The sequence below is a fragment of the Lentzea sp. NPDC054927 genome (genome assembly GCF_053610285.1).
Genome location: NZ_JBSGXZ010000052.1, coordinates 1 through 55,139, shown reverse-complemented (window position 1 = coordinate 55,139; position 55,139 = coordinate 1). Strand labels below are relative to the sequence as shown.

At 68.5% G+C, this 55,139-nt stretch carries 49 protein-coding genes and 2 tRNA genes; 30 read left to right on the top strand and 21 right to left on the bottom strand.

Annotation, left to right across the window (positions count from 1 at the left end; genetic code table 11):
* The first annotated feature begins 311 nt into the window (after nt 1-311).
* Nucleotides 312-1,811, top strand: a complete 1,500-nt coding sequence (locus ACWGE0_RS40600) for a beta-N-acetylhexosaminidase (protein WP_452266199.1) — start codon at nt 312-314, stop codon at nt 1,809-1,811.
* A 94-nt stretch (nt 1,812-1,905) separates the two neighbouring features.
* Here ACWGE0_RS40600 and ACWGE0_RS40595 read toward each other — a convergent pair whose 3' ends face one another.
* Nucleotides 1,906-3,243, bottom strand: a complete 1,338-nt coding sequence (locus ACWGE0_RS40595; RefSeq protein WP_452266198.1) for an aldehyde dehydrogenase family protein — start codon at nt 3,241-3,243, stop codon at nt 1,906-1,908.
* Nucleotides 3,244-3,437: 194 nt separating this feature from the next.
* On the opposite strand from ACWGE0_RS40595, the gene ACWGE0_RS40590 reads away from it, so the two are divergent.
* From ACWGE0_RS40590 to ACWGE0_RS40555, 8 genes are all read left to right on the top strand, one after another.
* Nucleotides 3,438-4,811, top strand: a complete 1,374-nt coding sequence (locus ACWGE0_RS40590) for a GAF domain-containing protein (protein ID WP_452266197.1) — start codon at nt 3,438-3,440, stop codon at nt 4,809-4,811.
* A 68-nt stretch (nt 4,812-4,879) separates the two neighbouring features.
* Nucleotides 4,880-6,154 (top strand): FAD-dependent oxidoreductase, encoded by a 1,275-nt coding sequence (locus ACWGE0_RS40585; RefSeq protein ID WP_452266196.1) that lies wholly within the window; start codon nt 4,880-4,882, stop codon nt 6,152-6,154.
* Nucleotides 6,132-6,689 (top strand): DUF402 domain-containing protein, encoded by a 558-nt coding sequence (locus tag ACWGE0_RS40580; protein WP_452266195.1) that lies wholly within the window; start codon nt 6,132-6,134, stop codon nt 6,687-6,689. Before ACWGE0_RS40585 ends, ACWGE0_RS40580 begins: the two co-directional genes overlap by 23 nt.
* Complete coding sequence (locus ACWGE0_RS40575) at nt 6,686-7,273, top strand: uridine kinase (protein WP_452266194.1); 588 nt, start codon at nt 6,686-6,688, stop codon at nt 7,271-7,273. The genes ACWGE0_RS40580 and ACWGE0_RS40575 overlap by 4 nt, the downstream gene beginning before the upstream one ends.
* 46 nt (nt 7,274-7,319) lie before the next feature.
* Nucleotides 7,320-7,883, top strand: coding sequence for an RNA polymerase sigma factor (locus tag ACWGE0_RS40570; RefSeq protein WP_452266193.1), 564 nt, complete (start codon nt 7,320-7,322; stop codon nt 7,881-7,883).
* The gene (locus tag ACWGE0_RS40565; RefSeq protein ID WP_452266192.1) at nt 7,880-8,521 is read left to right on the top strand and encodes a hypothetical protein; all 642 of its coding nucleotides are present in this window, start codon (nt 7,880-7,882) and stop codon (nt 8,519-8,521) included. Before ACWGE0_RS40570 ends, ACWGE0_RS40565 begins: the two co-directional genes overlap by 4 nt.
* A gap of 10 nt (nt 8,522-8,531) precedes the next feature.
* On the top strand, nt 8,532-8,816 hold the full coding sequence (locus tag ACWGE0_RS40560) for a DUF6412 domain-containing protein (protein WP_452266191.1): 285 nt from the start codon (nt 8,532-8,534) through the stop codon (nt 8,814-8,816).
* A gap of 50 nt (nt 8,817-8,866) precedes the next feature.
* The gene (locus ACWGE0_RS40555; protein ID WP_452266190.1) at nt 8,867-9,496 is read left to right on the top strand and encodes a YidC/Oxa1 family membrane protein insertase; all 630 of its coding nucleotides are present in this window, start codon (nt 8,867-8,869) and stop codon (nt 9,494-9,496) included.
* Here the strand turns inward: ACWGE0_RS40555 and ACWGE0_RS40550 are convergent.
* Nucleotides 9,478-11,001 carry a PucR family transcriptional regulator gene (locus ACWGE0_RS40550; RefSeq protein ID WP_452266189.1) on the bottom strand — a complete coding sequence of 508 codons (1,524 nt, stop codon included), beginning with the start codon at nt 10,999-11,001 and terminating at the stop codon, nt 9,478-9,480. The genes ACWGE0_RS40555 and ACWGE0_RS40550 overlap by 19 nt on opposite strands.
* Nucleotides 11,002-11,107: 106 nt before the next feature.
* On the opposite strand from ACWGE0_RS40550, the gene pruA reads away from it, so the two are divergent.
* Both pruA and ACWGE0_RS40540 read left to right on the top strand, forming a co-directional pair.
* A complete protein-coding gene (gene pruA, locus ACWGE0_RS40545; protein WP_452266188.1) occupies nt 11,108-12,733 on the top strand; it encodes an L-glutamate gamma-semialdehyde dehydrogenase in 1,626 nt (541 codons plus the stop codon).
* A 78-nt stretch (nt 12,734-12,811) separates the two neighbouring features.
* On the top strand, nt 12,812-13,735 hold the full coding sequence (locus ACWGE0_RS40540) for a proline dehydrogenase family protein (RefSeq protein WP_452266187.1): 924 nt from the start codon (nt 12,812-12,814) through the stop codon (nt 13,733-13,735).
* Here ACWGE0_RS40540 and ACWGE0_RS40535 read toward each other — a convergent pair.
* A complete protein-coding gene (locus tag ACWGE0_RS40535; protein ID WP_452266186.1) occupies nt 13,722-16,136 on the bottom strand; it encodes a hypothetical protein in 2,415 nt (804 codons plus the stop codon). The two genes, ACWGE0_RS40540 and ACWGE0_RS40535, sit on opposite strands and share 14 nt — an antisense overlap.
* 111 nt (nt 16,137-16,247) lie before the next feature.
* Complete coding sequence (locus ACWGE0_RS40530) at nt 16,248-17,165, bottom strand: methyltransferase domain-containing protein (RefSeq protein WP_452266185.1); 918 nt, start codon at nt 17,163-17,165, stop codon at nt 16,248-16,250.
* Between the two features lie 197 nt (nt 17,166-17,362).
* Here ACWGE0_RS40530 and ACWGE0_RS40525 point away from each other — a divergent pair, with 197 nt between their 5' ends.
* The 3 genes from ACWGE0_RS40525 to ACWGE0_RS40515 all read left to right on the top strand — a co-directional run bounded on the left by ACWGE0_RS40525 (nt 17,363) and on the right by ACWGE0_RS40515 (nt 20,641).
* A complete protein-coding gene (locus ACWGE0_RS40525) occupies nt 17,363-19,003 on the top strand; it encodes a bifunctional 3'-5' exonuclease/DNA polymerase (RefSeq protein WP_452266202.1) in 1,641 nt (546 codons plus the stop codon).
* 124 nt (nt 19,004-19,127) lie between these two features.
* Complete coding sequence (locus tag ACWGE0_RS40520; protein WP_452266184.1) at nt 19,128-20,513, top strand: carbohydrate-binding protein; 1,386 nt, start codon at nt 19,128-19,130, stop codon at nt 20,511-20,513.
* Nucleotides 20,514-20,566: 53 nt separating this feature from the next.
* Nucleotides 20,567-20,641, top strand: a tRNA-Val gene (locus ACWGE0_RS40515).
* A gap of 49 nt (nt 20,642-20,690) precedes the next feature.
* Here the strand turns inward: ACWGE0_RS40515 and ACWGE0_RS40510 are convergent.
* Both ACWGE0_RS40510 and ACWGE0_RS40505 read right to left on the bottom strand, forming a co-directional pair.
* Nucleotides 20,691-20,927: a hypothetical protein gene (locus ACWGE0_RS40510; RefSeq protein ID WP_452266183.1), complete on the bottom strand. Its 237-nt coding sequence runs from the start codon at nt 20,925-20,927 to the stop codon at nt 20,691-20,693.
* Nucleotides 20,928-20,979: 52 nt separating this feature from the next.
* Nucleotides 20,980-22,146 (bottom strand): alginate lyase family protein, encoded by a 1,167-nt coding sequence (locus tag ACWGE0_RS40505; RefSeq protein ID WP_452266182.1) that lies wholly within the window; start codon nt 22,144-22,146, stop codon nt 20,980-20,982.
* Between the two features lie 121 nt (nt 22,147-22,267).
* Here ACWGE0_RS40505 and ACWGE0_RS40500 point away from each other — a divergent pair, with 121 nt between their 5' ends.
* Nucleotides 22,268-22,909 carry a DUF6597 domain-containing transcriptional factor gene (locus tag ACWGE0_RS40500; RefSeq protein WP_452266181.1) on the top strand — a complete coding sequence of 214 codons (642 nt, stop codon included), beginning with the start codon at nt 22,268-22,270 and terminating at the stop codon, nt 22,907-22,909.
* Here ACWGE0_RS40500 and ACWGE0_RS40495 read toward each other — a convergent pair.
* Nucleotides 22,891-23,718: a hypothetical protein gene (locus ACWGE0_RS40495; RefSeq protein ID WP_452266180.1), complete on the bottom strand. Its 828-nt coding sequence runs from the start codon at nt 23,716-23,718 to the stop codon at nt 22,891-22,893. The two genes, ACWGE0_RS40500 and ACWGE0_RS40495, sit on opposite strands and share 19 nt — an antisense overlap.
* A 149-nt stretch (nt 23,719-23,867) precedes the next feature.
* On the opposite strand from ACWGE0_RS40495, the gene ACWGE0_RS40490 reads away from it, so the two are divergent.
* The 4 genes from ACWGE0_RS40490 to ACWGE0_RS40475 are packed head-to-tail and all read left to right on the top strand — an operon-like array spanning nt 23,868 to nt 26,962.
* Nucleotides 23,868-24,269, top strand: a complete 402-nt coding sequence (locus tag ACWGE0_RS40490) for a hypothetical protein (RefSeq protein ID WP_452266179.1) — start codon at nt 23,868-23,870, stop codon at nt 24,267-24,269.
* A 16-nt stretch (nt 24,270-24,285) separates the two neighbouring features.
* A complete protein-coding gene (locus ACWGE0_RS40485; RefSeq protein ID WP_452266178.1) occupies nt 24,286-24,858 on the top strand; it encodes a DUF3558 family protein in 573 nt (190 codons plus the stop codon).
* Nucleotides 24,859-24,863: 5 nt separating this feature from the next.
* Nucleotides 24,864-26,174 (top strand): PPE domain-containing protein, encoded by a 1,311-nt coding sequence (locus tag ACWGE0_RS40480; protein ID WP_452266177.1) that lies wholly within the window; start codon nt 24,864-24,866, stop codon nt 26,172-26,174.
* An 8-nt stretch (nt 26,175-26,182) separates the two neighbouring features.
* On the top strand, nt 26,183-26,962 hold the full coding sequence (locus ACWGE0_RS40475) for an ESX secretion-associated protein EspG (RefSeq protein WP_452266176.1): 780 nt from the start codon (nt 26,183-26,185) through the stop codon (nt 26,960-26,962).
* 63 nt (nt 26,963-27,025) lie between these two features.
* Here ACWGE0_RS40475 and ACWGE0_RS40470 read toward each other — a convergent pair whose 3' ends face one another.
* The 6 genes from ACWGE0_RS40470 to rox all read right to left on the bottom strand — a co-directional run bounded on the left by ACWGE0_RS40470 (nt 27,026) and on the right by rox (nt 33,612).
* Nucleotides 27,026-28,186: a lactate 2-monooxygenase gene (locus ACWGE0_RS40470; RefSeq protein WP_452266175.1), complete on the bottom strand. Its 1,161-nt coding sequence runs from the start codon at nt 28,184-28,186 to the stop codon at nt 27,026-27,028.
* 13 nt (nt 28,187-28,199) lie between these two features.
* Entirely contained in the window at nt 28,200-28,571 is a 372-nt protein-coding gene (locus tag ACWGE0_RS40465) for a VOC family protein (RefSeq protein WP_452266174.1), read from the bottom strand.
* A gap of 10 nt (nt 28,572-28,581) precedes the next feature.
* Nucleotides 28,582-30,735 carry a protein translocase subunit SecD gene (gene secD / locus ACWGE0_RS40460; RefSeq protein ID WP_452266173.1) on the bottom strand — a complete coding sequence of 718 codons (2,154 nt, stop codon included), beginning with the start codon at nt 30,733-30,735 and terminating at the stop codon, nt 28,582-28,584.
* A 49-nt stretch (nt 30,736-30,784) separates the two neighbouring features.
* A complete protein-coding gene (locus ACWGE0_RS40455; protein ID WP_452266172.1) occupies nt 30,785-31,111 on the bottom strand; it encodes a hypothetical protein in 327 nt (108 codons plus the stop codon).
* On the bottom strand, nt 31,111-32,061 hold the full coding sequence (locus ACWGE0_RS40450) for a tetratricopeptide repeat protein (protein WP_452266171.1): 951 nt from the start codon (nt 32,059-32,061) through the stop codon (nt 31,111-31,113). Before ACWGE0_RS40450 ends, ACWGE0_RS40455 begins: the two co-directional genes overlap by 1 nt.
* Nucleotides 32,062-32,181: 120 nt before the next feature.
* Nucleotides 32,182-33,612 (bottom strand): rifampin monooxygenase, encoded by a 1,431-nt coding sequence (gene rox, locus ACWGE0_RS40445; RefSeq protein WP_452266170.1) that lies wholly within the window; start codon nt 33,610-33,612, stop codon nt 32,182-32,184.
* A 151-nt stretch (nt 33,613-33,763) separates the two neighbouring features.
* Here rox and ACWGE0_RS40440 point away from each other — a divergent pair, with 151 nt between their 5' ends.
* Nucleotides 33,764-34,897, top strand: coding sequence for an MFS transporter (locus ACWGE0_RS40440; protein ID WP_452266169.1), 1,134 nt, complete (start codon nt 33,764-33,766; stop codon nt 34,895-34,897).
* Here the strand turns inward: ACWGE0_RS40440 and ACWGE0_RS40435 are convergent, their stop codons facing one another.
* The 3 genes from ACWGE0_RS40435 to ACWGE0_RS40425 all read right to left on the bottom strand — a co-directional run bounded on the left by ACWGE0_RS40435 (nt 34,898) and on the right by ACWGE0_RS40425 (nt 37,804).
* A complete protein-coding gene (locus ACWGE0_RS40435; RefSeq protein ID WP_452266168.1) occupies nt 34,898-36,763 on the bottom strand; it encodes a glycoside hydrolase family 97 catalytic domain-containing protein in 1,866 nt (621 codons plus the stop codon).
* Between the two features lie 62 nt (nt 36,764-36,825).
* A complete protein-coding gene (locus ACWGE0_RS40430; RefSeq protein WP_452266167.1) occupies nt 36,826-37,212 on the bottom strand; it encodes an NUDIX hydrolase in 387 nt (128 codons plus the stop codon).
* 10 nt (nt 37,213-37,222) lie between these two features.
* Nucleotides 37,223-37,804: an FMN-dependent NADH-azoreductase gene (locus ACWGE0_RS40425; protein ID WP_452266166.1), complete on the bottom strand. Its 582-nt coding sequence runs from the start codon at nt 37,802-37,804 to the stop codon at nt 37,223-37,225.
* Nucleotides 37,805-37,887: 83 nt separating this feature from the next.
* On the opposite strand from ACWGE0_RS40425, the gene ACWGE0_RS40420 reads away from it, so the two are divergent.
* Nucleotides 37,888-38,361 (top strand): MarR family winged helix-turn-helix transcriptional regulator, encoded by a 474-nt coding sequence (locus tag ACWGE0_RS40420; protein ID WP_452266165.1) that lies wholly within the window; start codon nt 37,888-37,890, stop codon nt 38,359-38,361.
* On the opposite strand, the gene ACWGE0_RS40415 is transcribed toward ACWGE0_RS40420, so the two are convergent.
* Nucleotides 38,358-39,545 carry an NAD(P)/FAD-dependent oxidoreductase gene (locus ACWGE0_RS40415; RefSeq protein ID WP_452266164.1) on the bottom strand — a complete coding sequence of 396 codons (1,188 nt, stop codon included), beginning with the start codon at nt 39,543-39,545 and terminating at the stop codon, nt 38,358-38,360. The genes ACWGE0_RS40420 and ACWGE0_RS40415 overlap by 4 nt on opposite strands.
* A gap of 175 nt (nt 39,546-39,720) precedes the next feature.
* Between ACWGE0_RS40415 and ACWGE0_RS40410 the strand changes: the two genes are divergently transcribed.
* Genes ACWGE0_RS40410 through ACWGE0_RS40400 form a run of 3 tightly spaced genes read left to right on the top strand, consistent with a single transcriptional unit; the run spans nt 39,721 to nt 42,833 of the window.
* Nucleotides 39,721-39,921, top strand: a complete 201-nt coding sequence (locus ACWGE0_RS40410; RefSeq protein ID WP_452266163.1) for a hypothetical protein — start codon at nt 39,721-39,723, stop codon at nt 39,919-39,921.
* 53 nt (nt 39,922-39,974) lie between these two features.
* On the top strand, nt 39,975-41,474 hold the full coding sequence (locus tag ACWGE0_RS40405; protein ID WP_452266162.1) for an AMP-binding protein: 1,500 nt from the start codon (nt 39,975-39,977) through the stop codon (nt 41,472-41,474).
* A gap of 30 nt (nt 41,475-41,504) precedes the next feature.
* A complete protein-coding gene (locus tag ACWGE0_RS40400) occupies nt 41,505-42,833 on the top strand; it encodes a response regulator transcription factor (protein ID WP_452266161.1) in 1,329 nt (442 codons plus the stop codon).
* A 207-nt stretch (nt 42,834-43,040) separates the two neighbouring features.
* Here the strand turns inward: ACWGE0_RS40400 and ACWGE0_RS40395 are convergent, their stop codons facing one another.
* Nucleotides 43,041-44,279 (bottom strand): helix-turn-helix domain-containing protein, encoded by a 1,239-nt coding sequence (locus tag ACWGE0_RS40395; RefSeq protein WP_452266160.1) that lies wholly within the window; start codon nt 44,277-44,279, stop codon nt 43,041-43,043.
* Between the two features lie 287 nt (nt 44,280-44,566).
* On the opposite strand from ACWGE0_RS40395, the gene ACWGE0_RS40390 reads away from it, so the two are divergent.
* Both ACWGE0_RS40390 and ACWGE0_RS40385 read left to right on the top strand, forming a co-directional pair.
* Nucleotides 44,567-45,049 (top strand): PH domain-containing protein, encoded by a 483-nt coding sequence (locus ACWGE0_RS40390; protein WP_452266201.1) that lies wholly within the window; start codon nt 44,567-44,569, stop codon nt 45,047-45,049.
* Complete coding sequence (locus ACWGE0_RS40385; RefSeq protein ID WP_452266159.1) at nt 45,046-46,602, top strand: PH domain-containing protein; 1,557 nt, start codon at nt 45,046-45,048, stop codon at nt 46,600-46,602. The genes ACWGE0_RS40390 and ACWGE0_RS40385 overlap by 4 nt, the downstream gene beginning before the upstream one ends.
* On the opposite strand, the gene ACWGE0_RS40380 is transcribed toward ACWGE0_RS40385, so the two are convergent.
* Complete coding sequence (locus tag ACWGE0_RS40380) at nt 46,581-47,516, bottom strand: GlxA family transcriptional regulator (RefSeq protein WP_452266158.1); 936 nt, start codon at nt 47,514-47,516, stop codon at nt 46,581-46,583. The two genes, ACWGE0_RS40385 and ACWGE0_RS40380, sit on opposite strands and share 22 nt — an antisense overlap.
* A gap of 77 nt (nt 47,517-47,593) precedes the next feature.
* Here ACWGE0_RS40380 and ACWGE0_RS40375 point away from each other — a divergent pair, with 77 nt between their 5' ends.
* Nucleotides 47,594-48,853 carry an MFS transporter gene (locus ACWGE0_RS40375; protein WP_452266200.1) on the top strand — a complete coding sequence of 420 codons (1,260 nt, stop codon included), beginning with the start codon at nt 47,594-47,596 and terminating at the stop codon, nt 48,851-48,853.
* Here ACWGE0_RS40375 and ACWGE0_RS40370 read toward each other — a convergent pair.
* Nucleotides 48,785-50,296, bottom strand: a complete 1,512-nt coding sequence (locus ACWGE0_RS40370; RefSeq protein ID WP_452266157.1) for a helicase HerA-like domain-containing protein — start codon at nt 50,294-50,296, stop codon at nt 48,785-48,787. The two genes, ACWGE0_RS40375 and ACWGE0_RS40370, sit on opposite strands and share 69 nt — an antisense overlap.
* A gap of 72 nt (nt 50,297-50,368) precedes the next feature.
* Between ACWGE0_RS40370 and orn the strand changes: the two genes are divergently transcribed.
* The 3 genes from orn to ACWGE0_RS40355 all read left to right on the top strand — a co-directional run bounded on the left by orn (nt 50,369) and on the right by ACWGE0_RS40355 (nt 52,865).
* Nucleotides 50,369-50,974 carry an oligoribonuclease gene (gene orn / locus ACWGE0_RS40365; RefSeq protein WP_452266156.1) on the top strand — a complete coding sequence of 202 codons (606 nt, stop codon included), beginning with the start codon at nt 50,369-50,371 and terminating at the stop codon, nt 50,972-50,974.
* Nucleotides 50,975-51,040: 66 nt separating this feature from the next.
* Nucleotides 51,041-51,113: transfer RNA gene (locus tag ACWGE0_RS40360), tRNA-His, on the top strand.
* Nucleotides 51,114-51,239: 126 nt separating this feature from the next.
* On the top strand, nt 51,240-52,865 hold the full coding sequence (locus ACWGE0_RS40355) for an ABC-F family ATP-binding cassette domain-containing protein (protein WP_452266155.1): 1,626 nt from the start codon (nt 51,240-51,242) through the stop codon (nt 52,863-52,865).
* A gap of 1 nt (nt 52,866) precedes the next feature.
* Here ACWGE0_RS40355 and ACWGE0_RS40350 read toward each other — a convergent pair whose 3' ends face one another.
* Complete coding sequence (locus tag ACWGE0_RS40350) at nt 52,867-54,864, bottom strand: PQQ-dependent sugar dehydrogenase (RefSeq protein ID WP_452266154.1); 1,998 nt, start codon at nt 54,862-54,864, stop codon at nt 52,867-52,869.
* Nucleotides 54,865-55,139: the final 275 nt, after the last annotated feature.

The following is a 55,139-nucleotide window of genomic DNA, read 5'->3' as shown; positions in this document are numbered from 1 at the left end:
CAACTCCGCCCAACGCAACAGGCGTGCCATCAACCCACGCACGGCGAAGGCACCCCCAGATCAGATTGGCGGGGGTCTGGGGGCAGCGCCCCCAGGAAACGCACGCAACAGGAACCCGCCACCCGCAAGGCGACCACCCTCAAAACTCGCGCCCCAATTGGTCTAAACCTTGACAGCCAAACCCACACCCTGAAACCGTGAGCCCTTACGCCGCCACCACAAGGTCCCCCCTTGCCCTGGAGGATGGCGTGACATCTCGCAGAGTGCGTGCAGCACTCACGGCGCTGGTATTGGCCGGATCAGGAGTACTGGTGACCGGAACAGCAGAAGCTGCGACCTCACTACAGGAACTGGTCCCCCAACCAGCCCAAATCCAACCCCGCCCAGACATCACCTTCACCCTCACCGCATCCGCCAAGATCCAGCAAGCCGCGGACACGGCCAAGCAACCAGCAGAACTCCTGGCCGACATCCTGCGCCCCTCGACCGGCTTCGCCCTCCCCATCACCACCGAGGTAGGCGGCAACGGCATCGTCCTAGCACCCGGCGCCGACCAGAAGGTGGGCCCAGAGGGCTACCAACTGGACGTCACGCCACAGCAAGTGGTCATCCGGGCCAACACCACCCAGGGCCACTTCAACGGCATCGCCACCCTCCGCCAGCTCCTCCCACCCAAGGCCGAGGCGAAGACCAAGCAACAAGGCCCATGGACGGTCCCCGGCGCCAGCATCCTCGACTACCCGAGATACCAGCACCGCGGCGCGATGCTCGACGTCAGCCGGCACTTCTTCACGCCGGACCAGGTCAAGCGCTACATCGACCAGATCGCCGCGTTCAAGATCAACTACTTCCACCTGCACCTGAGCGACGACCAGGGCTGGCGGCTGGAGATCAAGAGCTGGCCCGAGCTCACCAAGATCGGTGGCAGCACTGAGGTCGGCGGCCGCAAGGGGCAGCTGTTCTACACCCAGGACCAGTACAAGGACCTGGTCGCGCACGCGGCGAGCCGGGGTATCACGGTCATCCCCGAGTTCGACATGCCCGGCCACACCAACGCGGCGCAGGCGAGCTACGCCGAGTTGAACTGCGACGGCAAGAAGCGACCGCTGTACACCGGCACCGACGTCGGCTTCTCCTCCCTCTGCATCAGCAAGGAGATCACGTACAAGTTCATCGAGGACGTGGTCAAGGAGGTCTCGGCGATCACTCCCGGCCCGTACTTCCACATCGGTGGTGACGAGGCTCTGAGCACGCCGGACGCGGACTACGTGAAGTTCATGAACCGCGTGCTGCCGATCGTCAAGAAGTACGGCAAGACCACGGTGGGCTGGCACGAGTTCGTCAAGACCACCAAGGACACCGCGGTGATCCCGCAGTTCTGGGGCACCACGCGCACCGACGCCAACGTGGCCGCGGCGGCCCAGCGCGGCAACAAGGTGCTGATGTCGCCGGCGAACCGGATCTACCTGGACATGAAGTACAACAAGAACACCAAGCTCGGTCTGGACTGGGCCGGTCTCGTCGAGGTCAAGGACTCCTACAGCTGGAACCCCGGCGCCTACCTCAACGGCGTGACAGAAGCCAGCGTCCGGGGAGTTGAGGCTCCACTGTGGACGGAGACCTTGAAGACCTCCTCCGACATCGAGCAGATGGCGTTCCCACGCCTCGCCGTGGCCGCGGAACTCGGCTGGGCGCCGGCGAGCGTCCACAACTGGGACACGTTCGCCCCGCGGCTGGGCGCGCAGGGACCACGCTGGAAGGTCCAGGGCGTCAACTTCTACGCGAGCACGCAGGTGCCGTGGAAGAAGTGACCATTCGGTAGCTCCCAGAACAGGTAGCTCTCAGAACGGGTAGCTCCCGGAGCAGGTAGCTCTTAGAACGGGTAGCTCCCGGAGCAGGTAGCTCTTAGAAGTAGCCCTGCCCGCGGTCGGAGTAGCTGACCAGCAGGTGCTTCACGCGGCGGTACTCGGCGAGCACGGCGGTGTTCGCCGGGTACGCGTAGTAGTTGTTGACCCACACCCGCTCGGCGCGCAGGTCGTGGCCGACGTTGTGCGCCCGCGCGACGTCGCGGCTCCAGATGCCGGCGCCGAGCTGGGCGGTGGCCTCGTTCGCGATCTTCACCGCGTCGTCGCGGTCGTCGAACCTGGTCACCGAGACGACCGGGCCCAGCACGTCGTCGGCGAACACCGCGGAACGGTGATCACCTTCGAAGATCGTGGGCTGGACGTAGTGGCCGGAGGCCTCGCCTCCGGTCACCAGGCGCGCGCCCTCGGCCTTGCCGCGCTCCACGTACGCAAGAACGCGATCGCGTTGCGCAAGACTGACGACAGCGCCGACCATCGTGTCGGTGTCGAGCGGGTCGCCCGTGCGGAGCTGCCGCGTCCGCTCCGTCGCCAGGTGCAGCAGTTCCTCGTAGACGGCGGTCTGGATCAGCGCGCGCGACGGGGCCGTGGTGATCTCGCCCTGGTTGGCCGCGAACATCGCGAAGCCTTCCAGCGCCTTGTCCAGGAAGCTGTCGCGTTGCGCGGTGACGTCCGAGAAGAAGATGTTGGGGCAGCGGCCGGAGACGACCGGGTGGTCGTCGGTGCCGGTGACCACGTTCACCACGCCGGGCGGCAGCAGGTCCGCGATCACGCCGAGCAGCACGTGGATCGACGCCGGCGTCTGCAGGGCGGGCTCCAGCACCACGGCGTTGCCCGCGGCCAGCGCGGGAGCCAGCACGCGACCGGCGTTCATCAGCGGGAACGTCCACGACAGGCGCTGGTGCACCACGCCGAGCGGCTGGAACGAGCGGTAGTCGCAGGTGTCGCGGCCGAGCTGCTCGACCTCGCCCACCTCGGTGCGGATGACCGCGGCGAACTGGCGGAACTGCTCGATCAGCAGCGGCACGTCGGCGACCAGTGCCTCGCGGACGGGCTTGCCGTTGTCCCACGTCTCGGCGACCGCGAGCTCGGTCGCGTGCTCCTCCACCCGGTCCGCGATCTCGCACAGGACCGTGGCGCGCTCTCGTGCCGTGGTGCTTCCCCACGCCCGTGCGGCGCCGCTGGCAGCGTGCAGAGCACGCGCCCGGTCGGCATCAGTGCCGCGCGCGACCTCTGTGAACACCTCACCGGTCACCGGCGTGACGTTCTCGACGTACTCACCGGACACGGGCGACACGTAGTCGCCGCCGATGAAGTGGTCGTACCTCTGCCGGTACGCGACCACGCTGCCGGGCTGACCCGGTGCCGCGTACTGCGTCATTCTGGACTCCACTGTTTGGACGGCACTGTTTCGGACGGCCTGCTGAAGGGCTGGAGCGGGGGAAATGAGAAAGTAGCCAGCAGAACGTTGCATGCTCGTTGCAAGCCGCGGACGGATCAGTGACCCACGAACCCGGGCAACACGCACTGTTGCTGAGTCGCGTAAGAGACGCCGTGTTGAGTGGTACTCGCACGGTGAATTCGCCACGCTCGGTGATTTCCGCGTCGTGGCAACGGTCACTCGCCGCCAACGTCGATCCGGACCTGCACACCGCGCCCACGGTCTTCGCCGCCGACGAACTCTCCGACCTGCGCGAACGGCATCCACTGCACCCGAGCCTGCCGATGCTGCGCGAGACCCTGCTGGGCTTCGCGGAGGAGGCAGGGCACATCATGATCGTCGCGGACGCGCAGGGCCACATCCTGTGGTGCGAGGGCTCCCACGAGACCCGCGGCAGCGCCGAGGACGTCGGCCTCGCGGAGGGAACGCGCTGGTCAGAGGATGCGGCGGGAACGAACGGGATGGGTACCGCGCTGGCGGTGAACTCCGCCGTCACGGTCCACTCGGCCGAGCACCTGGTGCGGACCTACCACCACTGGACGTGCGCGGCGAGCCCGATCCGCGACCCGGACACCGGCACGACGATCGGCGTCGTCGACCTCAGTGGCCCGATCGAGACCGTCCATCCCTCGATGGTGGCATTGGTCTCGGCGTCGGCCCGGCTCGCCGAGTCGGAGATGCTCGCCAGGATGCACGCCCAGGACGAGGAGCTGCGGGCACGCAACATGCGGCACCTGATGGCGTTGCGCGGCGAGCCCGGCGCGCTGCTCAGCCCGACCGGACGCGTCGTCGCGGTCGAGCCGTACGGACTGCTGCCGTCGCGCGTCGACGTCTCCAGCGACCGGGTGCTGCTGCCGGACGGCCGCGAGGCGGTGCTGGAACCGCTCGCCCAGGGTTATCTGCTGCGCGTGCCCCGGCAACGCCACGTCCGGCGAAGCGTGTTGTCGCTGTCGTTCCTGCTGCCGGAGCCCAAGGTCGTGCTGGACGGACGCGAGGTGCCGATCTCGTTGCGGCACGCGGAGATCCTCGGCGCGCTGACGCTGGACGGCAGGCTGTCCGCCGACCAGCTGGCACTGCGGCTCTACGGCGAGCGCGGCAACCCGACGACCGTGCGCGCCGAGCTGCACCGGCTGCGCGCCCAGCTGGGCCCCGACGTGCTGGCGACCCGGCCCTACCGGCTGACCGCCGACGTCGAGGCCGACTTCCTCGCCGTGCGGACCGCACTGCGGAACGGCGACGTGCCACTGGCCGCCTCCCGCTACCGCGGCTCCCTGCTGCGCCGCTCCGAAGCACCCGTCGTGCGCAACGAGCGGGACGACCTCGCGACGGGCGTGCGCAAGGCCGTCCTGTCTCGCGGAGACGCGAACGCGCTGTGGACGTTCACCCAGACCGACTCCGGCGAACACGACGTCGAGGCACTGGAACAGCTGGTCAGGCTGCTTCCGCCGGACGACGTTCGGCGCGCCATCGCCACCGCCCGCCTGAGGAGACTCGACAGCGACGACTAGCCACCGTTGACAAGAGTCTCAGCAACTGAATATCTTCTCAACTAAGAGACTTAGTTGAGGGGGCTGTTATGCGCGTACTCATCATCGGAGCGGGGACCGGTGGCCTGTGCCTGGCGCACGGGCTGAAGAAGGCCGGCGTGGACGTGGCGTTGTTCGAACGCGACCGCACGCCGCGCAGCATGTTGATCGGCTACCGGGTCGGGATCAGCCCGGACGGCAGCAAAGCGCTGCACAGCTGCTTACCGCCGGACGTGTTCGCTGAGTTCGTCCGCACCACCGCCAAGCCGCCGGTGCGGATCAACATGCGGACCGAGAAGTACAAGGAACTGCTGGTCGGCGACCTGCCGCCGGCCACGGACGAGACCAGGGCCGAGAGGTCCGTGAGCCGCATCGCGATGCGCACGGCGTTGCTCAACGGCCTGGAGAACGTCGTCCAGTTCGACAAGACCTTCACGCACTTCAGCCGCAACGACGACGGCACGGTCACCGCGTTCTTCGACGACGGCACGTCCGAGACCGGTGACGTGCTGGTCGGCGCGGACGGCGCGCAGTCCAAGGTGCGCAAGCAATACCTGCCGCACGCGAAGATCGCGGACACCGGCATCACGTCGATCGCCGCCAAGCTGCCGCTGACGCCGGAGAACGTGAAGCTGCTGCCACCACTGGCCGACGGCGCCGTCACGCTGCTGTACGGGCCGAAGGGCGCGTTCGTGATCATCCACGTGATGCGCTTCGAGGGCGAAGGCGTCGAGGACGACTACATCATGTGGGGCTACGCGGCCTCGCACGACAAGTTCCCGGACATGGAGGGCATGAGCCAGGAACAGCTCAAGCAGGTCGTGCTGGACCTGACGCCGAAGGTCCACCCGAACCTGCGGGAGCTCTTCCGGCGCGGCGACCCCGGGACGGTGTTCCAGATCAAGGTCCGCACGTCAGAGCCGCTGGAGCCGTGGAAGTCGAGCAACGTCACGTTGATCGGCGACTCGGTGCACCTCATGACGCCCGGCCGCGGGATCGGCGCCAACACCGCCCTGCGCGACGCGGAGTTGTTGTGCCGCAAGCTGACCGAGGCCCACCAGGGCAAGAATGCCGTGCAGGCGATCTCCGAATACGAGCAGGAGATGGTCAAGTACGGCTTCGAGGCCGTGCTGGCGTCACGCGAGCAGATGGACGGCAACGGCGCGATCCACAAGCCCGTGATCGGCCGGATCGTGCTGGCGTTCCTGCGGACGTTCCTGCGCGTGACCAACGCCGTGCCCGCCCTGAAGCGGAAGATGCTGGCCGAGGACGCCGCCCACCGTGATCACGTAAATTCAGCGCATGAGGTTGTTCACGCCGGGTGAGGTCGTGGTGCGGCGTGAGGTGCTGCACGGCAAGGTCTGGTCGGAGATGCCGACCAGGGTGATCGTGGACGAGCCGGGACTGCTCGCGGTGTTCGTGGAGCCGGGCACCCGGCTCACCTACCCCGACCACCACCACCCGCACCCGTGGGACAAGCCGGAACGCGGCTTCTGGCGGGGCCACGGCAAGCTGATGCTGCACCGCCCGCAGGACGCCTACTCGGTCGACCTGTTCTGGAAGGGCGACGACCGGGTGTTCGGCAACTACTACCTGAACCTGCAGGCGCCCTACCGCCGCGTCGAGGACGGGTTCGAGACCCTCGACCACGCGCTGGACTACACCCTCGCGCCGGACGGCACCTGGGAGCAGCGCGACCTCGACGAGTTCGAGGAGCAGGTCGCGTCGGGCAAGTACACGGCGGACGAGGCAGAGGCGATCAGGGCAGAGGGCCTCAAGATCGAGAAGATGCTGGCGTCCGGCGAGATCTGGTGGGACACGGCCTGGGCGAACTGGCAGCCGTCGACGGTGTGGCAGTGAAAGTTCGACCGCTCACGTTCGACACGCTCGTCGCCGAGATCGTCTCCCGCGTCAGCGCGCTGGACGGCCGGGTGCGGGTGCTGATCGACGGCGCACCCGCGGCCGCGCCGGGCAAGCTCGCGGACGCCGTGGTGGAACCGTTGCGCGCCTTGGGTCGTGCGGTGCAGCGAGTGTCCACGGAGGACTTCCTGCGACCGGCGTCGGTGCGGCTGGAACACGGCCGCACCGACCCGTACTCGCACCGCCACGACTGGTTCGATCTGGGCGGCCTCCAGCGCGAGGTGCTCGACCCCGCGCTGGACGGCAAGGTGCTGCCGTCGCTGTGGAACGCGGCGACGGACAGGGCCAGCCGCGCCGAGTACGTCGACGTGCCCGACAACGGCGTGGTGATCGTCGACGGCACCCTCCTGCTGGATCGCTGGCTGCCGGCCGAACTGACCGTGCACCTGTGGCTCTCCCCCGGCGCCCTCGAGCGCAAGACCACCGAACAGTGGACGCTGCCCGCCTTCGACGACTACGAACCGGTGGCGGACCTCTTCGTCCGCTACGACCACCCGGACCGGCCAGGCCTGGTCGAGTCGTGAACCGCGCCTCCTCCTGCGGACATAGACGGTGCAGAGGGGAGGAACTGTGACCGACGAAGAACTCTGGGAACTGGTCCGCGACGGGAACGGAGAGGCGTTCGGTGAGCTGTTCGAACGGCATTCGCAGGCCGTCTTCACGTACTGCCTGAGACGCACCGGGATCTGGGCGGTCGCCGAAGACCTGATGTCCGTCGTGTTCCTGGAAACGTGGCGCAAACGCACGACAGTGACGGTTGAGGGGTCGTTGTTGCCGTGGTTGTACGGCGTCGCGCTCGGGGTCACCCGCAACCACCGAAGATCCCGAACGCGGTACCGAGCCGCGTTGAACCGGGTGCCACCGGCCGAAGCCCACGGCGATCACGCGGACGACGTGGCGCGGAAGGTGGACGCGGAAACACGGACCAGGGCAGTGATCGAGGAGCTGTCGAAACTGCCGCGCAAGGACCGCGAGGTGCTGGAGATGGCGGCGTGGTCAGACCTGACCCACGCCCAGATCGCCGACGTGCTCGGCATTCCCGTCGGCACGGTGAAGTCCCGGCTGGCCCGCGCCCAGCGCACCTTGCGTGAGGCAGCCACCCTGAACGAACACAGCGTGGAGGAGGTCCGGTGAACATCACGCCCGAGATCCCGCAAGTCGACCCGATCCGCGTGCAGGCCCGCAAGCACGCGCTGCTCTACGAGATCGGTCAACGGCCTGCGCGCCGTGGGTGGCGCCTCGCCGTGCCCGCGACAGGGTTGGCGGCAGCGGTGGCGATCGGTGCGGTGTGGTGGATGTCGCCCACGCCGCCCGGGCTCACCGACGCCGCAGCCGTCGACCGGTGCCAGACGGCCCTCAGCATGTTGAGAATGCCTTGGCCGGGCCCTGGCGAGGTGAGCTCCTCGGTCGTCGACCGGCGCGGGAACGTAGTCCTCGTCCTGCTGACCGGTCGAGAGACCATGTGGTTCTGCATGTTCGAAGGGGAGTCCTGGGTCGGCGACAGCGAATCCCCCCGAGGCAGCGGGGACACGAGGCTCGTGGCCTACCAGGGCGACACCGTCGAGGGAAAGCCCACAGGCATGGCGTACGGACGGGTCCGTCCCGACGCGCACACCGCCCGCCTGGACACCGCGGACGGCAGGAAGGTGCCCGTGCTGCTCGACAAGGGCTGGGCGGTCACGTGGTGGCCGTCCGACGCGAAGGCGAAGCTCGTCACGCTCTACGACGAGGCTGGTCACGTTCTCGAGACCGCGGTGCCCGAGAACAGGTAACCTGCGAGGCATGTGGCGGCCGGAGACCAAACAGCGAGCGTTGTTGGTGCTCGCGGTCTTCCTGCCTGCCCTCTACGCCTTCACGTTGTTCTCCTCCCCGACCGAGGTCGTCGCGGCCGTGACCGCGCTCGCCCTCGCGTTGATGGTCGTCGTCGCGCTGGTGCCGCTGTCGGTGGCACCGGCGCGGTCGCTCGCGATCAGGGAACGCGCTCAACGATCGGCCCAGCTGCGGCTGCGAAACCCTGACGCCGCAGGGAAACCCCGTCCTCGAGCACCGGGATGCCGGACGTTCTGACTCGGTCAGTCACGTCCCGCTCTTCCCAACTCGATACGGAGAACCAACCCTTGTTCGCTGACCTGGGCGCCGCCCTGGCGAGCTTCGGCATGCCCGCGCTCGCCATCATCGTGTTCACCATGGCCGTGCGGCTGATGCTGCATCCGCTGGCCCGTGCCGCCGTGCGCGGCGAGAAGGCCAAGGCCAAGCTCGCCCCGGAGATCCAGAAACTGCAGAAGAAGTACGGCAAGGACCTGATGCGGCTCTCCGAGGAGTCGCAGAAGGTCTACAAGAAGAACGGCGTTTCGATGTTCGCCGGCATGCTGCCGATGCTCGCGACGATGCCGTTCTTCATGGTCATGTACCAGGTCGTCACGACCCCCAACCCACTTCTGGCGGGGTCGATTTTCGGGGTTCCGCTAAGTGCTCATTTCATGAGCAGTTTTGAGTGGGTGTTCTTCGTGCTGTTCGGCCTGCTGGCCGCCGTCGCGTACCTCACCGTGCGCTGGCAGCAGTCGCGGATGGCCGCGAACCCGTCACCGACGCCCACGCCGGGATTCATGAACGGGCTCATCAAGGTGCTGCCGTTCGGCACGATCCTGGTGGCCGCGTACCTGCCGCTGGCCGCCGGGCTGTACCTGCTCACCACGACCACGTGGACGATCGCGGAACGAGCGTTGCTCTACCGCATCCTGAGCTGAAGCTGGGCGATCAGCCGGACGAGCGGGTCGTCCAGATCCAGGCCGTCACCGTTCTCCCTGGCCCGCTTCAGCCGGTACCGCAACGTGTTCGGGTGGACGTGCAGCCGTTCCGCGGCGGCGCGCACGTCCCCCAGCGCGTCCAGGTAGGCCAGCAACGACTTCGCGAGCTCCGGGTCGAGCGCGTCGATCCGGGGATCGCGGATCCGGGGATTGTCCTGGAGCAACGCCAAGATCTCGCTCACCAGCACTTGTGAACGAACGTCGGCGAGCGTCGCCACCTCGGCGTCGAGGTCGCGGGCCATCGCGTCCAGCACGCGTTCGGCTTCCTGCCGGGAGATCCGCACTTCGTCCAAAGTGGACACCGTGGAGCCGACGGCGGCCTGCACCGACGTGTGCAGGTGGCGTCGGGCCGTGGTGACGATTTCCCGGGTCAGGTTCAGGAGTTGGGCGTTCGGGGCGAGGTCCGGCAACAACACGTAGGTGCGGCCGCCGGACTCGCTGACCAGTGCGCTGCGCCGATAGGCCGCGGCGTGCACGGAGATCAGGCCGGTCATCTCGGCGCGGCGGAGTTCGTGTTCGCTGCGGTCACCCTCGCCGCCACGCAACGCGAACACCACGACCGCGGCGGGTTTGCGCGGGTCGGCGCCGATCTGGCCGGCGACCGTCACCGCGTCCATGCGGCCGGTCAGCAGCGCGGCGAGGAGGTTCTCGCGGAACCTCGACGTGGGCTGGTTGCGCTGCTGGATCAGGTGCGGGGCGGTGACGCGGGCGGCACCGAGCAACGCCCGTTCGGCCTGCTCGGTCAACGGCTGGTCGCCCTGCTGCACCCAGATCGTGCCGAGCGGCTGCGCACCCGCGTGGATGCCGACGGCGATGCGGCGACGGATGCCGAGCTCGGGACGTTCGTCGATCCGCACAACTTCCTCCGACGAGCGGAGCAGGTTGTAGACACCCCACTCGCGCAGCATCTTCAGGTACGGCTCGGGCCCCTGACGGCCGAGGATGGAGAGCCGGCGCAGTTCGTCGACCTCGTCGGACGACCGGGAGTAGGCGAGCACGCGGCTCGCGGTGTCCTCGATGCTGACGATCCCGCCGGTCAGCGTCGCAATCGTTTGCGCGAGCGCGAACAGGTCGCCGAGCACCTCGCCGTCGTCGGTCGTGGTCGTCAGCACGCCCTTGGCCAGCGACTCCAGGTGTCCCCAGCGGACCTCTGGCCGGACTTCGAGCAACGCCACGCCCGCGTCCACCGCCGCCTGTTCGAGCGCCTGGGACGACTCCTTGACCGCCACCGCGGCGGCTTTCGCCCGGCCGGCGGCCCTGATCAGCGGCAGTGCGGCCCGGCCTCGTGCGCCGATGAGCAGGGCGAGGTCGCCCGCCGCGACGTCCGGCGGGTCGTCCGGATCCATGATCACGACATCGCGCACGTCGACCTCCAGGCCGTTGGGGGCGACCTGCAGTTCGACGAGGGGATCGCCGAGCGCGATCAGGATGTGCCGGAGGCTCATAACTGTCCGATCGTACATCTGACCTGATGAATCTTGGCCAGTTGCACAACGGGTGGTGACCTGCGCGGACTTACGGTTCAGGCACCGACTAGAGGAGGAGTTGCGAGTGGACGCGGTCACCCAGGTTCCCGCCCCGGTCAACGAGCCGGTCCTGCAGTACGCCCCCGGTACCCCGGAGCGCGCCGAACTGCAGGCGAAGCTGGCGGAGCTGCAGAAGGAGCCGCTCGAGCTCACCCTGACCATCGGTGGCGAACAGCGCATGGGTGGCGGCGAGCGGATCGACGTCGTCCAGCCGCACAACCACCGCTCCGTGCTCGGCACCCTGGCCGGCGCGACCCAGCAGGACACGGTCGACGCACTGGCCGCTGCCCGCGAGGCGGCCCCGGCGTGGCGCGCGATGTCGTTCGACGACCGCGCGGCCATCCTGCTGCGTGCCGCCGACCTGCTGGCCGGCCCGTGGCGTTCGACGCTCAACGCCGCCACGATGCTCGGCCAATCGAAGACCGCGATCCAGGCCGAGATCGACGCCGCGTGCGAGCTGATCGACTTCTGGCGCTTCAACGTGCAGTTCGCCCGCAACCTGCTGGCCGAGCAGCCGATCTCCTCCCCCGGCGTGTGGAACCGCACCGACCACCGCCCGCTCGAGGGCTTCGTCTACGCGATCACGCCGTTCAACTTCACCGCCATCGCCGGCAACCTGCCGACCGCGCCCGCGCTGATGGGCAACGTGGTGCTGTGGAAGCCGTCGCCGACCCAGTCGTTCGGCGCGCACCTCACCATGCGGCTGCTGGAAGAGGCCGGCCTGCCGCCCGGCGTGATCAACCTGCTGCCCGGTGACGGCCTGGCCGTGTCCGAGGTGGCGCTGAACTCCCCCGACCTCGCGGGAATTCACTTCACCGGCTCCACGCCGACGTTCCAGAAGCTGTGGGGGCAGGTCGGCGCGAACATCGCCAACTACCGCTCGTACCCGCGGATCGTCGGCGAGACCGGCGGCAAGGACTTCATCCTGGCGCACCCGTCGGCCGACCCCGACGTGCTGCGCGTCGCCATGATCCGCGGTGCGTTCGAGTACCAGGGCCAGAAGTGCTCCGCCGCGTCGCGCGCCTATGTGCCGCGCTCGGTGTGGAACCAGATCAAGGACCAGTTCCTGGCCGAGGTCGAGGCGCTGACCTACGGCGACGTCACCGACTTCTCCAACTTCGGTGGCGCGGTGATCGACCGCCGTTCGTTCGACAAGCTGTCGGGCGTGCTGCAGGCCGCGCGGGCGGACTCCTCGCTGGAGATCGCCGCCGGTGGTACCGCGGACGACTCGGACGGTTTCTTCGTGCGGCCGACCGTGCTGCTCGGTTCCGACCCGACGAACTCCGTGTTCACCACTGAGTTCTTCGGCCCGGTGCTCGCGGTCCACGTGTTCGAGGACGCCGACTACCTGACCGTGCTCAAGCAGATGGAGAGCGCGGCGCCGTACGGCCTGACCGGTTCGATCATCGCTCGCGACCGCACGGCCGTGGCGCACGCGCAGGAAGAGCTGCGGTTCGCCGCCGGCAACTTCTACGTCAACGACAAGCCCACCGGTGCCGTCGTGGGCCAGCAGCCGTTCGGCGGCGGGCGCGCGTCCGGCACGAACGACAAGGCGGGGTCGGTCCACAACCTGCTCCGCTGGGTCAGCCCGCGCTCCATCAAGGAGACGTTCGCGGCGCCCACCACCCACCTCCACCCGCACCAGGGCTAGATCCGGCCCACCCGTGAGTGGTTTCCGCTGCTACCCGCGGCGGAAACCACTCACAACCACACCCTGAGGACGTGAACCATGTTGCGCTCCAGCCTTCTTCTGGCGTCCCGCAGCGCGGGGGCCCGCAAGCTCGTCGAGTCGACGCCGCTGACCCGGCCCGTCGTCGAGCGATTCGTCGCCGGTGCCGACGTCTCCTCCGCGATCCGCGCGACCGCCGAGGTGCTCGGTGACGGTCGTCTGGTCACGCTGGACCACCTCGGTGAGGACACCGTCGAGGAGTCGCAGGCCAACGACACCGTCGAGGCGTACCTGACGTTGTTGGCGCAGCTGGAGTCGTACGGGCTCACGAACGGCGCCGAGGTGTCGGTCAAGCTGTCCGCGGTCGGCCAGTCGTTGCCGGTGGACGGCGAGAAGATCGCGCTGGAGAACGCACGGCGGATCTGCGCGGCGGCCGCGGTCGTCGGCACGACCGTGACGCTGGACATGGAAGACCACACCACCACGGACTCCACGCTGAGCATCCTGCGTGAGCTGCGGGTGGACTTCCCGTGGGTCGGCGCGGTGCTGCAGGCCTACCTCAAGCGCACCGAGCAGGACTGCCGCGACCTCGCGTACTCCGGTTCGCGCGTGCGGCTGTGCAAGGGCGCATACCAGGAGCCTGCTTCCGTTGCGTACCAGGACAAGCACGACGTCGACCTGTCGTACGTGCGTTGCCTGAAGGTGCTCATGGAGGGTGACGGCTACCCGATGGTGGCCTCGCACGACCCGCGCCTGATCGCGATCGCCGCCGACCTGGCGTCCGCGCGCTCGAAGGACACCTACGAGTTCCAGATGCTGTACGGCATCCGGCCCGAGGAGCAGCGCCGCATCGCCGCCGAGGGCAACCGCATGCGCGTGTACGTCCCGTACGGCGACGAGTGGTACGGCTACTTCATGCGTCGCCTGGCGGAGCGTCCGGCCAACGTCGCGTTCTTCATGCGGTCGCTGCTCACGACCAGCTGAGCACCTCGACCGTTTCCAAGGCGAGCTCCAGCTTCTCCGGCTCACCCACCTCGCGCAGGATCTCCACCGCGCGGTGGGTGAGCCGGCGTGCGTTGTCCAGCTCGTGCCTGGTTTCCGCGCACAACCGGCCGTAGATCGTCAGCGCGTCGGCGTAGCCGGGCTGTTGGTCCAGGTCCAGCCCTGTCATGTGCCACAACACAACGGCCGTGTGCGCGGTGTTCCTCGCCTCTTCCTTCCGTTCCGCGCCACGGAGCCGGCACACGTGCTGCTGGACGGACGCGATGTAGACCGTGAGCGGTGTCTTCACCATCAGCGCACGACAGACCTCGACGGTGAACTCGGACATCTGCAGCGCCCGGACGTGATGGTCCGATTCGGACAGTGCGCGGGCCGTGGACTGCAGTGCGGGAGCCAGTTTCGCGCCGAAGAAGTCGACGAGCTGGGACGGCAGGCGGCGGCAGATGTCGAGGCACTCGTCGGCGGTGCGCAGCGCCTCGTGGTCGTGATCGTGACGCAGCTGCTGCTCGGTGAGGTGCGCGAGGGCGATCACCAGGTCGGCCTGGTTCCAGACGAGATCCCTCTCGGCCAGTTCCCGCCACACCTCCACGGCTTCCACGGCCGCACCGAGGTCGTTGGCGACCTGGACGACGTTGAGCAGGGCGTGACCCAGGCCCTTGCGGTCCCCGGTCTCCCGCCAGAGCATCACGGCTTCCTGCGCGGTGAGCTTGGCGTTCAGGCCCTCCGACAGCTCGCGCAACGCCTGGCTGTGCCGCATCAGCGCCTCGGCGAGGTCGCCGCGGAACGTCTCGGGGTTGACCACGGCGAGCCGGCGGAAGTGGTCGACGGCCTCCTTCAACGCCTCACCGGCGGCCTCTGCCCTGCGCAGGTCGATGAGCATCGTGCCGGCCACGACGAGGTTGCGGGCGAGCTCGGGTTCGAAACGCGGGTCCTCCTGGGCGAGCACCCGCCAGTTCGCGATGGAGAGCTGCATCGAATCCGCCGCGTGCTGCGTCTCGCCCTCGACGTGGTAGCGGCGGGCCATGGCGGCCGCGACCCGCGCGAAGTCTGCGCGGAACAGCGCGGGGTGGTTCTTCGCAAGCTCCTGGTAGAGCAGGGTGGCGCGGCTGAGGGCGGTCATCGCCGCCTCCTCCTGGCCGAGCGCCTGGTAGCGGTAGCTGATCTGCTCCAGCGCGGACGCGAGCTGCGGGGTGGTCTCCGGGTCGTCGAGCGCGATCTCGTGCCAGAGCGCGATCGCCTCCTCCGAGACCGCGAGCACCTCGTCGCGCCTGCGGGCGTTGATGAGCCGCAGTCCCAGGTCTCCCAGCGCGTCCGCGAGCAGCGGCCGGTTCTCCGGGTCCTGCCGGACGAGCTCGCGATAGCACTCGACCTCGAGCTGGGAGGCTTCGACGGACTCCTGGCGCAGGCCGCACAACATCGTGCGGGCGCTGAGCATCCCGTACATCTCGGCGCGTTCGAGCGTGTCCTGGGCGCGCACGACGAGTCGTTCGGTGAGCATCGACGGGATGGCGTCGACGGCGAACCGTTCGTCGCGGAAGACCTGCCGCGCCAGGGTTTCCGCGGTGGCGTACGAGCCGATCTCGGCGGCGATGCGGAGGCTGTCCCGGGCCATGTCACGGGCGATCGCGGGGTTGTCCGCGATGAGCTGGTCGAGCTGGGGCCGCAGCGCCGGCCAGCGGTGCGCGGCTCTCGCGAGCAGGTCGGGGTCGGGGTCGTCCGGGGTGGCGACGGCGAGGTGGTCCTCGGCGATCCGGCCCGTCCGCGGACAGTCGTCGCGCTGGAGGAGCTGCCGGACGAGCTGAGTGCGGTTCACGTCGCACGGATCACCGTGGACGGCGGCCAGCGCGGCCATGTGCAGGTCGAGGACGGTCTCGCCGGCGATGTTCGGCGGCGGCTCGTCGGGCGCGGTGACGTTGAGCTGCTTCGCGAAGTGCTGGCAGGCCAGCGTGAACGACTCGGCGCGGTCGGCGACGGTCGGGGCGAGCGCCAGGTCGGTGACCTCGTGGTCGAAGTCCGCGATGCGCTGGCGGGTGGAGGACCACCACCAGCCCGTGGTCCTCGCCGCCAGCAGCACCCGCGTGCGCGCCGGTCCGTGCCGGAGCGTGTCCTGCAGCTGCTCGAAGACGTCCTGCCAGGTGAGGCGGTCTGCGTCGTCGATGAGCAGCAGCCTGCCGTGGACGTCGTCGTCCCAGTGCTCCAGCAGGAAGTGCTGGAGCAGCCTGGTTTTACCCGCGCCTGCTGGGGCGTGCAGCAGCAGAGACGCCTGGGGCACCGGGCTGTCGCGCCAGTGCGTCAAGGCGTTCTGTTCGGACTCTCTGCCGTGAAAGGGGACCACCTGATGGGTGGGGTCCAGCAGTGCGGCGACGCTGAGTGCTCGGTCCACAGCCTCATAGTCGGTCGCTGGTCAGGCCAGGGGTAGCAAGACCACACCATCGTGGTCTTTTCCCGTTTTTCCTTCACTCCTTTGCTGCCTGGCTTGGAGATCCTCCAACAGCTACCCGCGGCGCGCGAGGTGGTGGCGATAGCTCTCGTACTCGCCGACGAACCTCGTCCGGATGCGGGCGATCTCCAGCACCTTCGACAGGGCGTCCTTGTGCCCGATGAAGTCGGCGCCGGCGTAGTGCGCGCCGCCGAGCCCGCCGATGATCCGCGCCCGCAGCGGCATCTGCTTGCGGGCGTACTCCTTGCGGAAGAAGCTGCCCGGCGCCATGCGCTGGCGGATCGAGCTCTTCACGTTCTCCGTGACGTCGCGCTCGTGGATCCACTCGAAGTCGGAGATCTCCTGCTGGAGCTTGCCGAACCGCACGGACGACCTGGGGTCGAACACGTCGATGATGGAGAAGTGGCCGCCGGGCTTGAGCACGCGCGCGACCTCGTGGAAGAAGCGTTCGACGTCCGGGTAGTTGTGCGAGCTCTCGACGTTGATGACGAGGTCGAACTCCCCGTCCTCGAACGGCAGCCGCTCGGCGTCGCCCTCGACGTAGGTGAGCCGGTCACCGCGGGCGAGGATCGCGTTGGCCCGGTTGATCGCGGACTTGGAGATGTCGAGGCCGACCGCGCGGGCCGGGTCGACGAGACGGGTGAGGAAGTTGAGGCCCTCGCCCATGCCGCAGCCGACTTCGAGCACCTTGAGGGTCCTGAAGTCGTCCTTCGTGTACGGGAGACCGCGCAGCGTCTGGAAGTAGAGCTGCTCGGAGAACGTGTCGCTGACGCCCGCGTTGAAGTTCGGGCGCAGGCCGTTGAGTTCGTTCAGCAGTTCGGGGCAGTGCATGCCCCAGTTCCAGAAGTCGCCGGTCCGCGACCACGACGCGACGTCGTCGTAGACCGCCGAGACAGCGCCTTTGAGCTGGTCAGCGTCGGGGATACCGGCGTTGAGGTCGCGCAGCCCGGTGGCCGCGTTGCCGTTGGTCATGAGAGCTCTCCCAAGGTGAGCGTTCCTTGAGTTCCGCACTGTGGCAGCGCTCCCACTAGGTGATGCCCCTTCGTGCCGAAATTTCGGGTGGATTCGTAGAGTTGACGACCGGTTCCCTGTCCGGTAAACGTTTGCAGCCTGCCCGGTTTCAGTCCGCACTGAAATTGTCGGACCGTCGCGGCACAATCTGAGGCGTGCTGGTCGCCCTCGTCCTCGAAGCGGACGGCGCGGGCCGGTGGCAGAAGCTGCACGACGACGGGACGCCCGCTGGTCCCGCGATGGCGGCCTCTTCCGTCGCCTCCGCCGTCGCGTCGCTGGAGCGCGCCCACAAGCCGCGGTGGCTGTGGGCGGACACGGCGGAGACCTACCCGTCGTTGCTGGCCGCGGGCGTGCGGGTCGACCGGTGCTGGGACGTGCACCTGACCGAGGCGTTGCTGCTCGGCGCTGCCGGGCGGCATCGCGAACCGCGCGAGTTGCCGGCGGCGTTGGCGCGCGAACTGCGACTGCCCGCGCCTCCCGATCTGGGTCATCGCAAGAAAGATGTCGAGCTGACGTTGTTCGAACCGGAACCGGTGCTGTTGCCGGGCGGCACCGACGCGCTGGCCGCGTTGTCGCTGGTTTTCCGGGCACAGCAACGGAATCCGGCGCTGGGGCTGCTGATCGCGGCGGAATCCGCGTCCGCGTTGGTGGCGGCGGAGATGACGCATCACGGGTTGCCGTGGCGCGCGGACGTGCACAACGAGATTCTCGAGGAGGTGCTCGGGCCGCGGACCGCACCTGGTGTGCGGCCGAAGGTGTTGCAGGCGTTGGCGGATCAGATCCGGGAGGCGTTCGGCGGCCGCGAGGTGAACCCGGACGCGCCCGCGAGCATCGTGCGGGCGTTCGCGCGGGAGGGCATCGACGTGCCGTCGGCGCGGCGATGGGTGCTGAAGAAGATCGACCATCCTGCCGTGGAACCGTTGCTGGACTACAAAGAGCGCGCACGGTTGTGGGTGGCGCACGGCTGGACGTGGCTCGACGCGTGGGTGCGGGACGGGCGGTTCCGGCCCGATTACGTCGTCGGTGGTGTGGTTTCCGGGCGTTGGGCGTCGCGGGGTGGCGCGGCGCTGCAGATTCCCCGGATGATGAGGAAAGCCGTTCTCGCGGACGACGGCTGGTGTCTGGTGGCGGCCGACGCCTCGCAGCTCGAACCGCGGATTCTGGCCGCGCTGTCAGGGGATCAGCGGCTGATCGAGGTGTGCACGGACGACGATCTGTACTCCGCGCTGGCAGAGGACTCGTTCTCCGGCGAGCGGCCGCGGGCGAAGATCGCGATGCTGTCGGCCATGTACGGCGGCACCTCCGGTGAGGCCGGACCGCTGCTTGCCGTGCTGCGCAAGAGGTTTCCCGAGGCCGTCGGGTACGTGGAGGCCGCGGCGCTGGCCGGTGAGCAGGGCCGGATGGTGCGCACCCGGCTCGGCCGCACCTCCCCCTCGCCCTCGGAGGCGTGGCGCGAGCTGACCGGCGGTGCCGACGACTCGGGTGAGGTGTCGAGCTCGTCGCGGCAGGCGGCGCGGAACTGGGGCCGGTTCACCCGCAACTTCGTGGTGCAGGGCAGCGCGGCGGACTGGACGGCGGCGTTGCTCGGCGTGCTGCGCAATCGTTTGCCCGCCGACGCGCACCTGGTGTTCTTCCAGCACGACGAGGTGCTCGTGCACTGCCCCCGTGCGGACGCGGACGCCGTGATCGAGGCGATCGCGGACGCCGGACGTGAGGCGACGCGATTGCTGTTCGGTGCGACGGCCGTGCGTTTTCCGATGAACGCTGTACCTGTGACCTGCTACGCGGATGCGAAATAAGTCCAAACGAGACGCAGTGCTACCTGCACCGTTCGACGTCGTTACTCCGATTGGCCGCTTGTTCGCGAGCCGTGAGAGCGCTCTCATAAATGGACTGCACCCGTGACAAGGAGGTCACTCGCGCATGAGGCAACGCCGCCGCGTTCTCGCGGCCACCACAGCTCTTGTTGCCGCGGTACCCCTGGCGATCGCCGCCATGTCCGCCAACGCTTCGATCCCACCCCCTGCGGCGGGATGGACGCAGGTGTGGGGTGACGACTTCAACGGTTCGAACGGATCGCTGCCGTCCAGCTCCAACTGGATCTTCGACCTCGGTCACGCCTACCCCGGCGGCCCTGCCAACTGGGGTACGGGCGAGATCCAGAACTACACGAACAGCACGCAGAACATCAAACTCGACGGCGCCGGCAACCTGCGCATCACCGCGTTGAAGGACGGCGCGGGCAACTGGACGTCGTCGCGCATCGAGACCCAGCGCTCGAACTTCAAACCGGCGCCGGGCGGCAAGCTCGCCATCGAGGGCCGCATCCAGATGCCGAACGTCACCGGACAGGCGGCGCTGGGCTACTGGCCCGCGTTCTGGGCGCTCGGCTCGCCGTTCCGCGGCAACTACTGGAACTGGCCGGGCATCGGCGAGTTCGACATCATGGAGAACGTCAACGGCATCAACTCCGTGTGGGGCGTGCTGCACTGCGACGTCGCTCCCGGCGGTGCCTGCGGCGAGTTCACCGGCATCGGCAACTCGCGGGCGTGCCCCGGCGCGTCCTGCCAGTCCGCGTTCCACACGTACCGCTTCGAGTGGGACGACGCCGCGAAGACGTTCACCTGGTTCGTCGACGGCCAGTCGTACCACCAGGTCACCCAGGCTCGCGTCGGTACGAACGTCTGGAACCAGATGACGTCGCACGCGGGGTACTTCGTCCTGCTCAACCTCGCGATGGGCGGCGCGTTCCCGAACGCGCTGAACAACAACCAGCCGACCCCTGTCGCGGCCACCCAGTCCGGGCACTCGATGGTCGTGGACTACGTGGCCGTCTACTCGGCTGGCGGTGGTCCCACCACTCCCCCGACCACCACGACGACGACCACGAACCCGCCCGGTGGTGGTGGGTCGGCGTACAGCGAGATGCAGGCCGAAAGCGCGGCCGAGCGTTCAGGCGGTTCGGTGGCACCGGGTGACGGCGGCTCGGGCGTGCACCAGATCGCGAACGGCGGTTACCTGAAGTTCTCCGGCGTCGACTTCGGCTCCGGCCCGGCCCGGCAGTTCTACGCCCGCGTGGCGTCGGGTGCCGGCGGCGGGGTGAGCGGGCTGGTCGAGGTGCGGATCGGATCGCGGACAGCGGCTCCGGTCGGTTCGTTCGCGGTCGGCAACACGGGTGGATGGGACGCGTGGAGAACCGTTCCCGCCAACATCTCCAATGTCAGCGGGGTGCACGACGTGTACGTGACGTTCACGTCGGGTCAGCCCGCGCCGTACGTCAGCGTGAACTGGGTGAAGTTCGGAACCTGACCCAGGTGCGCGCCCAGGTGGATTCGTCCGCTAGAATGTCATCCGCACGACACGGATGATTAGCTCAGCGGGAGAGCACTACCTTGACACGGTAGGGGTCACTGGTTCAATCCCAGTATCGTCCACCAGCACGCGGAAGCCCTGCTCCTCAGCACGAGGAGCAGGGCTTCCGTCGTTTCACCTGGGGAGCAGGTAGAGCCAGTACTTCTTGCCGGCCGGGCTGGAAGCGTGCGGCCCGGTGCAGTCCCAGCGAACCGTCTTGCCGGACGCGTAGTACTGGAAACCCGCCGTCTCACAGGCGGACTTCGTCGGGTGCTTCTCATAGGGCTCCTGCGCGGACGCCGTGCCCGCGCCGGCGAGGATCACGCCCAACGCCATCGAAGCAGCAGCGGCCGTGGTCAGGATTCGTTGCATTGACATTCCTCCCAGTCGATGTCGTTGATCATCCTGCCACGAAGGTGTGGATCTATGCCGGGTTGTCACCGTGGGTGAGCGTCTCCCAGGACACGAACAGGTTGTTGGTGCCGTGCGGACGGCGTTGGGTCGTCCACGTCTCGGTGTTGGGCATGGGGTTGCCGAGCCTGTTGTGCAGGGCGTTGTAGCCGACCTCGGTGATCGGTCCCAGGCCGCGCTTGACCGTTCCGCCGCACAGCCAGGACGGCGGCCCGGTCAGCTCGTAGGTCGTCTGGAAGCCCAGCGCCTCACGCAGTCGCGTGCCCACCTCCGGGTAGAGGTCGACGCCCTGGATCCGTGACGTCTCGGCCACGTGCGAGATCGCGGACAGGCCGTATCCCGTGTGGACGAAGTCGCGGCAGGTCTCCTGGGTGAGGCCGTTCACGAACGTCGACTGGTTGTGCCAGAAGCCGATGATCTTCTCGCGGGTGTTGAGGTTGTTGCTGGGCACGGTCTTCGGCAGCGAGCCGTCGGAGGTGAGGTAGATGAACGCGGGAACCCTCGCCCGGTACAGCGAAACACCGCGGTCGTAGATGGCCTTGTCGTCCAGGAACACCCCGATGCCGACGATCGCCTCGGTGATGCTGAGCTCCCAGTTGCCCGTGCGGGGATCGCTGCCCTGGATCTCGCTGTAGTAGACGTTGCGCAGCATCGTGCCGAACCTGCCTGAGTTGGGCCAGGTTCCGTACACGTGCTTGATGATCTCCGCGGCGCGTGGCCAGGTCGACGCCGACCACGCGGTCTGGAGGTGGGCGTTGTCGCTGGTGTGGTCGCGGATCGTGGCGGACCACGCGTCCATGATCTGGATGGACTTGGTGGCGTGCCTGGCATCGCGCGTGACGTACCAGGCCAGCGCGTGGGTGTACGCGGCGATGGCGTCTTCACGTTCGTCCGTACAACCGTTGTTGGGCTTGGATCCCGGACCGCAATCGACGACCGCGCGGGGGTGCGGGGTGTACGACAGGGACGCGTACCGGGAGCCCATCATCGAGTCGTACGCGCGTTTCTGCGGCTGGGTGCCGGCGTTGACGCGGGTGCGCATGACGTCGAGCTGACCTTTGCTGACGAGCACGCCGGGATGCGTGAACGTCGGCGGTGCGGCGCTCGCGGCAGGGGTGGTGAACGTCGCCGCGATCAGTGCCGCCGCGATCAAGGCTTTGTGCAGGGGTTTGCCTCGCATGAAGTTGTCCTTTGCTGTGGGCATCTCCTATGTGGTGTGGCGACGGGTGTTTTGTTCGTGCGTACCACTAGCGGGAATGATCTGGTGACCGGTTTTCGTGCCGGTCTGGGACAATGGACCCGTGTACGCCGAACGTCCTGCTCCCGCGGGCCTGGCTTGCCTCTGGACGCGCACGGTCTCGTCCTCGACCGTGCAGCGCGTGGTGCCGGACGGGTGCACCGATCTGATGTGGTCGCCCGCGACCGGTTCGCTGTTCGTCGCAGGGCCGGACACGCAGGCTCAGCTGGCGGTGATGGCGCCGGGGACGTTGTACGGCGTGCGGTTGCCGCCGGGGGCGTTTCCGTCGGTGTTCGGGGTGCCCGCGCATGCCGTCCGGGACCAGCGGGTGGCGTTGTCCGAGCTGGTGCCGTCGGCTCGGCTTTCATCGTTCTCGGACATGGTGTCGTTCTGCGCTTCGCGGGTGGTCGTCGATCCGGCTCTGGCGGCGACGGCTTCGCTGCTGCGGTCGTCCGACGTGGGTTCGGCGGCGTGGGAGATCGGGCTGAGCGCTCGTCAGCTGCGGCGCCGGTGCCTGGACGCGTTCGGGTATCCGCCCAAGGTGCTGCAGCGGGTGTTGCGGTTCGATTCGGCTGTGCGCCTGGCGTGGGACGGTCTGCCGTTCGCCTCAGTTGCCGTGGAAGCCGGCTACGCGGACCAGGCGCACCTGGCCCGCGAGGTCCGTGCGCTGGCCGGCGTGCCGTTGGGTCAGCTGATCCGGCCGTAGCGCCGCAGCGTCAGCAGCGCGTCGATCGTGGCGATCGAGCGCCATTCGAAGTGGGTGATCGGCGTGAAGGCGGGGAAGCCGAAGTTCCAGCCGCCGTCTTCCTGCTGGCCGTTCTCCAGTTCGTCGAGATCCTTGCTGAATTCCTCGTCGGTGAACCAGTTCCTGGCGAGGCTGGTGGGTTTCTGCGCGTACTGGTGCAGCTCCAGTCGTTCGCCGTCCGCATACCCCTCGGTGCTCGGCTTGAGGTGCTTGAGCTTTTCGGCGGCCAGTTCCGCGCGGGACCGGTCGGGCACCTCGTCCAGGAACATCGCCACCGCCCGCAGCTCGTACGGATGGGTCTGCTCCAGCTTCTCGATCTCCTGCCAGCTGTAGTCGGTGGCCTTGTCGAGCCACGGGTGCGTGATCTGAAGGGCGTGCAGCGCGGCGGCGATCTGGGCCGTCAGTAGCAGTCCGCCCTGGTCGTCGGCGGCGACCCACGGCGCCTTCGGGTGGTCCTTCGAGGTGGACATGCCGAACGGGACGCTCCCGTCGGGACAGGTGTTCTCGAGCCACGTCAGGATCGATTCGGCATGTTCGGGGGCGTTGACCTCGCCGAACAGCTGGAGAGCGCGCAAGGCGTGCAACGGCTGGCTGGTGGGACCGCGGTGGTCTGGCTCGAGGGCGTACCCGTAACCACCGTCGTCGTTGCGGTAGGCCAGCACGGCCTGGACGACGGCTTTTGCCTCACCGCCGTCGAAGGCGTGCTCGAACCAGCGTTGTTCCAGCGTGCGGGCGTTGTGCCAGATGAAGTTCCTCGCTCGTTCGATCATGCCCTCGAACGTAGGCCGTCGGTCCGTCCGGGTCTTGAACGAAACGGCCATGTGACCTGGTCGGCGTCACTCGTTCACCCACGCATGGAACCGGTCTTATGCGAATATCCTCTAACAGGGGTGTGGAGTTCTGAGGGGAGCTGGCTGAGATGCTGATGTTCGACGCACTCGTGCCGATCAAGACCGGCGCGGCGGCTGGCGCTGCGGCCGGCGCGGCGTTGGGCGCGGCCGGTAGCGGGGTGACGCGGTTCGCCGTCGAGCCGAGTCAGGCGCAGAAGATGATCGACGGCCTGAAGGCCGCTGTCGAGCACCTGAACGAACTCAAGAACGCAGCCGCGAACCTCAAGCAGTCAGGTTCACCCGGACCCGATCCCTACAGCGGCTTGGCCACCCTTGCGATGCGCAAAGCGGCAGGTGAAGACCCCGGTGGCTACATCTGGGCCAACGACGCCGCACGGAAAGCGCTCGAGCAGACGATCTCGAACATCGAGAAGGCTCTGGCTGAATACCGGGGCACCGACGAGGCGGCGCAGACCGCACTGAAGGGCTGACACGACCTTGAAGCGCATGACCGCCCTGTTGACCGCCGTGATCGCCGTCGGTGTCCTCGCCGGATGCTCGGAGAAGACCGGCGGAAACGCCAACACGACGGCTCCAGGCACCGGAGACCAGACGAGCAGCTCGCCCACGAGCAGCGACTCGTCCTCTGGACTCAGCATCGCCAAGTTCGTCGACAAGCCGTGCGACGTTGTCACAGCTGCTCAGCTGGCCAAGCTCGGAAGCGTCCGTGCGCCGGAGACCACCAGCACCCCGATCGGCCAGCAGTGCGCCTGGAAGGGGCAGGACGTCATCAAGAACTCCACTTACAGGGTCGCCGTGACGGCTGACAAGCCGGTGGACGAGATGGTGGCCAACGTCAAGGACAGCGGGGTCTTCACGGACCACAAGGTCGACGGCATTCGTTTCATCACGTACGACGCCACTGATGCGTCCATCGACTGCCGCACGATCATCCAGGTGTCCGACACCGACTCGGTCACCTCCTCGGTGAGCGTCGCCTCCGCGGAGCGGGCGACCAAGAAGCCCTGCACCGCGTCAGAGGAATTCGCGAAGCTCGTCGTCGAGACATTGAAGGGGTAGCAGACATGGCTGGGGATGAGCCGAACATCGGCGGGTTCTTGATGCTGCCCTTCGCGGGCGGCGAAACGATCTACAAGTGGTTCGAGAAGGGCAAGGGCCCGAGCCAGAGCACGACACCGACCGCGGAGGGCTGGCGTGGCCTGTCGGACGGCCACACCGACGTCGCCACGCTGATCAACAAGGCCGTGCGCGACTCCGGCGCGGCGTGGGAAGGCCAGGCGGGCGACGCCGCTCGCAGCGGCACCTCACCGCTCGCTACCTGGGCGGACGTGACGGGTGAGTCCGCGACCTCGGCGGCCACGACGTCCGACCAAGTGGGCGAGGCGTTCGTCAACGCCAAGCACGCGATGTCGAACCCTCCGTCGGTTCCGGACAAGCCGTTCCTCAACGACCTCGCGTTCTGGGAGACCGACTACGACGAGGCCGTCGAGAAGAACCAGCAGGTCAGCGAAGCGAACATGCGGGCGTTCACCCAGTACGGCGAGACCGTCACGGCGAGCGCGAACAACATGCCGACGTTCATCGCGCCGGACGGCGGCCACGTCACCATCGAGGAGAACGGCGGGGACCCGCCCATCGGCCCCGTCAAGCCGCTTCCGCACAAGCCCGGCGGCGGCGACCCGCCCGGCGGTGACGGTGACGGTGACCAGCGCAATCTCACCGGCGGTGACGACGACACCAGCGTGTCCGGGTGGAAGCCGCCCGGCGACGACACCAACACGTCCGGCGTCAACGACCCGAAGTTCCCGCCGAGCCCGCCGCCGCCTCCCAACGACGACTGGCGCAACCGGCCACCGCCCGGCGGTGACCCCAACATCCCGCCCGGCGGCCGTTGGAACCCCAACGACCCGAACGACCCCCGGAACCGTCCTGGCGGTCCCAACGACCCGCGCAACCGTCCCGGTGGTCCCAACGGACCCGGCGGTCGTGGGACCGGTGGGCCCGGCGGCGGTGGTGGCGGTGCCGGCGGCGGTCGTGGTGGCGGCGGCGGTGGCCTTGGTGGTGCCGCGGCAGCTCGTGGTGCCGGTGGCATCGGTGGTCCTGGTGCCATGGGCAGCGGTAGCGGCTTCGGTGGCGCGTCCGGTGTTGCCGGTGAGGGACGTGGTGGCGCTGGTGGCTTCGGGCCTACCGGTGGTGCCGCGGGTGCGGCCGGTCGCGGTGGCGCGGCGGGCATGGGTGCCGGCGGTATGGGTGCCGGTGCTGGCAAGGGCGAGGGGGACGAGGACAAGGAACACAAGTCCGCGTCCTACCTGCAGGAGACCGAGGACATCTTCGGCGACGGAACGATGGTGGCCCCGCCGGTCATCGGCGGGTAAGGGGAATCGTGCTGCGGAGCAGGGTCGCTATCCCTGTCACAGCGCTCTACCAGGCGTGGCAGGCCGCAGGTCTGCCATCAATGCACCGTGCGCTGCTCACCCAGATCGACTTCGACGAGGACCTCCTCGAATCGGGCGACCTGAGCGAGCTCGAACGGCTGCAGCGGTCGGCCTGGACGCAGCTCGAGCAGTACGGGCTCGCACGCGGCAACCAGGTCCACCCGGACCTGGCCAACGCGTTGCGGCTCGTGGTCGAGGCAGGCGTTGAGTACTGGGCGTTTTTCAGCCTGAAGGACGGCCCGCAGCAGAGCGCACTGGTCGTGACGAACGGCCAGGACGCGCTGCGGATCGTGCTGACGCCGGATCAGCAGTTCGTGCTCGAACCGGTGCGTCCGGACGAGGCACCGCAGGCACTGGTGGGCGCGCTGCCGCCGACGCCGGCGGGCAAGGGCAGCCCGATCACGCTGCCGGAGGACGCGCTGAAGCAGAAGCGGCAGCCGTCGTACGAGGACACCGGCTCGTTCATGCAGCAGAGCCGGCCGACCAGCACGCCGAACGACCAGCTGGTCGCGCAGCTCAGGGAGATCATGGGCCAGCCGCGCACCGGCGGCGGCCAGGTCTACTCGGCCAAGCGCGATCACCTGGGGCGCAAGCAGCGTTGCGTCGCGCCGCTCACGTACATCGACACGCCGAGCGGGCGGTACCTCGCGGCCAAGAGCGAGGGCTGGCTGCGGGTGCAGCCGGCCGACTTCGGCACGCTGGCCCGCATGACGGCCACGATGCCGTAAGGACAGTCCTGGACACGTCGGCCGGGTCGCAGCTGCGACCCGGCCGAAGTCGTTTCTGCAGGCTCAGCCGAACCGCAGCGCGTCCGGGCCCAGGTCGGCAGGGCTGCGGTGACCCGACAGCCCGAGCGTGAGGTCGAAGTCCGCGAGCAGGCTGCGCAACACATGCCGCACGCCGACCTGACCGCCGTGCGCCAGCCCGTACGCGAACGGCCGGCCGACCATCACGGCCTTCGCGCCCAGTGCCAGTGCCTTCACGATGTCCGCGCCGGTCCGGATCCCGGAGTCGAACAGCACGTCGACCTGCTCCCCCACCGCCTCGACGATCGACGGCAACGCCTCCAGCGATCCCACCGCGCCGTCGACCTGACGCCCGCCGTGGTTGGACACGATGATTCCGTCCATTCCGAACTCGACGGCCTTGCGCGCGTCGTCCGCGTGCTGGATTCCTTTCAGGACGATCGGCCCGTCCCAGTGCTCGCGCAGGAACGCCAGCTGGTCCCACGACTTGTCGGTGCCGGTGAACAGCTGCACCCACCGCAGGATCGCCATCGGCAGATCCTCCTCGGGCGACTTCTGCAGCCCAGCGCGGAAAACCGGGTCGCTGAAAGGAATCGCCGTGCCCACGCCACGCAGGAACGGCAGGTAAGCCTGGTCCAGGTCGTGCGGCCGCCACGCCAGAGTCCACGTGTCGAGCGTGACGACCAACGCCGTGTACCCGGCCTTCTTCGCCCGCTCCAACAGCGAGGCGCACACATCCGGATCGTTCGGCCAGTACAGCTGGTACCAGCGCGGCCCGTCACCGGACGCCTCCGCGACCTCCTCGATGGTGTGCGAGGACGCCGTCGACAACACCATCGGCACCCCCAGCTCTGCCGCCGCCCGCGCGGTGGCCAGCTCGCCGTCCGGATGCAGAATCGACTGCACGCCAACAGGTGCGAGCATCACCGGCGCCGGCAACTCGGTACCCAGCACGGTGACCCCGAGGTGCCGCTCGGTCGCGTTGGTCAGCATCCGCGGCACGATCCGCACGCGCTCGAACGCGTCCCGGTTCGCCCGCACCGTGGCACCAGAGCCGGCACCTCCCGCCACGTACCAGAACGGCCCCGGCCCCAGCCTGTCGCGCGCGGACTGCTCCAGCGCGTTCGGATCGGTGGTGAACGGCGGCACCGCGCCGCCGAGCCCCTGCAGGTAAATCTCGTTCTGGTACGCGGCGAATGAGGTCATGCCGCCTAGCTTGCTACGAAGCGAGCTGTACGAGGAAGAACTCGTTGCCGAACGGGTCGCTGAACCAGGTGGCCCGATCACCCCACGGCATGGTCTCCGGCGCCGACTTGACCCGCACCCCCTTCTTCTCGAACAACGCCACGTCCCCGTCGATGTCGTCGGTGATCAGCGAGATGCCGCAGCCCATCGCGAACGACACGTTCGGCGTGTCGTTCAGCGACAGGGCGAAGGCGGTCTCGGCGCCGGGAGGAGCGACGGTCAGCCAGCGCATGCCCGCCTCGTTGCTGTCCTGCCGCTTCTCCCAGCCCAGCACGTCCACGTAGAACGACACCGCTTCGTCGAGCGAGCGGACGTTGATGGTGACCGAGTGCGCATGAGTAATCATGCGAAGGACGTTAGGCCCGCGCCCCCGCCGGGCGCTTCTTCGAAACTGCTCGGCGTGGCCAGCGGGACTCCAGCCAGAGCGCTACCGGGGCGGCGGTGACCACTGTGGACGCGGTGCCGGCGATCAGGCCGATCAGCAACGCCGTCGCGAAGTCGGCCAGCGAGCCGTCGCCCAGGACCAGCAGTGCCGCCAACACGAAGAGCACGCCGATGCCGGTGTTCACGGTGCGCGGCACGGTTTGCACGACCGCGTCGGAGACCACGTCCGGATAGGGCGCCTTCAGGCGGGAGCCGCGCAGCTCGCGCAGGCGGTCGAACACGACGACCGAGTCGTTGACCGAGTAGCCGATCACGGTCAGCAGGGCTGCCAGGAACACGCCGTCGGCCGTCTTGCCCATCCACGCGAAGATGCCGATCAGCACCAGCACGTCGCTGAGCAGGGCGGCGACGGTGGCGAGGCCGAGGCGCCAGTCGAAGCGCACGGCCAGGTAGCCGAGCTGGGCGATCACGGCGATGGCCAGGCCGATCACGGCGTTGCGGCGCAGTTCGGACGACAGCGACGGGCCGATCAGCTCGTTGCTGGACTGGCGGGCGCCGCCGTCCACGGACGAGGACACGACCTCGCCGATGCGGGACGACTGGGCGTCGTCGATCGGGCCGGTGCGCAGTGAGACCTCGTTGCCGGAGGAGGACACGACCACGTCCGGGAAGCCCGCGTCGGACAGCGCGGTGCGCACCCGGCCCGGGTCGACGGAACCGCCCGCGGTGAAGTCGAGCATGCGGCCGCCGGTGAACTCGACGCCCAGGTTCAGGCCGCGCACGAACAGACCGGCGAACGCCACCAGCACCAGCACGCCGGCGCTGATCAGCCACCGGGACGGCCGCCGGTACAGCACGACGGACAGCCGTTGCCGGACCCAGCCGAGAGTGTGCAGGCCGCTCAGGCGAGGCCGCTTCGCCACGAACCGGGTGCCGAGCACCCACAGGACGAGCACGCGCGACAGCACCAAAGCGCTGAACATCGACGCCAGCACACCGATCGTCAAGGTGACGCCGAACCCGCGCACCGGCCCCGTGGCCAGCCAGAACAGCAGACCCGCTGCCAGCAAGGTGGTGACGTTCGAGTCAGCGATCGCGCTCAACGCCCCGCGGAAACCACCCTCCGCGGCACGGCGCAGGTTTGGTTTTCGGGCGTATTCCTCGCGGGCCCGTTCGAAGATCAGGACGTTCGCGTCGACCGCCATGCCGATCGCCAGCACGAAACCGGCCAGACCGGGCAGCGTCAGCGTCGCGCCGACCGCCAGCAGGCCCGCGTAGGCGACGCCCGCGTAGCCGACGAGAGCGACCACCGCCAGGAGACCGGCGAGCCGGTAGGCGACGATCAGGAACAACGAGGTCAGCGCGATGCCGATGATCGCGGCCTGCGCACTGGCCTCGATCGCGTCGGCACCCAGGGTCGCCCCGACGGTGCGCTGTTCGATCACCTCGACCGGCACGGGCAGGGCGCCGGAACGGATCACCAGGGCCAGTTCCTTGGCCTCCTCGGCGGCGAACCGGCCGGTGATCGTCGTCGCGCCGCCCGCCTGACCTGCGCCGCAGTTCGTGTCGAGACTGACCTCCGGCGACGAGATGGGCTTGCCGTCCAGGACGAACGCGATCTGGCGGCCCGGGGTGCCGGACGGTTCGCAGGCCGCCTCGCCGGTGACCTTCTGCCACTTCGCCGGGGCGTCGCCCTGGAACTGGATGTTGACCACGAAGCCAGCGCCCTGCTGATTGCGCACGGACTGCGCGTCGGAGATGCCTTCGCCGGTCATGACGGTCTGGCCGTTGCGCTGGACGACCAGCTGCGCGGTGCGGCCGAGGACCTTCACGGCCTCTTCCGGGTCCTGCACGCCGGGCAGTTCGACGACGATGCGGTTCTCGCCGGAGCGGGCGATCACCGGTTCGGCGACGCCGAGCGCGTCGACTCGGCGGCGCAGCACTTCGAGAGAACGGTCGGCGGCGTCGGAGTCGCCTTTGGCTTCGAGGACGATCTGGGTTCCGCCGCGCAGGTCGAGGCCCAGGCGGGGATCGGTGGTGAGCAACAGAAAAGCGGATGCGACGAGGACCCCGAGCGCTATGAGACCGCGCACGAGGAGACCCCGTCGCGCGTTGTCGCGCGACATGGGTGAGTGAGCCTTCCGGGACGGGAAAGTGGTTGCTGAGAAACGGGATTCAGCGACCGGAAGGCGGCGAGCGGTCCCGCTGCGGGGTCCAGCGGATGGCGTCGGGAGTGCGGTGCACGCGCTGGGCGAACGCGACGACGAACCGCGTCGGCAGCGTCGGCCTCGCGACCGGCGGCACGTCCATCGGCAGCTGGGCCTGGGGCACCTGGGCTGCCTGGAGGTTGTGCGGCTTGGGGGTGGTGACCGGCAGGTTCGCGAAGTCGTGGCCGTGCCGGATGACGGAACCGTCACCGAGCGCCGCTTCGGCGGGCGCGGCGACGATGAACAGCTGTCCGAGGAACAGCAGGAAGGCGAGCGCGACCGCGTTGCGACGCATCACCGCTTCCTGCCTCCCCCGACGTAGACGAGCGCTCCCCCCACGACAGCGCACAACCAGGAAAGCACAAGTGGCTGCATCGTGGTGGCCCCGAAGAGCAACGCGACGGTCCAGCCGGTCAGGATCAACGCGGAGGCGGCGAGCAGCGACACCGTCACCGCGAGCTTGCGCAGGCCGAACAGCAGCTTGAACGGGCGCAGCCGCAACGCCACGACCACGCAGCACAACACCAGCGCGCCGGTGAAGAAGCCCAGGTAGGGCGTCGGCCGCGGCATCCCGGCGACCAGCGCCAGCAGCCCGCCGCCGATCAGCAGCAACGAGAGCATCCGCAGCGCACGCCACACCTGCAGCTTGTTCAACTGCACCGGCGCGGGCTTGGCCGATCGGCGCCGCTGCACGGTCGCGAGGTTCGCCTTGGAGTCCGCGTCGGACGGGTCGAGCTTGATCGCCGCCCGGTACGCGTGCTCGGCGGTGCCCCAGTCCCGCATGCGCAGGGCCGCGTCGCCGAGCACCTGGAACGCCCGCGCCTCGGTGGGCGCGAGCTGGGAGGCGTGCAGCGCCGAGTCGAACGCCTCCACCGCGCCGTCCGGGGAGTCGGCGAGCACCTCGGCCAGCACCACGTAGCAACGCCAGTCGCCGGGCTTGCGGCGCACGGACTCGCGCGCCGCGACGGCGGCTTCCTGGTGCCGGCCGAGGTCGCTCAACGCCAGCGCGGCCAGCCGCTGCGGCCACGCGGGCTCGCCGTCGAGGATCATCGCGCGCTTGGCCGAGTCGAGCGCCTGGTCCGCCTCACCGAGGTCGAGGTGGGCAGCGGCGAGCCGGCACCACGCCTCGGCATGCCGAGGGTTCGCCGCCACCAGGGGCCGCAGCAGGTCGATCGCCTGCCGCGGTTTCCCCGAGGCGGTGAGCTCGGCGGCTCGAAGGAGCACCGCGGTCGTCGGCTCGGACACGCCGCACAGTGTGACAGCGCGCCCCCTGCCCCCGAACGGGTGACCTCAGCCCTGGGGTGTTGGAGCATCTGCAAGTACCGCCAACTCGCTGTTGGTGGTACTTGCAGATGCCCTCCGCGCTCAGCGAGCCGCGGCTCCGAACCAGCGAGCGAGCTCCCCTTCCAGGGCCTCCTGGTCCTCACCGATCCACGCCACGTGCCCGTCCGGACGCACCAGCAGCGCGGGCGCGTCCAGCTCCTCGCTCACGTCGACCAGGTGGTCGACCCGGTCCGACCAGCCGTCCACCGACAACTGGCCGGTCTGGTCGAGCAGGATCCCGCGGCCCGCGTGCATCTGGTCGTAGAGCCCGCCGCGCTTGAGCGCGAGGTCGCCGATCCGCTTGCCCACCAGTGCGTCGGAGGAGCCGAGGTCGTACCGGACCGCGACCGCGATGATCTTCTCGGTCAGGTACCTGTTGACCTCGTCGAACTGCACGAGCTCGGTGAGCAGCCGCCGCACCGACTGCGGGCCCGGCTCGACCTTCATCAGCTCGATCTGCGCGCGGGTGTTGTTCAGCACCTCCTCGGCCACCGGGTGCCGTTCGGCCTCGTAGGTGTCCAGCAACGACTCCGGGGCCCAGCCGTGGACAGCGGCGGCGAGCTTCCAGCCCAGGTTGAACGCGTCCTGCACGCCCAGGTTGAGGCCCTGGCCACCGGTCGGCGGGTGGATGTGCGCCGCGTCGCCCGCCAGGAACACGCGGCCGGACCGGTAGCGCTCGGCCTGGCGGGTGGCGTCGCCGAAGCGGGACATCCAGCGCGGGGTGTGCACGCCGAAGTCGGTGCCCGCGATCCGGACCAGCTGCTGCTTGAAGTCGTCGAGCGTGGGCATGACCTCGCGGTCCTCGTTCACGCCCTCCGCCGGCACGATGACGCGGTACGTCCCGACGCCGCCGATCGGGCCGATGCCGAACCGCTTCTGCGTCTTGCGGACCTCGAGCATCAACGGCATCGCCTCCTCCCACGGCATGTCGACCTCCATCTCGCCCAGCAGCGTCTCCACCCGCGTGGGCTCGCCGGGGAAGTCGATGCCGGCCAGCTTCCGCACGGTGCTGCGGCCGCCGTCGCAGCCGACCAGGTACTTCGCCCGCAGCGAGGTGCCGTCGGACAGTTCGACGGTCACGCCCTCGTCGTCCTGCGTGAAGGCGGTGACCGTGCAGCCGCGCCGGATCTCGGCACCGGCCTCGACGGCGTGCTCGGTGAGCAGGCGCTCGATGTTCGGCTGCGGGAGGCCGAGGACGACCGGGTACTTGGTGTCCAGCCGTTCGGGCGCGGACCTCTCGATGCCCGCGAAGAACCCGGCGAGCGGGTGGGTCGTGCCGGCTGTCAGAAACCGGTCGGCGATACCGCGTTGGTCCAGGGTCTCGATGCTGCGCGCGTGCAGGCCGAGTGCCCGGACGACCTTCGTCGGCTCCAGGTCCCTTTCCAGCAACACCACCCGCACACCGTGCAGTCGCAGCTCGCCAGCCAGCATCATGCCGGTCGGTCCGCCGCCGGCGATGATGACGTCGATCATGGAGTGTTCCCCATTTCCCCAGGTAGATCTCGTTGGCCGGGAAATGATGAAGCATGCCGGGGGTCTTGTGGCAAGGCCCCCGGTGCGCTATATGTTGAAGTGGGAGGAGAGCGGCGCTCTCCTCTTTCGTCGTATCTGGGGGTGCGACTTGGTGCGCTGGTACTTCGGCGGCCTTGTGCTGTCGTTCTTCGGGACGAGCGCGATGATGCTGGTCGCCGGGATCTGGATGAAGTCGCTGACCGGCAGCGACTCCCTCGCGACGCTCGCGGTCCTGTGCGTGTACGCGCCGGGTGTGCTGTCGCCGTGGATCGGCTGGTTCGCCGACTCCTACCGCAAGAAGCCGCTGCTGATCTGGACCGACGTCGCGATCGTCCCGGCGCTGGCGGTGCTGTTCCTCACCGACGAACCGTGGGTGATCTTCGCGGTCCTGCTGCTCTACGGCACGAAAGCCGTGCTGGTCAGCGCGGCGGAACCGGCGTTGCTCGTGGCGATGCTGCCGCGCGATCAGCTCGCCAGGTTCAACGGCCTGCGCATGTCGCTGCAGGAAGGCATGAAGCTCGTGGCGCCACTCGCGGGCGCCGCGCTGTTCGCGACGTACGGCGCGTGGCCGGTGGTGGCGATCGACGCGCTGTCGTTCCTGCTCGCCGCCGCGGCCACCAGCATGATCAAACTCGACGAACCGCCGCCCGCGCCCCGCGAGTCACCTAGCTGGCCTCACCTCAAGGCGCTCACCTGGCCGATCGCCGGCACCGCGACGGCGTTGTTCGCGAGTTCGCTCAACACCGCCGCCGCGTTCCAGCTCGTGGAGAAGGGCCTGCACCACGGACCGGAGCTGCTCGGCGTGCTGGCCGCCGCTCAGGGCGCCGGCTCGGTCCTCGCCGGCCTGACCGGGAAACGCGCCGACATCAGGGTCGGTCTCCTGCTCATGGCAGTGGCCGCGCTGGCCAGGACGATCGCGTGGCTGCCGACGGTGCTCGTCTCCGGGTTCCTGAACGGCGTCGGGCTCGCCTGGACCGTGGTCGCGATCGCCACGCTGGTCCAGCAGCGCACGCCGCCTGACGTGCTCGGACGGGTCAGCGCGACCGCGATGAGCCTGGTGTTCGGCGCCGTGCCGCTGGGACTGGCGGTGGGCGCCGTTCTCGTCGCGCACCTCAGCTTCGGGGCGATCTACGTGATCATCGCCGTGCTCACCGCGGCGGCCGCGATGTGGACACGCGGGGGCCGGACGCGCCGCTTCACTGCGCGCCGGACCCCCGCGTGGCGGGCGGCCGACCAGATGGAGTGATCAGCCGCAGGTGGTGGCGGTCGGCGGCGCCTGGCAGAGCCGGGCCGCGTATCCACCGTTGCGAGCCACGGGCACCGTCAGGGAGTCTCCCGCCGCGACACGTTTGGTGTCGAACGTGATCTTGCCCGCCGGGCTGTCGTGGTACAGCTCAACCAACCATGAACCGGAGCCGAGGAATCCCGTTCCGACCGAAAGGTCACGCGGATCACCCGCCACCCCGGCGCCGAGGAACCACGTCGAGCCGGATCGCCTGGCCAGTACCGCGAGCTTGCCCGGATCACCGGCCACGAGCCGAGTCTCGTCCCACGCGGCCGGAACCGCGCGCAGGAACTGCTCGGCCAGCGGATACGCGGCGTAGCTCGAGATCTTGTCCGCGAAGTGCTGGACACCGGACTCGTACAGCACGCCCAGCGCGAGCTCTGCCGCGTCCGAGTTCGGCCGCACCCCGGAGAACGTCGCCGGCGTGAAGTCCATCGGGCCGGTCAGGTTCCTGGTGAACGGCAGCGTCAGGTAGTGCTCGATCGGGAACGGCTCGCGGCCCGGACGCGGCTTCGTGCCCTCCGCACCCTTCACCGCCTCGACCGACAGCACGTGCGGCCAGGTGCGTTCGACGCCGCGCGGAATCGGCGCGCCGTGGAAGTTCAGCATCAACCGGTGCTTCGCGGCCGCCGCGTACACGGCGTCGTACCAGCGCATGCGGTCCTGACCGTCGGACTCCACGAAGTCGATCTTCAGCCCGGCCGCGCCCCACGAGCGGTACTGGGCGAAGAGCCGTTCGCGTTCGCTGTCGGTGTCGATGGTCTGCCACCGCACCCAGAGCCACGTCTCGACGCCGCGCGCCTTGGAGTACGTGATCAGCTCGGGGATCCAGTCGGCGCTCCAGCCGGAGTCGACGAGGTTGTACCGGTAGCCCTGCTTCGCCGCGTAGTCCGCGTATTGCTTCTGCAGAGCCAGGTTCCCCGTGCCGTCGCCCCACCACGACCAGACCGCGGTGCCGGGCCTGATCCACGAGGTGTCGGCGATCTTCGACGGCGATGCCAGTGACGTGATCAGCGAGCTCTCCACGACCTCGGCCAGCGACCCGACGCCCAGCACACGCCACGGCGTGGCCAGCGGACCAGCGGAGGTCTCGGCCGGATCAGGCAGCACGAGCCGATAGCGAGACCCGTCGTAGACGACCCGCGAACCGCCGTAGCGGCCGTCGAGATCGGATTCGGCGAGCAGCAGCCACGAGTCACCGACGTGGAACAGCGCCGGATAGCCGTACTCGACGCCCTTCTCGGCCGTGCGAACGTGCGCGGATTCGTAGTCACCGCGCCCGTTGTCGTACGGCAGCAGGAAATTGTCGGCGGAAGAGGGCACCGCGAACTCGGACGCCTCACCGAGCACCGTCGCCCACTTGTCCGACGGCAGCACGTACTTGTACGCCACGCCGTCCGCCGACGTGCGTACGACGACGTCCAGCCGTGCGGTCAAACGCTGGAGGTGGAACGTCGTCTCGGTACCGACGTAAGTGTGCTCGCGCTTCTTGCCCGACACGGTCGTGTACGAGTCCTGGACGAGCCGCGACGACGACCCGACGAACTTCAACCCCGAGGTCAGGTCGGCGTCAGCGGTGCGAATACCCAGCGCGGACGGCTCCAGCACCGTGGTGCCGCCGCGCCGGACCGAAAGGCTCAACCTCCCCTTGTCGAGCCGTACAAGTGCTTCTGGTGCAACGGATTGAGAGGCAGCTTGTCCTTCTCTTGGTGGCGCAGCAACGCGCCACTCTCCGGACTCCGCGACGGCGGGAGTCGTTCCGGCCAGCGCACCGGCGACGGTCGCACACACCGCCACCAGCACGACTGATCTGTTGCGAAAACCCATGCTTGTCACTCCCTACAGCGTGGCGGCGGTAGGTGGACAGGGTTGGGAAAGCGCTTACCAGACTAGGCCAGCAGCCCGGTCGACTCCAGATGACTGAAGATGACCCGCGTGACCGGAGAGACCCGATCCGCGTCGGCGGCGGTGAACCACGCCAGCTCGGCGATCTCGCTCGCCGGCTTCAACTCCCCGGCGAAAGACGCCGCGTAGCAGGTCATCCGCACGGCCTCCCCCTCGGCACGACCGTGCGCCTGAGCCTCGAACACGCCGATCAGCTCAGCGCCCGCGACGTCGACGGACAGCTCCTCGCGGATCTCGCGCACGAGCGTCTCAACGTCGGACTCCCCCGGTTCGCGCTTGCCACCGGGCAGGTAGAACGTGTCCTTGCCGTGGGAACGGGCGACGAGCACCCGTCCGTTCTCGATGTGCAGCCACGCAACCTTGTCGATCACGTGCCCGAGACTAGGCCGAGGCGAGTTCCTTGACCACGCGGTGCGCGTCGGCCCGCGACTCGACCGCCAGCTCGCGGAACTGGTGCATCTGCGGCACCACGTCCGCCAGCGTCAGCTCGGCGTGCACGAACTGCAGGTCGTGGTCGAGCCCGACCATCGACAGCACGGCGCGCAGGTACGGCTCCTGGAAGTCGAAGCCCTCACGCGGCGTGCCCGGCTTGTACGAACCGCCACGAGCCGTGACGACGACAACGCGCTTGCCGCCCCATGCGAACGTGCCGTCCTCGCGGGCGAAGTGCTCCGAGGTGGCGACCTGGTCGATCCAGGCCTTCAGGGTCGACGGGATGGAGAAGTTGTACATGGGCGCACCGATGAGGATCACGTCAGCGGCATCGACCTCGGCGATCAAGCCGGCCGAAATGCCCTGGTCAGTGCCGTCGTGATGCGGAATCGGCGACGCGTGCAGGTCGCGGTGGACGTAGCCACCGCCGGGGTTCACGGTTCGCCAGACGTCGGCGAACTGACTCGAGATCTCGCGAGTCACGGAGCCCTCGTACCGAATGCTCGTGTCGATGTGCAGCAGGTTAGTCATACCCAAGAACATACGAGCGAAGAACTTCCGAGTCAAGATGTTCCGAGCCGAGAACATCTCCTCTGGGAGGTAGGATGGGACACATGGAGGAGCAGCAGCTGATATCCGCTTGCGTGGAGAAGTGGGACTTCAACTGGCTGCTGCACCGCGCCACCCAGCGGGTCGGGGCTGCCTTCGCCGACGAGATCGCGAAGTTCGGCATCTCGCTGCGCGGCCAGCTGATCCTGCAGGCGCTCGCCAACGAGGAAGAGGTTCAGCGCACCCAGCTGAAGCTCGGGGCGATGCTCGGCCTGGACAAGACCACGCTGACCAGCGAGCTCGACAAGCTGGAGCGACTCGGCCTGATCATGCGGGTGCCCGACCCGAAGGACCGCAGGGTGCGCACGCCGGTGATCACCGACGCGGGCCAGGAGCTGCAGAAGCAGGCGGGAGACGCGCTCGCCGAGGTCGAACGCGGCTTCCACGCCCGCTTCTCCGCCGAGGAGATGGCGGTCATCCGCAAGGCGCTGAGCGACCTCGCCCGCGGCGAGGGCCCCATGCACGGTTCCTGCATCTAGGACAGAGAGCCCAGATCCGCTTCGCGCAGCTGCGCCGGAGTCACGGTCGCCTGCGCGTCCACCAGCGCACCCAGTGCCGTGCCGTGGTCCCACACGTTGACGTTCATGGCCGCCCGCAGCCGTCCGTCGCGCAGCCAGAACGCGATGAACTGCCGTGAGTCCACGTCGCCGCGCACAACGAGTTCGTCGTCCGGGTCAGCCAGGCCGCGGTACTCCATGCCCAGGTCGTACTGGTCGGTGAAGAAGTACGGCGACTTCTGGTACGGCTCGTCCAGCCCGATCAGCGAGCCCGCGACGTGCGTGCCCTGGTCCTTCGCGTTCGCCCAGTGCTCGACTCGGACGCGGTGGCCGTAGCGCGGGTGGTCGTGCGCCGCGATGTCGCCGGCCGCGAAGACGTCGGGGGCGGACGTGCGCAGCGCGGCGTCGACGGCCACGCCGCCGTCGGTCAGCGAAAGGCCGGCGGCCTCGGCGAGCTCGAGGCGCGGGGTCGCGCCGACGGCCAGCACGGTCACGTCCGGCAGCAGCTCGGTTCCGTCGTCGAGCCGCACGCCCGACGGCGAGAAGCTCGCGACGCCGGTGCCCAGCTTGAACTCGACGCCGTGTTCCTCGTGCAGGCCGCGGAACATCGCGCCCATCTCGGTGCCCAGCACCCGGACCAGCGGTTCGGCCAGCGGATCGACCACCGTGACGCGGCAGCCGTGCGTGCGGGCCGCGGACGCCACCTCGCAGCCGATCCAGCCGGCGCCGACGATCACGACGTGCTTGCCCTCGCGCAGCGTGGACTTGAGCGCCAGCGAGTCGTCCAGGGTGCGCAGCACATGTCCTTGCGCGCCAGGCAGAACGCGTGGGCGTGATCCCGTCGCGAGCAAGAGCCGATCGTAGGAACGCACTGCTCCATTGGAGTCAACGATCGAGTGATCGCCGGGGCGCAGCTCCAGCACGGACACGCCGAGTTCGAGGTCGATCTCGTTGTCGGCGTAGAAGCTCGCCTCGTGCACCCACGCGGGTTCGCTCGCCTTGCCGAGCAGAACGTCCTTGGACAGCGCGGGAAGTTCGTAAGGTCGACGGTTCTCGGTGCCGAACATCGTGATCCTGCCGCCGTAGCCGCGGTCTCGGAGCGCGCCCGCCGCGGAGGCACCGGCGAGGCCCGTCCCTACGATCACGATGCGTTGCGGTTCCGCCATTTTCACCCCTCCAGGTGACCAAGTCTCATCCCACATGCGACGCTATCCGCAGCTCGGCACGGTCGCCCGATGGAGAACGCGAAACCTTCGTCATGACCGCCGGTGACGCACGTCTCTACGACGTGAGCACCGGGACACCGGGCCGGTGCGCCGAGTGAGCTGGAGGAAGAAACCCGTGGGAGCCAAAGAGGAGTGGCAGGTGAGCTGCCGCGACATCGCCTCGCGCCGACGGGACTTGACGGTGTTCGTCAGCCAGGGGCACATCGTGATCAACGTGCCACCGGGCGAAGCCGCCGTTCTGACACCGCTGGAGGTCGGCCGCTTGCGGGCCGCACTGAGGGAAGCCGTCGTCGCCGCGTCCGACACCGACATGTGACCGCCGTCACAGCGTTACCTACTCGCAAGTAGGTAGATGGCAGAGTGGGCTTCATGCTGACCCGCGTGCTGCTGACCCTGGCCAAAGCCGGAGTGATCCGGCCGTTGGGCCCGCGAGGGCTCTCCGGCACCGTGCGCGGGTACCTGCACTGGAACATCACGCTCGCCTGGGGCTACCAAACGGGCGCAGGACGACACCCGGACCGTGCGGCGATCATCGACGACGACGGCGTGCTGACGTACGCCGAAGTGAACGAGCGCACCAGCCGGCTCGCGCATGCCTTCCGCGCCAAGGAACGCGTCGGCCTGCTGTGCCGCAATCACCGCGGCTTCATCGAGACGATGACGGCCTGCACGAAGATCGGCGCCGACGCCGTCCTGCTCAACACCGGCCTGAGCAAAGGACAACTGGCCCAGGTCGCGCAGGACCAGAAGATCGACAGGATCGTCGCCGACCGCGAGTTCGCCGACGTGCTCCCGGACGTGCCCACGTACTTCAGCGACGAACTCGAGTCGCTGATCATCAACGGGCCGCGCAAACCGCTCCCCCGCAGGCCTCCGCGCGGCCGGCTGATCATCCTCACCTCCGGCACCACCGGCACCCCGAAGGGCGCGCGCCGGCCGGAACCCGCGAGCCTCGCCCCCGCCGCCGCGCTGCTGTCCCGCATCCCGCTCAAGCACGGCGACGTCATCGCGATCACCTCCCCGCTGTTCCACGCCTGGGGCCTCGCCGCGTTCCAGCTCGGGCTCGTGCTCGGCGCGACCCTGGTGCTGCGGCGGAAGTTCGACCCGGCGCAGACGTTGCAGGACGCCGAGAAGTGCACCGCGATGTTCGTGGTTCCCGTGATGCTGCAACGCATGCTGGAGACCCCGCACCGGCCGAAGCTGCGGATCATCGCCTCCAGCGGGTCGTCCCTGCCGCCGCGCGTCGCCGCCCGCACGCTCGAAGAGTTCGGCCCGGTGCTCTACAACCTCTACGGCTCAACGGAAGTGAGCTGGGCGAGCATCGCGACGCCGGAGGAGATGCTCAGGGAGCCCGGCACGGCGGGACAACCGCCGCTCGGCACCCGGCTGGCCATTGTGGACGATCAGGGCCAGCCCGTCGCGCCAGGCCAGACCGGGCGGATCTTCGTCGGCAACGAGATGCTCTTCGACGGTTACACCAACGGCACCAGCAAGGAGTCGTTGAACGGCCTGATGTCCACCGGCGATCTCGGCTATCTCAAGAACGGACTACTGTTCGTGGCCGGCCGCGACGACGAGATGATCGTGTCCGGCGGCGAGAACGTCTACCCGCGCGAGGTCGAGGACCTACTCTCGAACCTGGACGGCGTCACCGAGGTCGCGGTGCTCGGCGTCGAGGACGACGAGTTCGGTCAACGGCTCGTCGCATTTGTTGTCGGCGCAAAAACCCTGACCGCCGAACACATACGTGAACACGTGAGGGAAAATCTCGCACGGTTCTCCGTACCCCGGGATGTTTTCTTCCTCGACGAGTTGCCGCGCAACGCAGCCGGAAAAGTGTTGAAACGCCAACTGCGCGAAGAGCAGTAGGCTCGGCCTCCGAAGAGGGGGCTTGAGCACATGACGGTTCCCGGCCGGACCACGGATCCTCGGTCCAACGCCGTGCACAACCTGCGCGAGGCACGCATCGCTCTGGACGAAGGCAGACCAGGCGAAGCTCTGGAGTTCGCCGAGAAGTCCGTGGCCGCGTTCGCCTGGCTGGACGACGTCGAGGGCGTGGCCGAGGGCGTGCTGACGCAGTCGGTGGCGCTCGGCAAGCGCGGGCTGTGGCCCAGCGCCCTCGACACCATCGACAGGGTGCAGGAGATCGCGGCGGCGAACCGCCACATCGGACTGCAGGCGCGGTGCAGCTTTTCCCGTGCTGTGGTGGAACTGCGGCTCGACTCACGCGAGCGCAGCTTCAACTCGTTCTCCAGAGCGCTCGGCCTGGCGGAGCTCACCGGGGACAACGAGCTGATCGGCTCGGTGCTGTTCGAACAGGCACGAGTGATGCGCATGCAGTACCACGAGCACTGCATGATCCGCACCGAGGAGAGCCGCTGCAGCCTCGACGGCGAACCGTGCGTGCGCAAGCTTCGGCGTGCGGAAGCCTTGTGCGCACAGGTGCGCGACCGGTGGAAGCAGGTCGGCGACCCCGTGCGGATGGCGATGGTCAACGTCCTGCTGACACACGTGCGCATCGATCTGGGTGAACTTGACCGCGCACATCGCAGCTGGCAGCGCGCTGACCAGTTGCTTGCCGGAAGGAACCGCCCGGTGGCGCGGGCGGAGGCGCTGATGGCGCGGGCGCGGATGAGCGGGGCGCGCAAGCGGTACGCCGACCAGATCTCCCAGCTGACCCAGGCCGCCGAGCTCGCGATGAGCTGCCTGGCACGGGAAGTAGCGGTGCACGCACACCAACAGCTGAGTGAGGCGTACGAACGATCTGGCGACTTCGAACGGGCGTTGCGGCACGCACGACTCCAGTTGGAGCAGTATCGCTTGTGGGAGCTGCAAGAGGGTCGCGATCTCCTGCGCATGCGTGAGCACGACCTGTCGTCGCGACTCGTGGAACAGTTGGCGCACAGGCGTTTCGAGCCCAAGCGCGAGGACGCCGTGGTGCGTGTTCCGCACAGCGGTGAGTTGCACGAAACCGCCACCGCGGAGCACACGAACACCCGCATCGCCCGCGCGTTGCGAGCAGGGCTCACCAAACGCGGCATCGAGGTGCTGCGGCTCGTGGCCGCCGGAGCGAGCACTGCGATGATCGCCGAGTCGCTCGGACTGTCCCCCAAGACGGTGCAGAACCACCTTCAACGGATCTACAGCACGCTTGACGTCAACGGGCGTGCTGGAGCCATCGTCTGGTGGATGAGCTTGACCAATGGCGAGTCATCTATTGTCAACTAATTGACAATTGGTCCGAGCAGACCGTCGTTCAATCGCCCGTTCGGTCGCTTGCCGCTGACGAGGTACTGCCGGTTTCTGGGTGTTTTACCCACGTCCACGGAGTGGAATTGGGTGATGTGGCGGGTAACCGGTCTGTGTCATGCTCCGTTAACAACGTGTCCAGTTAATGAGCGAGGTGCAGTCATGACGGGGCAACGTCGCCCGCCGTCAGTGCTTGCGCAGCGCGATGCGAGCCACGTCGCGCCACAGGAGCGGATCAACGCCCTCGGGGTTGATGTGCTCCAGCAGCGCGGCCAGTGCCGTGCGCGCGCCGCCGCTGCTGTCCGGGTCGACCTCGTCCGCAGCCCGCACGAGCAGCAGGTGGCACCGCAGTTGCTGCTCGGCGTCCAGCTGCCCGGTCGCGATAGCGCTTTCCGCGAGTTCCCGCGCCCGGTCGACTTCCCCGTCCCGCAACGCCAGTTCGGCCCGCAGTGCGCGAGCGTGCGCGAGCAGACCGTCCTGCCGGCGCATCGCCGCGACGGTCGTCTCCACCTTGTCCAGCAACGAAACCACGTCGTCGAGGTTCGCACCGGGCGTGCGCAGCGCGATGGACGCACCGGCCAGGCGGACGCGGCAGCGGTACTCGGGGTCTCCGTCGTAGTCGTCGAGCATCTCGACGGCTTCCCGGATGCAGTGCGCGGCTTCGCTTCGGTCGCCCAGCCGATCGGCGACCTTGGCCCGCGCCCACCACGTGGAGATGGCGAGCCGGTCTCGCCCGAGTTCGGGCAGCCGCGCGGAAAGCTGGTCCACCACCTGTTCGGCGTCGGCCAGACGTCCCGCCGCGGTCAGCTCCGCGCACAACGAGATGAGCGCGCGGGTGTTGACGCGACGCACCCGTTCGCCGTCACCGCTCGCCAGCTCCACGGCCTCGCTCGCGGCCTTCACGGATTCGGCCGTCCGGCCGAGGCGCCGCAAGGAGGATGCGCGCAGGATCTCCACCAGCGCGTCCACCGCCGGACCGGGAGACCACGACTTGCGCAGCTTCGCCGCCGCCAGCAGCAGACCCTCGTGGTCGCGCTGCCTCGCGAGCATCACCAGGCGCGTCCAGCGCACGCACCAGCCGAACATCTCCTCGTCCGACCGCTTTCCCAGCGTTTCCAGCAGGTCGACGGCCATCACCAGGTCGCCGTCGTGGTAGGCGAGCAGCGCCTCGCACCACGCCAGCGCCTCGTCCTGCATCGCGGTGCGGTCCTCGTCGACCATCAGCTCGGACGGGTCGACGCCCAACACCTCGGCGAGCCTGCGCACCACCGCGGGCGACGGCACCCGTTCGCCGGACTCCAGCCTCGACACGTAGCTCATGGAGACACCGGGGCACGCGAGGTCCTTTTGCGACAAACCGCGTTGCAGCCGGACCGCCCGCAACCGCGCACCGAACCTCGTCAACGACTTCCTGCCCTCATCCACGGCCGCCACCTATCGAACGGAGCCCCTTAATGAAGTTGAACACTATCGCTCGAACCATCGCAGCAGTGATCCTCAGTTTGGGCGCACTGGCGATGCTCGGAGGCGCGGCCTCCGCCGACGACCGCGGGGAGGGCTTCACACCTCCTTACTGCACGCACCCCTGATCGTTCCAGCCGTGTGAGGTGGTCTTGCCTCCCTCGCAAGCAAGACCACCTCAACACGCGCCCGCCAATTGACACACCTGGCCACATCGTCAGTTACGAGTGAGGCACCCTTGTGGGGTGACTCTGCAACTGCGCACGCCTCGTCACCAGGTGAGTCCGAAGTCGGTCCTGCTGTGGACGATGCAGGCCGCCCTGTTCTGGCTGGTGCTCTTCGTGCCCCAGCTCATCGTGTTCCTGCTGGTGAACTCCCCGCCCACGTGGGAGCTGGCGCTGCTGGTCGCCACCCTGGTCATCGGCATCGTGCACACCGCGGTCGAGCCGAGCTGGCGCTACCGCGTCCACCGCTGGGAGACCACGCCGGATGCCGTGTACACCCTCTCCGGCTGGCTGAACCAGGAGTGGCGGGTCGCTCCCGTGTCGCGGATCCAGACGATCGACACCAAGCGCGGGCCGTTCCAGCAGATGCTCGGCCTCTCGACGGTCACGGTGACGACGGCGTCGGCCGCCGGCCCGGTGGAGATCGAGGGACTGGACCACGAGGTCGCGCAGCAACTCGTGGTGGAGCTGACGAACACCACGCAGGCCACTCCCGGTGATGCCACGTGACCACTCCTTCGGAGGTGCCGGCTGGGCTTCCCACCGCACCGGAGTTCGTCGAGCCGCTGCAGGAATGGCACCGCCTGCACGTGCGGATGCTGGTCGTGCGGCCGCTCAACGAGAGCATCGCGATGCTGGTGCCGATCCTCGTGCTGCTGTTCACCGGCAACGGCGAGAAGTGGCGTCTCATCGCCAGTGGCGCCACGGTCGCGATGATCCTCGCGTTCAGCTATCTCATCTGGCGCACCACGAGGTACCGCATCACCGACGACCAGGTGGAGCTGCACACGGGTTTGCTGACCCGCAAACAACTCGCGGTGCCGCGCGATCGCATCAGGACGGTCGACCTCACCTCGAAGCCCGGCCACCGCATCTTCGGCCTCTCGGCCGTGCGGATCGGCACAGGGCAGCAGGACGCCCCCGGCACCGACGGCCTCACGCTCGACGCGGTGACGCAGCAGGAGGCCGAGCGGCTGCGGTTGTTGTTGCTACAGAAGACAGTCGCGCCGAAGCCGGCCGCTGCCGGTGAGTCCGCCGAGCCGCACGCGGAGCCGGTGATCGCGGAGTCCGAGGTCATCTCGCAGCTCGACCTGAAGTGGCTGAAGTTCGCGCCGCTCTCGCTGTCGGGCCTGGTCGCGATCGGTGCCGTGTTCGGTGTGCTGTCGAACTACGCCGACGACCTCGGCCTGCACCCCGTGCTGGACCTGTGGGAGTGGCTGTTCGAGCACCCGAACTTCACGCTGCTCGGCGTGTTCGTGATCGCGCTGATCGTGGTCGGGCTCGTGCTGTCGATCCCGCTTTACATTCTTCAGTTCTGGAACTACCGGCTGACCCGCGAGCCCGACGGAACTCTTCGCGTGCAACGAGGTCTGCTCACCACCCGCTCGGTTTCGGTGGAGGAGCAACGGCTGCGCGGCGTCGACATCCAGGAACCGCTGCTGGTCCGCGCGGGCAAGGGTGCGAAGCTCGCCGCCGTGACCACGGGCCTGGGCTCGAAGGGCGAGAGCAACCTGCTGCTGCCGCCGGCGCCGTTGTCCGTGGCGCACCAGGTCTCGCAGGACGTGCTGAAGGTCCACGACGACCCGACCCTGCGCAAGCTCCGCAAGCACCCGTTCGCCGCGTTGCGCCGCAGCATGGTCCGGCACGTGGTGCCGTGGGTCGTGATCGCGATCGGACTCGCGGTCTGGGCGCCGTCGTGGGCGTGGCCGATCCCGGTGGCGATCCTCCCGTTCGCCGCACTGGTCGGCTGGGACAACTACCGCTCGCTCGGCAACGCCCTGGACGACCGCTATCTGGTGACGCGCAACAACTCCCTGGTGCGCAGCACGGTCGCGTTGCAGCGCACTGGCATCATCGGCTGGCGCATTCAGCGGTCGTTCTTCCAGCGCCGCAGCGGGTTGATGACGATCGGCGCGACCACCGCGGCGGGTGCGGGCGTCTACCACGTGACGGACGTCGGCGAGTCCGACGGCCTGGCGCTGGCCGACGAGGCCGTGCCGGACCTGCTGCGCCCGTTCCTGATCGATCCCGCTGCCGAAGGTCAGGCGGAACGGAACGTCTGACGATAAGCGCTCGGCGACACCCCGATCGACGCCGCCAGCTGCTGCCGCAACGCCGCGCCGGTCCCGAAACCGGCGTGGTTCGCGACCTGGTCGATCGGCAGATCGGTGGACTCCAGCAGGTGCCGGGCGCGGTCGACGCGTTGCTGTGTCAGCCACTGGCCCGGTGACATGCCGGTCTCCGCGCGGAACCGGCGGGTGAACGTCCGCACGCTCATCCGCACCTGGGCGGCCATCGCGGCCAGGTCGAGCGGTTCTTGGAGGCGCTCCAAGGCCCATTCGCGGGCGAGCGCGGTCGAGGTGTCCGGGTAGCTGGGCACCGGCCGGTCGACGAACTGGGACTGGCCGCCCTGCCGCCACGCCGGGACGACGCAGTAGCGGGCGATCCAGTTCGCCACCTCGCTGCCGTGGTCGGACCTGATGACGTGCAGGCACAGGTCGATGCCCGCCGCGACGCCCGCGGACGTCAGCACGTCGCCGTCGTCGATGAACAGCACGTCCGGGTTGAGGCGCACCTTCGGGTACAGCGCGCGGAACTGGTCGGTGGTGCCCCAGTGCGTGGTCGCGGGCCTGCCGTCGAGCAGCCCTGCGGCGGCGAGCACGAACGCTCCGGTGCAGATCGACATGATCCGCGGCGCGTTCGTCGTCGTGAGCGCTTCCAGGACCGCGGGTTCGAGCCAGCCCTCGCGTGCCGGCTGGTAGTGGGTGCCCGGCACGAGCACCGTGTCCGCGTCTTGGAGCACCTCCAAGCCGTGGTCGGGCGCGATGGTGAAGCCGCCGGTGGTGGGGATCGGGCGGCCGTCCGGCGAGCAGACGACGACCTCGTAGCGGTCCGCGAGCCGGGCGAACATGTGCGTGGAGCTGCCGATGTCGAACGCCACCGACTGTTCGAGCGCGAGAACGGCGATCCGGTGCATGGCCTGATTCTTTCACATGTTGGCCATCGGGCCACTGGTCGCCGGGTCGCCCATCGCCGAACCTTGTCGGCGTGAGACTGCATTGGGCCTGGGTTGTCGCAGGTGTGTCCTTCATCGCCTTGGTGGGTGCTGCGTCGTTCCGCGCGGCACCTGGCGCGTTGATCGAGCCGTTGCGGGCGGAGTTCGGCTGGACGACCGGCACGATCTCGCTCGCCATCTCGATCAACCTGTTGCTGTTCGGGTTGACCGCGCCGTTCGCGGCCGCGCTGATGGACAGGTTCGGCGTGCGGGTCGTGGTGACCTGTGCGTTGACGCTGGTCGCGATCGGCAGCGGGCTGACGGTGTTCATCACCGCGTCCTGGCAGCTGGTGCTGCTGTGGGGTGTCGTCGTCGGCCTCGGCACCGGCTCGATGGCACTGGCGTTCGTCGCGACGATCACCGGACGGTGGTTCGTGCGGCACCGCGGCCTGGTCACGGGCGTGCTGACGGCAGGTGGTGCGGCCGGTCAGCTGGTGTTCCTGCCGACGGTGGCCTGGCTGTCCGAGTCCTACGGCTGGCGGTACGCGTCGCTGGTGATCTGCATCGCCGCACTGGCCGTGGTGCCGCTGGCGGCGTTCTTCCTGCGCGAGTACCCGCGCGATGTGGGGCTGCTGCCGCTCGGCGCGACGGAGGACACTCCCCCGCCGCCGTCCGGTGGTGCGGCTCGGCGCGCGCTGACGGCGTTGGGGTCGGCGGCCAAGACACGGCCGTTCTGGCTGCTGGCGGGTGGGTTCGCCATCTGCGGCGCGTCCACGAACGGTCTGGTGGGCACGCACTTCATCCCCGCCGCGCACGACCACGGCATGCCTACGACGACCGCGGCCGGGCTGCTCGCGCTGGTCGGCGTGTTCGACATCGTGGGCACGATCGTGTCCGGCTGGCTGACCGACAAGGTCGACTCACGGATGCTGCTGGCGGGCTACTACCTGCTGCGCGGCCTGTCGCTGATGATCCTGCCGCAGCTGTTCGGGGCCAGCGCGCACCCGTCGATGCTGGTGTTCATCATCTTCTACGGCCTGGACTGGGTCGCGACCGTGCCGCCGACGGTGGCGTTGTGCCGCCAGTACTTCGGCATGTCAGGGCCCGTCGTGTTCGGCTGGGTGTTCGCCTCGCACCAGCTCGGTGCGGCGATCGCGGCCTCCGCGGCCGGACTCACCCGCGACCACCTGGGCAGCTACGACCTGGCCTGGTACGTCGCGGGCGCCCTCTGCCTCGGCGCGGCCGTGTTGTCAGCGTCGCTTGCGCGAAGTCCCGAAGAGACCCCGCGTGATCTCGCGCGCCAGGGCGCTGCCGGCTGACCGCAGGAACGACTTCACCGCGCTGTTGCCCAGCACCTTCTCGACCATCCCCGGTTCCTCCTTCTCCTGACGAGGAGGTTCCGGGGCTTGTTCTTGTTGGGGCGGCGCCACTTTCTGCATGAGCTGCTCGTAGGCCGACTCGCGGTCGACGGTCTCGGAGTACTTGCCGTGCAGATCTGAGCCCTGAGCCGCCTGCTTGATCGCGTCGTTGCCGATGGTGTCCATCAACGAACGCGGCGCCCGCAGCCTGGTCCACGCGACCGGCGTCGGCGCGCCCTTCTCGCTCAGCACGGTGATGATCGCCTCGCCGATGCCGAGCGAGGTGAGCGCCTTCTCCAGGTCGTAGTGCGGCGTGGTCGGGTACGTCTTCACCGTGCGCGCCAACGCTTTCTGATCATCCGGCGTGAACGCGCGCAGTGCGTGCTGGACGCGCGCGCCGAGCTGCGACAGCACGTCGTTCGGGATGTCGGTCGGCAGCTGCGTACAGAAGAAGACGCCGATTCCCTTGGACCGGATGAGCTTCACGGTCTGGGTGATCTGGTCGAGGAACGCTTTCGACGCGTTCGAGAACAGCAAATGCGCCTCGTCGAAGAAGAAGACGAGCTTGGGCTTCTCGACGTCACCTTCTTCCGGCAACGTCTCGAACAGTTCGGCCAGCAACCACATGAGGAACGTGGAGAACAACGCCGGATTGCCCTGCAGTTCCGCGAGTTCGAGGAGGCTGACGACGCCTTTGCCGTCGCGTTGCCGCATCAGGTCGGCCGGGTCGAGCTCCGGTTCGCCGAAGAACCTGTCGCCGCCCTGCGCCTCCAGGTTGACCAGGGCCCGCAGGATCACGCCCGCGGTCGAGCTGGACACGCCGCCGATGCCCTTGAGGTCTTCCTTGCCCTCGTCGCTGGTGAGGTGCTGGATGACGCTGCGCAGGTCCTTGGTGTCGAGCAGCGGGAGACCACGGCTGTCCGCCCAGTGGAAGATCAGGCCGAGCGTGGACTCCTGGGTGTCGTTCAGGCCCAGCACCTTCGACAGCAGGATCGGGCCGAAGCTCGTGACGGTCGCCCGCAGCGGCACGCCGAGGCCACCGGTGCCGATCGACAGGAACTGCGTCGGGTACGACTGCGGCTGCCAGTCGTCGCCGGTGTCCTTGGCGCGGGTGGCGGTCCGGTCGCTCGTGGCGCCCTGCTGCGACAGTCCGGACAAGTCGCCCTTCACGTCCGCCATCAGCACCGGCACGCCGTTGTTCGACAGCTGTTCGGCCAGCAGCTGGAGCGTCTTCGTCTTGCCGGTACCCGTCGCCCCCGCGACCAGCCCGTGGCGGTTGACCATGGCCAGCGGGATGCGGACGTGCGCGGTCGATTCCACCTGACCGTCTACCAGCACCGCGCCCAGTTCGATGGCCGCGCTCTCGGACTCGTATCCAGCAGCGATCTCAGACTGAGCCGTCATGCACGGGGAGCGTAACCAGGTTGCTGCACGCCGCCACTCGAAGTTGAGCCCTCGCGCAGTAATGTTTCCGGCGTGATGGATCGTCTGGTGTGGATCGACTGCGAGATGACCGGACTCGACTTGGGCAAGGACGCTCTGATCGAGATCGCGGCACTGGTCACGGACGCCGAGCTCAACGTGCTCGGCGACGGCGTGGACATCGTGATCCACGCGGATGACGAAGTGCTCGCCTCGATGCCGGAAGTCGTCATGGAGATGCACGCCAAGTCGGGTCTGACCGAAGAGGTGCGCGCCTCGGCGGTGTCGATGGAAGAGGCAGAGGCCGCCGTGCTGGCCTACATCAAGGAGTGGGTCCCGGATCCGCGGACCGCTCCCCTGGCCGGCAACTCCATCGCCACGGACCGCGGCTTCATCGCCCGCGACATGCCGGCGTTGGACGCACACCTGCACTACCGCATGGTCGACGTGTCGTCGATCAAGGAGCTGTGCCGGCGCTGGTACCCGCGCATCTACTACGCGCAGCCGGGCAAGGGTCTCGCGCACCGGGCGCTCGCGGACATCATCGAGTCGATCCGGGAGCTCGCGTACTACCGGCGCACGGCGTTCGTGCCGCAGCCGGGTCCGTCGACCGAACAGGCCCAGGCCGTGGCCGCTGAGCTGCTCAAGAACGCCGAATGACCCCCTGATTTCAATATCGGTACCTGTCGTTGCTATGCTTTCCTCGCCGGTCAACGACCGGTGATGGTGGGTGTAGCTCAGCTGGCAGAGCACTGGGTTGTGATCCCAGGTGTCGCGGGTTCAAGTCCCGTCACTCACCCGGATAAGCCGGATTATGTTCGCAGAAAGCGCGAACATAATCCGGCTTCGTTGTGTTTTCTGGGGGCCAAGCCCCCAGACCCCAGCCGGGGGCACGCCCCCGGACCCCCAACCGTCGGAGCGCCCTGTGACCACGCTCGTCGCCAAGGAACTTGCCGCAGGTCACGGTGATCGCGTCCTGTTCTCGGGGCTCGATCTCGTGGTCGCACCGGGTGACGTCATCGGGCTCGTGGGCGTGAACGGCGCCGGCAAGTCGACGTTGCTCAAGACGCTGGCCGGGCTGATCCCCGCCGAAGAGGGCCGCGTGACGCTGAGCCCGCCGGGCGCGAACGTGGGCCACCTCGCGCAGGAGCCGGAGCGTCTCGAGGGCGAGACCGTGCGGGACTTCCTGGCTCGCCGCACCGGTGTCGCCGCAGCTCAGGCCGCACTCGACGTGGCCACCGACGCTTTGACGGCCGGCAACGACGAGGGTTATTCCGACGCGTTGGACCAGTGGCTCGCGCTGGGTGGCGCGGACCTGGAGGAACGGTCGCTGGAGGTCATCGCCGACATCGGGCTGACCGTGGGCCTCGACGCGGTGATGACCTCGCTGTCCGGCGGTCAGGCCGCGCGGGCGGGCATGGCGTCGTTGCTGCTCAGCCGCTACGACATCTTCCTGCTGGACGAGCCGACCAACGACCTGGACCTCGACGGCCTGGAGCGGCTGGAGAAGTTCGTCACGGGCCTGCGCGCGGGCACGGTGGTGGTGTCGCACGACCGCGAGTTCCTGGCCCGCACGGTGACCAGCGTGCTGGAGCTCGACCTGCACCAGAACTCCGTGCGCCTGTACGGCGGCGGCTACGAGTCCTACCTCGAAGAGCGCGCACGGGCCCGTCAGCACGCGCGCAACGACTACGAGGAGTTCGCGGACACCAAGGCCTCGCTGGAAGCCCGTGGGCGCATGCAGCGCGCGTGGATGGACAAGGGCGTGAAGAACGCCCGGCGCAAGGCGACCGACAACGACAAGAACGCCCGCAAGTTCCGTGCCGACGCCACCGAGAAGCAGGCCTCCAAGGCCCGCCAGACCGACCGCATGATCGAACGCCTGGAGGTCGTCGAGGAGCCCCGCAAGGAGTGGGAGCTGCGGATGGAGATCGCCGCGGCCCCGCGTTCCGGTGCCGTCGTGGCGTCCTTGCGGGCGGCCGTGGTCGAACGCGGCGGCTTCCGGCTGGGTCCCGTCGACCTGCAGATCGACTGGGCGGACCGGGTCGCGATCACCGGCGCGAACGGCGCCGGCAAGTCGACGCTGCTGGCCGCGTTGCTGGGACGGGTCGAGCTGGTTTCTGGCTACGCGACCCTGGGCTCCGGTGTCGTGGTCGGCGAGGTCGATCAAGCCCGCGGGCTGTTCCTCGGCGAGCTGCCGCTGGTGGAGGCGTTCGAGCAGGCCGTGCCGGAGATGAACCCGGCCGACGTGCGGACGTTGCTGGCCAAGTTCGGGCTGAAGGCGGTGCACGTGATGCGTCCGGCGGCTTCGTTGTCGCCCGGCGAGCGCACGCGGGCGGCCTTGGCGTTGCTGCAGGGGCGCGGGGTGAACCTGCTGGTGCTGGACGAGCCGACGAACCACCTCGACCTGGCCGCGATCGAGCAGCTGGAGTCGGCGCTGGAGAACTACCCCGGCACGTTGCTGCTGGTGACGCACGACCGGCGGATGCTGGAGGCCGTGCAGGTGAACCGTCACCTGGCCGTGTCCGGCGGCCAGGTGACGGTGTCCTGAGCTACTTCAGGTCGAGCTGGTAGATCTGCGTGGTGCTGTTGTTCGGGATGGAGTCCTTGTCCCCGTTGGACGTCGTGAGCCAGAGGTCACCTTGCGGGGTCTTCTCGACCGTCCTCAAGCGACCGTAAGCGCCCTCGAAGAAGACCTGGGGCTCACCGCCGATCGGGATCCGGTAGAGCCGTTGCCCGCGCAACGCCGCCAGGTACAGCACGTCGTCCACAATGGCCAGTCCGCTCGGTGACGCCTGGCTGACCGGCCAGGTGTGCTTGGGCGCGACGAACGTCGGTTCGCCGCACTCGCCGGACGTGCCCTCGCACGCGGGCCAGCCGTAGTTGCCGCCGGGCTTGATCAGGTTGATCTCGTCCATGACCGAGTTGCCGAGTTCGGCTTCCCAGAGGCGGCCGCGCGAGTCGAACGCCAGGCCCTGCACGTTGCGGTGGCCGTAGCTGTAGACGTACTTGCCGGGGAACGGGTTGTCGCGCGGCACGCTGCCGTCCGGGTTGACGCGCAACACCTTGCCGCCCAACGAGTTCAGGTCCTGCGCGTTGGCCGCGACCTGACCGTCGCCGGTGGCGATGTAGAGCTTGCCGTCCGGGCCGAACCTGAGCCGGCCGCCGTTGTGGAACTTGTTGCGCGGCGCGCCGGTGAGCAGCACCTGGTGGGTGCTCGCGTCGAGTTTTCCGCCTGCCAGCTTGAACCTGACGAGCCGGTTGTCGGTCGGGCTGGTGTGGTAGGCGTAGAGCCAGCCGTCCTTCTGCTCGACGCCGAGGAGGCCGCCCTCGCCGTCGGTGCTGACGACGTTCGGGACGCGGCCGGCGACGGACCTGGTGCCGTCCTTGGCGATCTGGATGATGTCGCCGGTGTCGCGCTGGGCGTAGAACGCCGTGCCGTCTCTCAGGAACTCCAAGCCCCACGGCACATCGGTGTCGTTGGCGATCTTGGTGACCTCGCCGACGGCGTCGTGTCCCTTGCGAGTGCTGGCTTTGACGGGTGCGGTGAACGGCCCGCTCTTGCCGGAGGTGTCGATGGCCTTGACGGTGAACTCGTAGTCCGTCTGCTGTTTGAGGCCCGCGATCGTGGTCTGCTGGCCGGTGGTGGTGCCGACCTGCACGCCGTTCGAGAAGACCGCGTAGCTCGCGACAGCAACGTTGTCGCTCGCCGCTCCCCAGGCGAGCGAGACGCTGTTGGCGGTCAGCTTCTGCACGATCGCGTTGAAGGGCGCGGTCGGCGGCTCGGTGTCGACGACGGCGGCCGGGGTGGTGACCGTGATCGAGTTGCTGGCCTGCGAGATGTTGCCCGCGGCGTCCTTCGCGTTGACGTAGAAGGAATACGTGGTGTTCGGGGTGAGGCGCGTGACGTTGTTGGAGAGCCCCTCGACCGTCTTCACGTACTGGCCGGACTGGTAGATCTCGTAGCTCGTGACGGCCACGTTGTCGCTCGCCGCGCCCCACTGCAGGTTGACCGAGGTGGCCGTGAAGGCCTTGACGCTCAAGGTTCCCGGCGTGGTGGGCGGTGCGGTGTCGACGACGCCGGGCGTGCCGTGGACCTCGAACTCGCGCATTTCGTAGTTCCGGAAGCAGGGCTTGGTCAGCAACACCCGGACCCAGCGGCCGAAGCCGGTGAACTCGAGGTTGTCGTCGCCGCCGTCGCCCTTTTCGGTGCTGTGGACGTCACGCCAGTACACGCCTTCCGGCGACGTCTGGACGGAGTACTTCCGCGCGCAGAGCGAGCCCCAGCGCAGCACGACCCGGTTGATCGTGGACATCGAGCCGAGGTCGATCGAGATCCACTGCCGGTCGCCGTTCTCGCTGCGCCAGGTGGTACGTCGATCGACGTCGGTCGCTTTGGTGGCGACGTGCCGGGCGTTGCTCTCGCTCGACGCCGTTGCGGGCCTGGCGAACGAGAGCAACACGTCGTCCGCGTGGGCTGGTGGTGCCGCCACCGCCGTGAGCGCGATCGAGGTCGCGACCACGAGCAGTCTTCGCAGCGGTGAAGCCACGGTGCCTCCCAGGAAGTCGGGCGGCGGTGGCGGCGTCAGCCTTTCACAAACGTTTTCAGGCCGCTAGCACCCTGCGTCGGCAGGGCGCCAGCGGCCTGGTCGCACTACTAGCTGTGATGTCCAGGGACGTTGTCCTGGTTTGGGTGTGTGACGGCTTGTCGTGAAGACAGGTGAAGGCCTCTGGATGTGAAGTGGAGCTGTCTAGGAACCGCTTCACATGTCCGGAGGCCTTCGTGTCCCACCCTAACGCGGCGCTGACGCCACGCGCCCGGCTA

Bases quoted from the DNA above. Each gene is read 5' to 3' on its own strand.
- rox (WP_452266170.1), bottom strand. From the start codon at position 33,612: ATGATCGACGTCATCATCGCCGGCGGCGGACCGACCGGCATGATGCTG.
- ACWGE0_RS40485 (WP_452266178.1), top strand. From the start codon at position 24,286: ATGACCGCCCTGTTGACCGCCGTGATCGCCGTCGGTGTCCTCGCCGGA.
- ACWGE0_RS40560 (WP_452266191.1), top strand. From the start codon at position 8,532: ATGTGGCGGCCGGAGACCAAACAGCGAGCGTTGTTGGTGCTCGCGGTC.
- ACWGE0_RS40380 (WP_452266158.1), bottom strand. From the start codon at position 47,516: ATGCACCGGATCGCCGTTCTCGCGCTCGAACAGTCGGTGGCGTTCGAC.
- ACWGE0_RS40400 (WP_452266161.1), top strand. From the start codon at position 41,505: ATGACGGTTCCCGGCCGGACCACGGATCCTCGGTCCAACGCCGTGCAC.
- ACWGE0_RS40490 (WP_452266179.1), top strand. From the start codon at position 23,868: ATGCTGATGTTCGACGCACTCGTGCCGATCAAGACCGGCGCGGCGGCT.
- ACWGE0_RS40495 (WP_452266180.1), bottom strand. From the start codon at position 23,718: ATGATCGAACGAGCGAGGAACTTCATCTGGCACAACGCCCGCACGCTG.
- ACWGE0_RS40510 (WP_452266183.1), bottom strand. From the start codon at position 20,927: ATGCAACGAATCCTGACCACGGCCGCTGCTGCTTCGATGGCGTTGGGC.
- ACWGE0_RS40405 (WP_452266162.1), top strand. From the start codon at position 39,975: ATGCTGACCCGCGTGCTGCTGACCCTGGCCAAAGCCGGAGTGATCCGG.
- ACWGE0_RS40415 (WP_452266164.1), bottom strand. From the start codon at position 39,545: ATGGCGGAACCGCAACGCATCGTGATCGTAGGGACGGGCCTCGCCGGT.
- ACWGE0_RS40520 (WP_452266184.1), top strand. From the start codon at position 19,128: ATGAGGCAACGCCGCCGCGTTCTCGCGGCCACCACAGCTCTTGTTGCC.
- secD (WP_452266173.1), bottom strand. From the start codon at position 30,735: ATGTCGCGCGACAACGCGCGACGGGGTCTCCTCGTGCGCGGTCTCATA.
- ACWGE0_RS40465 (WP_452266174.1), bottom strand. From the start codon at position 28,571: ATGATTACTCATGCGCACTCGGTCACCATCAACGTCCGCTCGCTCGAC.
- ACWGE0_RS40425 (WP_452266166.1), bottom strand. From the start codon at position 37,804: ATGACTAACCTGCTGCACATCGACACGAGCATTCGGTACGAGGGCTCC.
- ACWGE0_RS40530 (WP_452266185.1), bottom strand. From the start codon at position 17,165: ATGACCAACGGCAACGCGGCCACCGGGCTGCGCGACCTCAACGCCGGT.
- ACWGE0_RS40455 (WP_452266172.1), bottom strand. From the start codon at position 31,111: ATGCGTCGCAACGCGGTCGCGCTCGCCTTCCTGCTGTTCCTCGGACAG.
- ACWGE0_RS40550 (WP_452266189.1), bottom strand. From the start codon at position 11,001: ATGAGCCTCCGGCACATCCTGATCGCGCTCGGCGATCCCCTCGTCGAA.
- ACWGE0_RS40540 (WP_452266187.1), top strand. From the start codon at position 12,812: ATGTTGCGCTCCAGCCTTCTTCTGGCGTCCCGCAGCGCGGGGGCCCGC.
- ACWGE0_RS40580 (WP_452266195.1), top strand. From the start codon at position 6,132: ATGAGGTTGTTCACGCCGGGTGAGGTCGTGGTGCGGCGTGAGGTGCTG.
- ACWGE0_RS40480 (WP_452266177.1), top strand. From the start codon at position 24,864: ATGGCTGGGGATGAGCCGAACATCGGCGGGTTCTTGATGCTGCCCTTC.
- ACWGE0_RS40505 (WP_452266182.1), bottom strand. From the start codon at position 22,146: ATGCGAGGCAAACCCCTGCACAAAGCCTTGATCGCGGCGGCACTGATC.
- ACWGE0_RS40585 (WP_452266196.1), top strand. From the start codon at position 4,880: ATGCGCGTACTCATCATCGGAGCGGGGACCGGTGGCCTGTGCCTGGCG.
- ACWGE0_RS40435 (WP_452266168.1), bottom strand. From the start codon at position 36,763: ATGGGTTTTCGCAACAGATCAGTCGTGCTGGTGGCGGTGTGTGCGACC.
- ACWGE0_RS40370 (WP_452266157.1), bottom strand. From the start codon at position 50,296: ATGACGGCTCAGTCTGAGATCGCTGCTGGATACGAGTCCGAGAGCGCG.
- ACWGE0_RS40595 (WP_452266198.1), bottom strand. From the start codon at position 3,243: ATGACGCAGTACGCGGCACCGGGTCAGCCCGGCAGCGTGGTCGCGTAC.
- ACWGE0_RS40470 (WP_452266175.1), bottom strand. From the start codon at position 28,186: ATGACCTCATTCGCCGCGTACCAGAACGAGATTTACCTGCAGGGGCTC.
- ACWGE0_RS40420 (WP_452266165.1), top strand. From the start codon at position 37,888: ATGGAGGAGCAGCAGCTGATATCCGCTTGCGTGGAGAAGTGGGACTTC.